Annotated in this window: 40 protein-coding genes, 1 rRNA gene and 3 pseudogenes; 18 read left to right on the top strand and 26 right to left on the bottom strand. The window is 37.6% G+C overall.

Features of this window, described 5'->3' with window-relative positions:
• Positions 1–154 precede the first annotated feature (154 nt).
• The gene (locus tag F6K27_RS18235) at positions 155–331 is read right to left on the bottom strand and encodes an IS1 family transposase (protein ID WP_287277754.1); all 177 of its coding nucleotides are present in this window, start codon (positions 329–331) and stop codon (positions 155–157) included.
• Positions 332–603: 272 nt separating this feature from the next.
• Positions 604–1089 carry a TerB family tellurite resistance protein gene (locus tag F6K27_RS18230; protein WP_287277752.1) on the bottom strand — a complete coding sequence of 162 codons (486 nt, stop codon included), beginning with the start codon at positions 1087–1089 and terminating at the stop codon, positions 604–606.
• 507 nt (positions 1090–1596) lie between these two features.
• Here F6K27_RS18230 and F6K27_RS18225 point away from each other — a divergent pair.
• Together F6K27_RS18225 and F6K27_RS18220 are read left to right on the top strand one after the other, a co-directional pair.
• Positions 1597–1800: pseudogene (locus F6K27_RS18225) on the top strand (element excision factor XisH family protein); the annotation flags it as partial.
• Between the two features lie 227 nt (positions 1801–2027).
• Positions 2028–2318, top strand: coding sequence for a XisI protein (locus F6K27_RS18220; RefSeq protein WP_240039204.1), 291 nt, complete (start codon positions 2028–2030; stop codon positions 2316–2318).
• A 198-nt stretch (positions 2319–2516) separates the two neighbouring features.
• Here the strand turns inward: F6K27_RS18220 and F6K27_RS18215 are convergent, their stop codons facing one another.
• From F6K27_RS18215 to F6K27_RS18195, 5 genes are all read right to left on the bottom strand, one after another.
• A complete protein-coding gene (locus F6K27_RS18215) occupies positions 2517–3137 on the bottom strand; it encodes a class II aldolase/adducin family protein (RefSeq protein ID WP_124147744.1) in 621 nt (206 codons plus the stop codon).
• 428 nt (positions 3138–3565) lie between these two features.
• Entirely contained in the window at positions 3566–3694 is a 129-nt protein-coding gene (locus F6K27_RS18210) for a hypothetical protein (RefSeq protein WP_287300902.1), read from the bottom strand.
• Between the two features lie 124 nt (positions 3695–3818).
• Positions 3819–5102 (bottom strand): hypothetical protein, encoded by a 1284-nt coding sequence (locus tag F6K27_RS18205; RefSeq protein WP_287277750.1) that lies wholly within the window; start codon positions 5100–5102, stop codon positions 3819–3821.
• A gap of 497 nt (positions 5103–5599) precedes the next feature.
• A complete protein-coding gene (locus tag F6K27_RS18200) occupies positions 5600–6259 on the bottom strand; it encodes a restriction endonuclease (protein ID WP_287277748.1) in 660 nt (219 codons plus the stop codon).
• Positions 6260–6277: 18 nt separating this feature from the next.
• On the bottom strand, positions 6278–7453 hold the full coding sequence (locus F6K27_RS18195; protein WP_287277746.1) for a DNA cytosine methyltransferase: 1176 nt from the start codon (positions 7451–7453) through the stop codon (positions 6278–6280).
• A 520-nt stretch (positions 7454–7973) separates the two neighbouring features.
• On the opposite strand from F6K27_RS18195, the gene F6K27_RS18190 reads away from it, so the two are divergent.
• Positions 7974–8447 (top strand): hypothetical protein, encoded by a 474-nt coding sequence (locus F6K27_RS18190; RefSeq protein WP_124147747.1) that lies wholly within the window; start codon positions 7974–7976, stop codon positions 8445–8447.
• Positions 8448–8744: 297 nt separating this feature from the next.
• Here the strand turns inward: F6K27_RS18190 and F6K27_RS18185 are convergent, their stop codons facing one another.
• The 7 genes from F6K27_RS18185 to sufB form a co-directional block, all read right to left on the bottom strand.
• Positions 8745–9122: a DUF4177 domain-containing protein gene (locus tag F6K27_RS18185; protein ID WP_124147748.1), complete on the bottom strand. Its 378-nt coding sequence runs from the start codon at positions 9120–9122 to the stop codon at positions 8745–8747.
• Positions 9123–9515: 393 nt separating this feature from the next.
• Positions 9516–10778 carry a SufS family cysteine desulfurase gene (locus tag F6K27_RS18180; protein WP_287277744.1) on the bottom strand — a complete coding sequence of 421 codons (1263 nt, stop codon included), beginning with the start codon at positions 10776–10778 and terminating at the stop codon, positions 9516–9518.
• Positions 10779–10853: 75 nt separating this feature from the next.
• Complete coding sequence (locus F6K27_RS18175) at positions 10854–10982, bottom strand: hypothetical protein (RefSeq protein ID WP_287277742.1); 129 nt, start codon at positions 10980–10982, stop codon at positions 10854–10856.
• Positions 10983–11258: 276 nt separating this feature from the next.
• Positions 11259–12620 carry a Fe-S cluster assembly protein SufD gene (gene sufD / locus F6K27_RS18170; RefSeq protein WP_287277740.1) on the bottom strand — a complete coding sequence of 454 codons (1362 nt, stop codon included), beginning with the start codon at positions 12618–12620 and terminating at the stop codon, positions 11259–11261.
• Positions 12621–12625: 5 nt separating this feature from the next.
• Complete coding sequence (sufC, locus tag F6K27_RS18165; RefSeq protein WP_287277738.1) at positions 12626–13408, bottom strand: Fe-S cluster assembly ATPase SufC; 783 nt, start codon at positions 13406–13408, stop codon at positions 12626–12628.
• Positions 13409–13596: 188 nt separating this feature from the next.
• The gene (locus tag F6K27_RS18160; RefSeq protein ID WP_287277735.1) at positions 13597–13953 is read right to left on the bottom strand and encodes a four helix bundle protein; all 357 of its coding nucleotides are present in this window, start codon (positions 13951–13953) and stop codon (positions 13597–13599) included.
• Positions 13954–14141: 188 nt separating this feature from the next.
• Positions 14142–15578 carry a Fe-S cluster assembly protein SufB gene (sufB, locus tag F6K27_RS18155; RefSeq protein ID WP_287277734.1) on the bottom strand — a complete coding sequence of 479 codons (1437 nt, stop codon included), beginning with the start codon at positions 15576–15578 and terminating at the stop codon, positions 14142–14144.
• Positions 15579–15731: 153 nt separating this feature from the next.
• Here sufB and sufR point away from each other — a divergent pair, with 153 nt between their 5' ends.
• The 5 genes and pseudogenes from sufR to F6K27_RS18130 all read left to right on the top strand — a co-directional run.
• Positions 15732–16487 (top strand): iron-sulfur cluster biosynthesis transcriptional regulator SufR, encoded by a 756-nt coding sequence (sufR, locus tag F6K27_RS18150; RefSeq protein ID WP_287277732.1) that lies wholly within the window; start codon positions 15732–15734, stop codon positions 16485–16487.
• Between the two features lie 342 nt (positions 16488–16829).
• Positions 16830–17198, top strand: a complete 369-nt coding sequence (locus F6K27_RS18145) for a hypothetical protein (RefSeq protein WP_287277730.1) — start codon at positions 16830–16832, stop codon at positions 17196–17198.
• 281 nt (positions 17199–17479) lie between these two features.
• Positions 17480–17596: ribosomal RNA gene (gene rrf, locus F6K27_RS18140) — 5S ribosomal RNA — on the top strand.
• A 545-nt stretch (positions 17597–18141) separates the two neighbouring features.
• Entirely contained in the window at positions 18142–18447 is a 306-nt protein-coding gene (locus F6K27_RS18135) for a hypothetical protein (protein ID WP_287277728.1), read from the top strand.
• A gap of 302 nt (positions 18448–18749) precedes the next feature.
• Positions 18750–19107, top strand: a pseudogene (locus tag F6K27_RS18130) (nicotinate-nucleotide diphosphorylase); the annotation flags it as partial.
• 335 nt (positions 19108–19442) lie between these two features.
• Here the strand turns inward: F6K27_RS18130 and F6K27_RS18125 are convergent.
• The 3 genes from F6K27_RS18125 to F6K27_RS18115 all read right to left on the bottom strand — a co-directional run bounded on the left by F6K27_RS18125 (position 19443) and on the right by F6K27_RS18115 (position 21281).
• Positions 19443–20471: a C39 family peptidase gene (locus F6K27_RS18125; RefSeq protein WP_287277726.1), complete on the bottom strand. Its 1029-nt coding sequence runs from the start codon at positions 20469–20471 to the stop codon at positions 19443–19445.
• Between the two features lie 142 nt (positions 20472–20613).
• Positions 20614–21060 carry a type II toxin-antitoxin system VapC family toxin gene (locus tag F6K27_RS18120; protein ID WP_287277725.1) on the bottom strand — a complete coding sequence of 149 codons (447 nt, stop codon included), beginning with the start codon at positions 21058–21060 and terminating at the stop codon, positions 20614–20616.
• Positions 21060–21281: an AbrB/MazE/SpoVT family DNA-binding domain-containing protein gene (locus F6K27_RS18115; protein ID WP_287277724.1), complete on the bottom strand. Its 222-nt coding sequence runs from the start codon at positions 21279–21281 to the stop codon at positions 21060–21062. The genes F6K27_RS18120 and F6K27_RS18115 overlap by 1 nt, the downstream gene beginning before the upstream one ends.
• A 240-nt stretch (positions 21282–21521) precedes the next feature.
• Here F6K27_RS18115 and F6K27_RS18110 point away from each other — a divergent pair, with 240 nt between their 5' ends.
• The 4 genes from F6K27_RS18110 to F6K27_RS18095 all read left to right on the top strand — a co-directional run bounded on the left by F6K27_RS18110 (position 21522) and on the right by F6K27_RS18095 (position 22472).
• Positions 21522–21680 carry a DUF433 domain-containing protein gene (locus F6K27_RS18110; RefSeq protein WP_287277723.1) on the top strand — a complete coding sequence of 53 codons (159 nt, stop codon included), beginning with the start codon at positions 21522–21524 and terminating at the stop codon, positions 21678–21680.
• A 77-nt stretch (positions 21681–21757) separates the two neighbouring features.
• Positions 21758–21994: a DUF5615 family PIN-like protein gene (locus F6K27_RS18105; RefSeq protein WP_287277722.1), complete on the top strand. Its 237-nt coding sequence runs from the start codon at positions 21758–21760 to the stop codon at positions 21992–21994.
• 152 nt (positions 21995–22146) lie between these two features.
• Positions 22147–22281 (top strand): hypothetical protein, encoded by a 135-nt coding sequence (locus F6K27_RS18100; protein WP_287277720.1) that lies wholly within the window; start codon positions 22147–22149, stop codon positions 22279–22281.
• 35 nt (positions 22282–22316) lie between these two features.
• Positions 22317–22472 carry a hypothetical protein gene (locus F6K27_RS18095; protein ID WP_287300901.1) on the top strand — a complete coding sequence of 52 codons (156 nt, stop codon included), beginning with the start codon at positions 22317–22319 and terminating at the stop codon, positions 22470–22472.
• 130 nt (positions 22473–22602) lie between these two features.
• On the opposite strand, the gene F6K27_RS18090 is transcribed toward F6K27_RS18095, so the two are convergent.
• The 3 genes from F6K27_RS18090 to F6K27_RS18080 form a co-directional block, all read right to left on the bottom strand.
• The gene (locus tag F6K27_RS18090) at positions 22603–23304 is read right to left on the bottom strand and encodes a PEP-CTERM sorting domain-containing protein (protein ID WP_287277716.1); all 702 of its coding nucleotides are present in this window, start codon (positions 23302–23304) and stop codon (positions 22603–22605) included.
• 572 nt (positions 23305–23876) lie between these two features.
• On the bottom strand, positions 23877–25586 hold the full coding sequence (locus F6K27_RS18085) for an NAD(P)/FAD-dependent oxidoreductase (RefSeq protein ID WP_287277714.1): 1710 nt from the start codon (positions 25584–25586) through the stop codon (positions 23877–23879).
• Positions 25587–26091: 505 nt separating this feature from the next.
• Complete coding sequence (locus tag F6K27_RS18080; protein ID WP_287277713.1) at positions 26092–26712, bottom strand: proprotein convertase P-domain-containing protein; 621 nt, start codon at positions 26710–26712, stop codon at positions 26092–26094.
• A 569-nt stretch (positions 26713–27281) separates the two neighbouring features.
• Between F6K27_RS18080 and F6K27_RS18075 the strand changes: the two genes are divergently transcribed.
• The gene (locus tag F6K27_RS18075; protein ID WP_287277712.1) at positions 27282–27512 is read left to right on the top strand and encodes a hypothetical protein; all 231 of its coding nucleotides are present in this window, start codon (positions 27282–27284) and stop codon (positions 27510–27512) included.
• 129 nt (positions 27513–27641) lie between these two features.
• Here F6K27_RS18075 and F6K27_RS18070 read toward each other — a convergent pair whose 3' ends face one another.
• The 4 genes from F6K27_RS18070 to F6K27_RS18055 all read right to left on the bottom strand — a co-directional run bounded on the left by F6K27_RS18070 (position 27642) and on the right by F6K27_RS18055 (position 34503).
• Positions 27642–28478, bottom strand: a complete 837-nt coding sequence (locus F6K27_RS18070) for a nidogen-like domain-containing protein (protein WP_287277711.1) — start codon at positions 28476–28478, stop codon at positions 27642–27644.
• Between the two features lie 740 nt (positions 28479–29218).
• On the bottom strand, positions 29219–29794 hold the full coding sequence (locus F6K27_RS18065) for a PEP-CTERM sorting domain-containing protein (protein ID WP_287277709.1): 576 nt from the start codon (positions 29792–29794) through the stop codon (positions 29219–29221).
• Between the two features lie 938 nt (positions 29795–30732).
• Positions 30733–32031 carry a pitrilysin family protein gene (locus tag F6K27_RS18060; RefSeq protein ID WP_287277708.1) on the bottom strand — a complete coding sequence of 433 codons (1299 nt, stop codon included), beginning with the start codon at positions 32029–32031 and terminating at the stop codon, positions 30733–30735.
• Positions 32032–32994: 963 nt separating this feature from the next.
• Positions 32995–34503, bottom strand: a complete 1509-nt coding sequence (locus F6K27_RS18055; protein WP_287277707.1) for an FAD-dependent oxidoreductase — start codon at positions 34501–34503, stop codon at positions 32995–32997.
• A 171-nt stretch (positions 34504–34674) separates the two neighbouring features.
• Here F6K27_RS18055 and F6K27_RS18050 point away from each other — a divergent pair, with 171 nt between their 5' ends.
• Entirely contained in the window at positions 34675–35889 is a 1215-nt protein-coding gene (locus F6K27_RS18050) for an RNA-guided endonuclease TnpB family protein (protein ID WP_124143042.1), read from the top strand.
• 130 nt (positions 35890–36019) lie between these two features.
• Positions 36020–38731, top strand: coding sequence for an RNA helicase (locus F6K27_RS18045; protein WP_287277705.1), 2712 nt, complete (start codon positions 36020–36022; stop codon positions 38729–38731).
• A 739-nt stretch (positions 38732–39470) separates the two neighbouring features.
• Here the strand turns inward: F6K27_RS18045 and psb28 are convergent.
• A complete protein-coding gene (gene psb28, locus F6K27_RS18040) occupies positions 39471–39806 on the bottom strand; it encodes a photosystem II reaction center protein Psb28 (protein WP_124143044.1) in 336 nt (111 codons plus the stop codon).
• A 152-nt stretch (positions 39807–39958) separates the two neighbouring features.
• Here psb28 and F6K27_RS33750 point away from each other — a divergent pair, with 152 nt between their 5' ends.
• Positions 39959–40216, top strand: coding sequence for a helix-turn-helix domain-containing protein (locus F6K27_RS33750; RefSeq protein WP_124143045.1), 258 nt, complete (start codon positions 39959–39961; stop codon positions 40214–40216).
• 152 nt (positions 40217–40368) lie between these two features.
• Here F6K27_RS33750 and F6K27_RS33745 read toward each other — a convergent pair whose 3' ends face one another.
• Complete coding sequence (locus F6K27_RS33745; protein ID WP_124143046.1) at positions 40369–40671, bottom strand: hypothetical protein; 303 nt, start codon at positions 40669–40671, stop codon at positions 40369–40371.
• A gap of 204 nt (positions 40672–40875) precedes the next feature.
• Between F6K27_RS33745 and F6K27_RS33740 the strand changes: the two genes are divergently transcribed.
• Positions 40876–41205 (top strand): transposase, encoded by a 330-nt coding sequence (locus F6K27_RS33740; RefSeq protein ID WP_353736010.1) that lies wholly within the window; start codon positions 40876–40878, stop codon positions 41203–41205.
• A gap of 16 nt (positions 41206–41221) precedes the next feature.
• Positions 41222–41389, top strand: a pseudogene (locus F6K27_RS18030) (zinc ribbon domain-containing protein); the annotation flags it as partial.
• Positions 41390–41556: the final 167 nt, after the last annotated feature.

The following is a 41556-nucleotide window of genomic DNA, read 5'->3' as shown; positions in this document are numbered from 1 at the left end:
GCAAAAGCTTGGCCAAAAATTTTGTTTGCGCAGCATTCCGCAGGAAAAGAACCTTAGAAAATGCCACAGCCAAGGTCAATCTTTGTTTTGTGAGACTGCTGCTTAAGAGATTGGCGATCGCCTGATTATTGAAAAAAAAGATACCATCAGGGTTCTATAAGAGCAACATTTGATCAATCATGATTCTTGTTGCTTCATCCATAGATCCTCGGCTAGGATTTTCTACAAACTGTCGCCCACAATGAGTACAACGGAAACGAGGTTTACCATCGTGGGTATGTCCATATTTAATGATTTTAGTAGACTGGCACTCAGGACAATTGATCTCCACAAACTTAACTTTATTAACCTATTTGAATATATTACCATTACTATGCAGAACTACCTCTGACTTTTGACTTGCGCGTAGCGCTATACTCATTCTATATAGATATTCTTGAGAGCAATCTTGAATGTAATCGCAATATGAAAAAATGATCGATATTATCTGCCGTCAAACTATGAATGCAGTTAGACTAACTCTAAAACACAATTGAGGATTTTGATATACTTACCCATAAGATCGACATATCAAAATCCTCTATAAACAGGTTTAAAGAAGAATTAAACTTCCGTTTCAAATAAAGCAAGTCGCAGTCGCTCGGTCGCTTCTTCCATTTCAGCTAATGACTCAATGCTAATAACCATGCTACGGTCAATTCCTAAAATTTCTGCTGCTTTAGCCACAGCAGCTTTTTCTTTTTCTTGGTAAACTCCATCAGCTCGACTCATCTTAATCGCTTGGTATAACATGGAACGGCGAAAATTCAGAGGAAAATCGTACTTGATACCACTCAACATATCCTCAATGCTAGCATTTTTCCAATCGAATTTGCGTAGCGTTTCAATGTACTCCGTAGAGTCTACGAACAAAAGTTCTTGTTCATCAATATACCACTGGAATTCTTTTTCTGCTAATTCGCCATCTGCTCCAGCGATCGCCATTAATGCACCACCGTAGTTCACTGCCACATCAAAATCAATTGGTGTACTGATCTTATACCGATGTTCGGCATATTTTGTCGGTTGGAGGCTTTTTCCACCACTCATATTTTACTCCTTTTACTCTATAGTTTTGAGCGTCTTTAACTATATTTGATATTGATTCATTTTGTCAAGTTTATATTGTTCGTATAGCAGGGAACAGGAATTAGTTAATGAACTTGAAAAAGGGCGTTGCTGAGTGGTATAGCAATGTGCGCTGGCATATTTACAAATTACAAGAGGTGTCCAAGAGCTAAAAGTCTTATATTATCGGTTTTTTATTCCCCCTGCTGCCTGTTGCCAGATGAGCTGTTGCCTGCGCACAGCGCTATAATGATTTTGAGATTAACTTTGGGCGCAAAACATCAGTTTTTCAATTTTACCTTCAGCTCATAGACATCTCCAAGAATCAAAAATCAATATCTATATCCCAAAGAAATTATCAATTCTTTCCCCTCCACGGTCGGGGTTAGGGGTGGCTTCCCTACAGCAAAGCTGCCTACTCCCTACTCCCTATGGATGGAGTAGATGTCTAATTATCATTACATTTAAGCAACGCCTGAAAAAGCATGGGGGCAATTCTTTTTATATAGTAGAATTCTCAAGAAACAAGACCCATTACGTCAAATATATTTAGCAGTCAAGCGCAATATTTTTGAAACCTTTTTTAAGGAGGAAGTTGGACAACTTTTATTAGAAGAACCTGGTTTTCGTCTGTTTGTTTTTGATGCCAAGATTGAGGAAATTATTCAATGGAAACCACAAATCAACTCTTAGACCTGGAAAAATGGCGTGAAACACTCATAAAAATTTTGCGGCGTTGCTGAATAAATGTATGATTTCACAGGAAGACCGAGGACTGAGTCAGGAGGACCGAGTCAGCAGAGTAGGTAGAAACAAGTTTTTCGGTGATTAAATTAGGAAGAAATAGGTATAATTTGCAGTATTGTTTTGGCTGAAAATTTACCACTAGTTGAATTTCATACCTCAAATCAGCAACGCCAATTTTGCAATACTACGCCGATCTTCCTTACTGCTATGGTGATGTGAAAACATACACGATCATTAGTAGCGATCGCAACCATTTTCTGTTAGTCCATGAAGGATGGGAGGATAGTCGCCGTGTATATGGTACTATTGTCCATGCTGAAATCCGCAATGATAAAATTTGGATTCACTACGATGGTATTGAAGATGGTACTACGGATGAACTTGTTGGTGCTGGAGTACCGAAGCATAGAATTGTACTTGCTTTTCATCCTCCAGAGATTCGTCAACATAGTGGGTATGGATAAGTCTTTAGGAGTCAGGAGTCAGGACTCAGGACTTAGGACTCAGGAGTTATATCAAATCCGGTAGCATCGGTGTAATTAGATTAAAGAGGGTGGGGAGTAGGGGAGCAGGGCGAGATTAAATTTAGCACCCCAGTTATTGTTAATTATTCTTATGTTTACTTCCCGTTCTCGGACGTTGTATGCAACTTCCCTACTGCTCTACTCCCTCTTTTCTAGAGATGTCCGATCAAAATTCAACAAAATATTAGCAGCTTCATCTAAATCTTTCCCAAAAGAAATTATCCCATCTTCGTGACCTGCCATTACTAATATTTTTTCTACTCCTAACTTCTCCTCATCAAACAAACGAAATATTTCTTTTGCCATTTGTGGAGTACCATAAGGTACTTTTTGATTAGAAGTAGGAACTTTATACATAAGTCCTTGCCAAAGCTGAGAATTATGAATATGAATAATACCCATAATTTCTGGTTGATAATAATAGATAGCAGCATGAGTTAAAGATTCAGAAGAAGCTTTAACAGGTCCGCAACAAGTTAGGCTATTTTCCTCAATATTAAAATCAGTAACTACCGTGTAAAATTCCGGTCCTAAAGTTTCTAAATGGGCGGTTTGAGTGCCAGTAATAATAAACTGATTTGAGTCATTTATTCTCTGACTAACATTACCAAAACCAATGCCATTTTCATAAGCACCAATTAATCCTAACGAGTACATAAAATCTCGCTTTTTCATTAAATCAGTAATGCTATCGCTTGTCACAGGTTCCTCTTTAACCCAATGACAATTATATTTAATTACTCCCTCATCCATAACCATAAATTTAATCGTGAAAAATAACAGTTAATATCATTAATGTAGGTTGGGTTGAATAACAAAACCCAATAGACATCTCCAAAATCAAAAATAAAATCAATTCTTATCCATAAATTATCAATTACTCCCCTCCTGGGAGGGGTTAGGGGTGGGTTCCCTGTTCCCTATTCTCTATTCCCTATTCCCTATTCCCTCTTTTCTGGAGACGTCTAATAGATAAGACATTAGCAAAACTTAGATTATGTCCGCATAGTTTTTCCTGACTATATATAATAGAGTTGTCGCTAAATAGAGGGAAAAAATCGTTCCAACCTAGACAGAGCAATAATTCCCAGATTTTTTGGTTGCCAATAGCTACAATCCTTACAGAACAAAGTTTTTGGGGATTTTTTAAGTTATAAAGCGACAAGTCTAATATCAAATCTGGTTAATTAGGTATAAAAAAATGTTACATCACAAGCGCCATTGCCAAATCTTTCTTGATCTCCCCACATTCTCCTCCTGGGATTTGATCTCCCCAGATTCGCCTCTTGGGAGGGGTTAGGGGTGGGTCTCCACATTCTTTATCTAATTACACCAATGCTACCGGATTTGATATAATTTCTTTGTATAAGTCCAACTTGGTATTTGTTGGGTTAAGCGGGAGCGCAACCCAACCTACTGTATCATAACTAATTAGATGGCTTAATTTTCCGCAGGAACGAAATTTAATGCTTGACCATTCAACTGAGGAAACTCAATAAACACATCTATAAAGTCACCTGTTGCACCATCAAAACGAACCACACTACCAGTACCAGTGCTACTAGCATAGAGATTACCATCTGGTCCAAAACCTAACCCTCTTGGGGCATCCAATATTGGCACTTCCTCTGCATCTAAACCAGCATCAAGTACATCTAACAACGCTCCTGTCTCAACATCATACACGCGAACACTAGCTACCGAATCATCCTGACCAAAAGGAAATTCACTGCTGACATAGATATTGCCATCCAGACCATTAATCACATCTAGGGGACTTAATTCAGGGTCATTGACAAAATTAGGATTCAATACTTGACCCGTAAGACCATCATATTGAATGACTGTTCCACCGCCACCACCTGTTGCTGGGTCGGCACCATTTCCTAAGTAAAAATTGCCATCGGAACCAAATACAAAACCTCTGGGAAAATCTACTAATTCTGAGGGAATAAACTCATCAATAAAATCTCCAGTTTGACCGTTGAAACGTACAATTGAACCTAGCGATCGCGCCCCTACATAATAATTATTATCTGGTCCAAAAACGGCACCTCCACCATTTAATTCGGGAAATTCAGTAAATGTTTCAATGAAGTTTCCTGTAGTGGCATCGAAGCGTAAAACATTGTCATTTCCACCATTAATTAAAACAGTATTAGACCCATCAATTTCTTGTACAATATCTCTGGGGTCGGTTAATCCTCCACCATTAGGAAATTCACCAATTAATCGACCAGTTAAACCATCAAAACGAATGGCTGCATCATTACCATTATTAGCTGCACTTGTAACAACTACATCAAATATTGTGCCGATAAAATTTTGGGAAAATAATCTATTTTCAGCAATGCCAAAATTAACGAAATGTTCGATGGTAGTTAATAAGTTTTGTTGAACTGCATCAGCAACATCTGGATTTTCTTGGAGATAAATATCGGTATTAAATTGAGAATTAGGATCGAGATTTTCAAATTGACCGACTTGAATAAAATGTTGAATGGGAGTGATTGAGTTTTGTTGAACTAAGGCAGCAACATCTGGATTATTGGTTAAATAAAAGTTAGTATCAAAAAAAATACTGGGGTCTCGCCCTTCAAATTGACCGAAGCGAATAAAGTGGTCAAAGCCGCTTTGTACGATGCCATTGTTTACTGCTTCTGCAATTTCGGGGTTAACATTTAGATAAAGGTTTTCATCAAATAAGTCACTAATTTCTAGCATAGGTCATGTATTTATTCGGGATATCTTAGTTATTAATGCACAAGTCTTTTTATTTGGCAAGTTTTTGTATTTTATTGCTTTTTATTTAGCAATAATTGAATAATTTTTGTGGAGATTTTCCTATGTTTATGACTTGCTTGGAAAAAATCAGCAAATCCTATTTAGATATTTTCATTTTTGCATCTTTCTAGATATTTTCAAATTGATAATCTTGAGTTTATTTAATGATGTGCTTTTAGAGCGGGTATCATTGGGGATAAAAAAAAGATAATTCCGTATTTTCTTGCCTCCTTATTGCAGAGTTACTGAAGTCCGCAGTTCCTCCGAAGGAGGCTAACTGATAACTGATAACTGAAATGACCTGTTATAGCAGTCGAAGGAAAGGTTAGGACATATTAAAAGCCTAAAATTCAGACAAAGCAATATTTTTTCTTCTTCCTTCTTCCTTCTTCCTTCTTCCTTCTTCCTTCTTCCTTCTGCTATATTTGATAGATATTTTAAACCAGAATATTTTCCACTCCAGCTATGTTTCCAATTTCTGCTTGTTCAATAATTCTTCTATATTGTAATCTCCACTGCAAAGCATTAGAGATAGTAATATAACCCTGTTGTGGAGGTTCTTTTATTATTCTTTCAGCCAAAATTTCCCTTCCTATTTCATCTAAAGGAAGGTTACGATCTTCTAAAAATCCTATTACATCATCTTGATTACCATTACGACTGATAATTTCTATTAAACCCCGTGTTGTTTGATAATCTCCTGTTTTTTCTTTGGCTACAAATATCGCGCTTTTAAAATTTAAACTTGCTGCTCGTAATTCTTGATTATCTATTTTTTCATACACAAAGACAAGTAGATGATAGCCTAATCCATAAACCTTTTGACTAGCATCTCTAAACGGACAAGATGATTGTGGTTGTCGAATAGAAGTTACCTTCAAATCTACTTCTAATTCTGGAAAATCTATCCCACTAGCTGCACTCCCTGGAGTATATAAATATTTGGATATTAAATATTTATTGAATGCTTGTTCTACATAAGTTCCTATTGCTTTACCATCAGTAATACCGTACAAATCAAAAATTGGTCTAGCAGTTAACTCTCTAACAAAAATTGCTGCCTCAGTTTTAAATAATGATAGTGTCAGTTCTTTCATATATTTATTAGTATTGAATTAACTAAATAATGTTAATTGTTGCCAAGTCCGATGGTTAAATTTAAAGTTTTGTTTGCCTATTCTTTGACATATCCATTTTACACAATCTGGCACAACTGAATTACCATATAAAGCATATTGGTGATAAATTTTAGCAACCCGACACCAATTATCAGGAAATCCCATTAAGCGAGCATATTCTACATTAGTTAAGCGACGAAATTTATCACCAACTTGATATCTTTCATAATGTCTAGAAGTAGAGGCCGTTAATGTGGAAGTAACTCCATTAATACCAAATATAGTGTAGCCAAGACGCGCTCCTCCACCCTGGTTATATAATATTTCAACACCGTTGCAATATCTATTAACAATTTTGCTCTGTTTGATTCTTTCAAGAGTTTCAGAAGTAAAATCAAATTGTGTATTTATGTCTGACTCAAGTTGCAGAATATCTTTGAGTTTTTTTTGGGGTTTGATGTCAGACATTAAAGGTAAAGATTGACTATAAAATTTATTTTTATACGCAATACCCCAGTGATTATTTTTCCTATTACCATGAAGAATAGGCTGCATAGATGTTTCTATTTCGCTATTTTTATGCCAGGGTAAGCTGTCAATGTCGTTCTCTGTTAAAAATACAGAAAATTTTTCTAGATCGAGTATTTTTTGTGTTGATTTTACTCTTGTGCCAAAAATAAAAATTCTGTCTCTATTTTGGGGGATACCAAAATTTCTTGGGTTAATGATTCGCCATTCAATAAAATAATCTAATGCAGCTAGAGCATTTAAAATTATTCGGAAATGAGACCCCTTTTCCATTGTTAATATTCTTTTGACATTTTCTAATAAAAAATATTGTGGTTGTTTGGCTTGAATAATTTCAATAATCCGCTCAAAAAGTGTTCCTCTAACTTTATCTCTAATTCCCATTTTTTTGCCAGCTTGACTAAATGGTTGACAGGGAAAACCAGCAGTTAAAATATCATGTTCGGGAATGTTTGATATCTGAATTTTATTAATATCACCTAATACTATTGAGTCACTACCAAAATTACTTTGATAAACCTGACAGCAAAGTTCGTTAATATCATTAGCCCAAATAGTTTCAATATTTGCAGCTTTCATTCCTAAACAAAATCCACCAATTCCAGAAAATAATTCTATGGCTTTGAGTGTGTTAATATTATTCAATTTATTATCTCCTTTTGTAAGCATTCAGCCGTCAGCTATTAGCTATCAGCTATTAATTTTGAGGAAGATAAAAGCAACCTTTAAAATTGAGAAAGAATAAAAGTTACTGGCAAATTCCCCTTCCTAAACCTTAGAAGTAATTACTCATTACTAATTGCTGACTGCTTAGTGCTAATAGCTGAATGCTTACCTCCTTTTAACTAGCTATCAGCATTTTCCGTACCGGAATGCTCTGCAAACAGCACTCAGCTTTTAGCGTGCTGAAAACTTGGGTTTAAACCCCCAACTTCTAGGTTGTCGTTTAATTTTAGGAGGGGTTGAAATCCCCTTTTTAATGAAATAACGATCGCTATCTCAAACTTTCAACCTAACTAACTATCAAAACGGACATAATATAATTTGTGTTTAAACTATTTCCTACGTTCTAAATTTTCAAGTATGACGGCTTGTCTTTTGACATTTTAACTACCCTTACCCATTATAAAAAAATTAAAAATTATAAAATAAAGGAAAAACAAGGATGAAACAATTATTAAAACTCACATCAATCATACTAATTGTAACTGCGGGATTAGGAATTGCTAAAACAGTTCATTCTTCTGGTAACAATCTAATTGCTGATGAGTCTCATGGGGGTATGGGTCATAGTCATAAAAAAATAGAAATTCCAGCAGATAAACCAGTTCCTGAAGTTGATTTAGTTGCTTATAAGGATACTATGAAAGGATGGAATTTAGAGTTGAAGCTAACTAACTTTAAGTTTGCCCCGGAAACAGTAAATCAAAGTAGTAATCCTAATGAAGGTCATGCTCATTTATATATCAATGACAAAAAAATTACTAGAATTTATAGCAATTGGTATTATCTGGGAAATTTAGACCCAGGCAGCAATAAAATAACTGTTACCCTAAATACGAATAAACACGAAGATTTAGTCAGTAACAGTAAGATGATTATGGATACAGAAATTATTGAAGTGACAGCCCAAAAATAGGGTGAATCTCAATTTTGAATAAAGCCAAAAATTTATCGCTTTTAGGGAACAGGGAACAGGAAACAGGGAATAGGGAATATATAGGAAAAAAGTATTTTTGCAAATATTGAGGTTCACCCCAAAAATAGGATTAATTACAGTAGTTATCGAGTTGATGAATTACAAGGTTTTATTGCTTTAGGGAACAGGGAAAAGGGATAAATTTATCAGAGAAAAGATTTTTATTATTGCTAATTAATGAGACTTGATATAACTTATAAATAATCATCCCTTCCTTCTTCCTTCTTCCTTCTTCAACTATTTATCTTTTTTAAATATCAGAATATATAATCCTCGCCCACTAGAAGGATTAAAAACCACATCAGTTTGACTTAATTCCCATCCATCTTTACCCGCATCGTTTAAAGCTTCTATATAGCGGTCTCTTTCTTCATTACTTTGAGGAAAACCAAATTGATATTCAACCTTATATTCATATTTTCTACCTCTACCTTGACTTAACTTTTCTGAATCGATCGCCTCAATTTTTTGTTCTATTTTAGGTGTAGTTTTAGCAATGGAAGTTGCCAAAGTTTTATTAGGTGAAAAAATTAACGCCACCGCTAGACAAATAATCGCAATATTCAAAACAATTAAGTTAATAACTATAAGTTTATTTAGATTCCAGTCTCTCATATCATGTCTGCTTGAATATTTACACTTTAGTGGAAGGAAGGCAGAAAGCAGAAGGGTTTCTTACAATTATGATTTAATTCTATATTCACTTTTGTAGGTTGGGTTGAGGAACAAAATTCAACACATAGGACATTAGCATAACTTACATTATTTCTGCTTAAACAAAGAAATATAATCAACTATGCTCCGGTCATAATATTTCGCATTTTTAACTTCTAAGAGCTATCCATAACCATAAATTTAAGAGTGAAAAATAACTGTTAATGTAGGTTTGGTTTAGGTATTTGTTGGGTTGCGCTTACGCTTAACCCAACCTACTGTATCTTTCTCCTTTTCCTCCTCTTACTTCTTTCTTTCCTCCTGACTTCTGACTCCTGACTCCTGACTCCTCTCTTATCCCATAATATTACCAAAAAACTCTATTGTTTCTTTCAAAGCAACAATAAAAGCATCAATATCATCACGAGTATTATAAAAAGATAAACTTGCTCTAGCTGTGGATGAAATATTCAAATATTTATGTAAAGGTTGGGCGCAATGATGACCGGAACGAATTGCTACACCTGCTTCATCTAACATTGTTGATAGATCGTTGGGATGAAGACTTTCTACGGTAAAAGATACTAATGCTGCCCTACTTTCACCTTTCTCATTTGGTTGAGGCCCATAAATAGTAACTTCCGGAATTTGATTCAATCTTTCAAATAAATAAGTAGTTAATTCTGCTTCATAATTATGGATTTTTTCCATACCTATATTTGTCAGATAATCTACTGCTGCACCAAGGGCGATCGCTTCTCCAATAGCTGGCGTTCCTGCTTCAAATTTATGGGGTAATTCTGCATAGGTGGAATGGTCAAAAAATACCTCGGAAATCATTTCGCCTCCTCCTAAGAATGGAGGCATTTTATCTAATAATTCTAATTTTCCATAGAGAAAACCAATACCAGTAGGGGCGCACATTTTATGGCCGGAAGCTACTAACCAATCACAATCTATTTCCCGTACATCTACTGCGATATGAGGTACACTTTGACAAGCATCTATTAATACTTTGGCTCCATGTTGATGAGCGATAGTGCAGATTTCTTGCACTGGGTTTTGACAGCCTAAAACATTAGAAATATGTGCAACTGCTACTAATTTTGTTTTGTCTGAAACTAGAGTTTTATATTGTTCAAAATTAAATTCTCCAGTATTGGTTAGTTCTACGAATTTTAAAACTGCTCCAGTTTTTTGAGCAATCATTTGCCAGGGAACAAAATTACTATGATGTTCCATAACTGAGAGGATAATTTCATCTCCTGGTTTGAGATTATTTAAACCCCAAGAATAGGCGACTAAATTAATTGCTTCACTAGCATTTCGAGTATAAACAATTTCATTCCGAGATGCTGCATTGACAAAGGCAGCTACTTTATCTCTTGCTCCTTCATAAGCATCTGTTGCTTTTGAGCTTAAGGTATGAATACCACGATGCACATTAGAATTATATTTCAGGTAATATTCTTGCCAAGCATTAATAACTGCTAGAGGTTTTTGTGAAGTAGCAGCATTATCTAAATAAACCAGTGGTTTACCATTTATTTCCTGATTTAAAATCGGAAATTCTTCCCGTACTTTTTCACCTAGTGTTTTTTCTTGAATAATAGTCATTTTTTCAGCTATCAGTTATTAGTAAGCATTTAGCTATCAGCTATCAGCTATCAGCTATGAGTTATTAACTCATTATTACACCGAAGGAGGAATTAGTCCCCAAGGAGTAATACCATTTCTCAACAACTTTTCTACATTTTGTTGAGCAGGGGAGTCGGGGAGTCGGGGAGTTAGGGAGAAGTAAAAAGTAAGAATAATTAACATTAACTGGGCTATTTTTAGCAAAAAGGTGATTCGGTCTGTTTTAATTAGTTAATAACTGAAATTTTACCCAAGTATAGCGTTACTTTTAGGAATTGGTATAATAAGTCTCAATCAACTTTTTAGCTCACTTGCTTAGTTCCTTCTTTTTACTTTTTCCTTATTACTCTCTTTGAAACTTTATTACACCGAAGGAGGAATTAATCTCCAAGGAGTAATAAGTCTCAATCAATTTTTTAACTCACCTTCCTCCTTCCTCCTTCTTCCTTCTTCCTTCTTTTACACTTTACAAGCAACACATTGTTTTAAAATATTTTGCAAAGAAGGTAAGGGCAACTTGTTAATAATTTCTGCCGCAAAAGCATCAATTAATAAATTACGACTTACTTCTTCATTCAAACCTCGACTTTGTAAATAAAACACTTCATCATCATCCAACTGACTAACAGTTGCACCATGGGAACATTGAACATTATCAGCAATAATTTCTAATTGCGGTTTTGTATCAACCCTCCCACCAGAAGAAAGTAACAAATTACGATTTAACTGAGCTGCATTAGTCAACTGTGCAGTTTGAGAAACATAGACTTTGCCATTAAATATAGAATGTGCTTTGTCATCAACAATACACTTATAAAGTTGCTCAGTTACACCATTGGGATGATTCAAAATAATGGCACTGTGAGTATCTGCTTCTTGCTCATTCCCAATAAATGCCAAACCATAAAGATTAGTTTCCGTTCCCTCGCCCATTTGAGAAACTTCTAAATTATGACGAGATAATTTTGCCCCTAAATGGATAGCATTGCAAGTATAACGACTATTCTTCGCTTGAGCGATCGCTGTTTTGCCGATATGAAATGCTGTTCCTGCATCTCGCTGCACCCTGCTATGATTAATTTCCGCATTTTCCTCTACCCATATTTCTGTAACTGTATTTGTCAGATAGGGGCGAGAACTGGGTGCTTCTGGACAAATAACTTCTGCTGTAACACAATGCTCAATTATTGTCGCACTACTGTTACGCTCCGCTACTACTAAACAACGACGCTGAGTCAAAATCGGAATTTCAGTCTGAGTCGCAATAAATAATAGATGTATTGGTTTTTCTACAACTTGATTTTTTGGCAACCATACCACTGCTGCATCAGTTAAACCAGCAGTATTTAGGGATGTAAATACTTCTTTACTTCCCTGTTGTTGCCCCAAATAATCTCCGATGCGGTCTTGATATTCGGGAGGTAACTGCCCTAGGTTTCCGACAAACACTCGATCTGTCAAACCTTCGACTAATGATAACTTTGGTGCAAATACCCCATTCACAAATACCAACCGACTGTCTGTTGCTTCCGGCAAAATAAAAGGAGTAATATTCAAAGTATCCAAATTTACTGGTGCAGGTGCTTGAAAATCTAACTTCATCATTGCAGACAAGTCAGAAAACCGCCATTCTTCATCTCGCTTTGTGGGAAAGGCCAACTCACGCACCCAGGTTCCTGCGCGATCACGTACTTGCTGTAACCAACTTGCCATATTTCCATCTAGAGGAAATTCTGGCGGTACAGTTGGAGATACTCCTTTACAACACTCTTTCAGTAACTTGTCTAAATAAGATATCTCTGGTTTTACAGAAACTTGCATACTTTTCACACTCCCACTTTTGCCTCTTCAATCAAATCATCGTAACCTTTTTCTTCTAATTCTAATGCTAATTCTTTTGTACCAGTTTTAATAATTCTACCGCCTTCTGTTACATGAACAAAATCTGGCACAATATAGTTTAATAAACGTTGATAGTGAGTAATTACTAACAGAGAATTTGATTCATTTGCTAATTCATTTACTCCATTTGCTACTATTCTCAAAGCATCAATATCTAACCCTGAGTCAGTCTCATCTAAAATTGCTAATTTTGGCTCTAACAATGCCATTTGTAAGATTTCATTTCGCTTTTTTTCTCCACCAGAAAAACCTTCATTTACACTCCGGTCTAAAAACTCTGGTTTCATCTTGACGATATCTAATTTATCCTGCACTAGATCGTCAAAATCAAAAGCGTCTAATTCTTCTAATCCCTGATGTTTACGTTTAGTATTATAAGCAACTCGCAAAAAGTCTAAATTACTAACTCCAGGAATTTCTAGGGGATATTGAAATGCCAAAAAAATGCCATTTAATGAACGTTCTTCAGGTTCCATTTCTAATAAATTTTTGCCTAAAAATGTAATTTCTCCCCCTGTAACTTCGTAGGCAGGATGACCTGCTAATACTTTAGAAAAAGTACTTTTACCGGAACCATTTGGCCCCATGATGGCATGAATTTCTCCAGCTTTTATTTCTAAATTTAAGCCTTTAAGAATCTCTTTTCCTTCTACATTAGCAGTTAAATTTTTAACAGATAAAATAACTTCGCTATTTTCTTTAATCATATATACCTCTTTTGTAATTGATAATGAATAATTGATAACTTTTTATTGGTTTTTTGATTTTGCCGATTTAACAATAGCCGTCATCCGTAAATAATGAATAATTAATAATGAATAATTAATAATTATTTGATTTGGTCGATTTAACAATAGCCGTCATCCGTAAATAATGAATAATTAATAATGAATAATTAATAATTATTTGATTTGGTCGATTTGACAATAGCTGTCAGAAGTTTTAAGAGTTCTATGCAGTCTTGATTAATTGAGTCAAACCCTTTGACATCAATGTAATTTGCTTGATGTAATAGCTCTAACCAATACAGAGTTTCATTGACCTCTTTCAGAGCAACAGCATTTTTATGTACAAAGTCGGCACTACTTTCAGCATATTCAGCTTCACGCACCAAAGCACCAATTGCTGTACCACTACGAAGTAATTGCTTTGATAAAACATACTCCTGTTTCTCTTGATTCAGGTGTTTTGACAATTTAACAATTCGTAGTGCAAATGCAAATGATTTTTCTTTAACTACATTATTTTTCATAATTACCAATTACCAATTATTAGAGCTGATTTACAAAGTAAATATTAAGAGGATAAATGCTTTACAGTGTAAGAGTTCGACACTATCCCCCCCAGGAAATAGTTTTCCGCAAACCTATAGTATAAATAAGTTTCAACCCAGTTTACAAATCAGCTCTTAATTATTAATTATTAATTATTAATTATTAATTATCCAACTGTTCCTTCCAACTTTAAACTCAATAATTTGTCAGCTTCAACAGCAAATTCCATAGGCAACTCATTAAAAACATCCTTACAAAAACCACTAATAATCATAGACACCGCATCTTCAGCAGAAATACCCCGTTGAGTAAAATAGAAAAGTTGGTCTTCACCAATTTTAGAAGTAGAAGCTTCATGCTCAACCTTAGCAGTATTATTATCTACTTGAATATAGGGAAAAGTATTTGCTTGAGCGCGATCGCCAATTAACATTGAGTCACATTGAGAATAATTCCGCGACCCCTTAGCACCAGACCCAATTTTCACCAAACCACGGTAACTATTAGCAGAGTTTCCAGCAGAAATACCCTTAGAAATAATTGTACTGCGAGTATTTTTGCCAATATGCACCATTTTCGTACCTGTATCTGCTTGCTGCTTATTATTAGTCAGAGCAACAGAATAAAATTCTCCCACGGAGTTGTCCCCCACCAAAACACAACTAGGATATTTCCAGGTAATAGCAGAACCAGTTTCTACCTGCGTCCAAGAAATTTTAGAATTTACTCCCTTGCACAAACCGCGCTTAGTCACAAAATTATAAATACCACCCTTACCATTTTCATCACCAGCAAACCAGTTTTGCACCGTCGAATAATTAATCTCAGCATTATCGAGAGTAACAAGTTCAACTACAGCAGCGTGAAGTTGGTTAGTATCAAACATTGGAGCAGTACAACCTTCCAAATATGTTACTGAACTACCTTCCTCAGCAACAATTAAAGTCCGCTCAAACTGACCAGCATCTCCGTTATTAATTCTGAAGTAAGTAGAAAGATCCATCGGACATTTTACACCTTTAGGAATAAAGACAAAAGACCCATCACTAAATACAGCAGAATTAAGAGCAGTAAAAAAATTATCCCCTACAGGTACAACACTACCAAGATATTTTTCCACCAACTCTGGATATTCCTGCACTGCTTCAGAAATAGAACAAAAAATAACACCATCTTCAGCGAGTTTCTCCTTAAAAGTAGTCGCAACAGAAACACTATCAAATACAGCATCAACCGCAACATTACTCAGACGCTTCTGCTCCGAAAGGGGAATGCCAAGTTTCTCAAAAGTATCTAACAAAGTAGGATCTACTTCATCCAGACTTTTCTTCTTATCTTGAACTTTTGGTGCAGAATAGTAAATAATATTTTGATAATCTATTTGTGGATAGTCAACCTGTGCCCAGACTGGTTCCTTCATTTGTAGCCACTTTCGATATGCTTTCAGACGAAAGTTGAGCATGAACTCTGGCTCATTTTTTTTAGCAGATATCAGACGAATTACATCTTCGCTCAGTCCACGAGGAATAGTTTCTGATTCGATATCGGTAACGAAACCATACTTATAAGGTTGATTAACTAAGGTTGTTACTTTAGCAGTCATTGTATTTATTTCCTAGTTATATTTACTTCTTTAGTAATTTAGATGGCCTTTAGCAGCCAGTTAAACAACTTATTTGTTGCTTAAGTCTATTTTAGGTTACATTAACAACAATGATATTGTCAAAGTCCAATTTAAATATTTTTTTTTGACAAAATGGAAATTACCCAACAAAATTCGACCAAACAAGAAATCCTACAACATTTAATGAAGCGAACTCAAGCCACCGCCTTAGAGTTAGCAGAATCTTTAGAAATTAGTCCCCAAGCTATACGTCGCCATTTAAAAGACTTAGAAGCAGAAGGACTGATTATATATAAGTCAGTACAAACCGGGATGGGAAGGCCACAACATATTTATCAATTAACAACTCAAGGACGCGATCGCTTTCCCCATAATTATGATGAATTTGCCGTTTCCTTCCTTGACACCTTAGCCGAAACTATTGGCCAGGACCAACTCAGTCAAGTATTCCACAAACAATGGCAGCGTAAAGCAATGCACTATCGCCAACTATTAGGGACAGGAAAAGTGCAGGAACGCGTAGCCCATTTAGTAGAACTCCGCAAAGCAGAGGGTTTCATGGCAGAGTGGTCTCCTGTAGAATCTCAGGAAGTGGACGAGCGATCGCTCAAAATTCAGAATTCAAAAGTCAAAAGTGATTCAGCTTCCTCAGCAGAAATAGGAGAACCACAGTTGCCCGTTGAACGCTACATATTTATGGAGCACAACTGTGCTATCTCCAGTGTGGCCGAATCTTTCCCCAGTGTTTGTGGCCATGAATTAGAGATGTTTGGTGCTGTACTGCCTGATTGTACTGTGGAGAGAACTCATTGGATTGTTAATGGAGAACATCGTTGTGGTTATTTAATAACTAAGAGAGGGAACACCGGATCTGGGAACAGGGAATAGGGAATAGGGGGGAAACATTTCCTTTATCATCAGTCTCTGTCCTAAACAACTTGTTCTTGTTCCTTGCTATAAAAATGAGTGTCTAATTCTGATATAGAATCCGGTTATTCAACGAACTCAGAACTCAGAACTCAGAACTCAGAACTCAGAAGTTATTTTTGTAATGAGGATTTGAGCAAGGTTCCAAAAATATTTCGCCAGTCAAGGCGGGGTTTTAGACCGATATTATTTTGATAAATATCATATGTGTTTACCATTCTATAATTACTTCAATCTCCCCTACTCCCCCACTCCCCTACTCCCCTTTTCTCCTGAATCAAAAATATAAAATCAAAAATTAATATGCAACAATCCATGGAATTTTTAACAGCGGAGGAATCTGCTCAAGTTGATGGGGCGCTCCTAACTTCCAAAGACAAGTTTTCAACGCGGCTGGCCATTTATTCATTGAGGTGTCTGAGGCAAATAGCAGAGGAAACGGGTTTAGCTCCAGAAGAAATACCTTCAGAGCAAATAACTACTTGGATTCAAAAGGACGAGAATATTAAGGAACATTTAGATGTAGATGCTAACTTTGAGAGCTTTTTTACTAGGTTAGTCATCTCCTCGTTACGTCCTTTAAAAGAGGTTTCTCAAGAATTTGGCGTACCACTTCAAGATTTGACAGTCCAACAGGTGGTTAAATGGTATGAAAAAGAGGGTATTCATTAATGGATAATGGATAATGGATAATGGATAATTACCTCGATTTATCTGAATTTCTCCCCTACTCCCCTGCTCCTCCACTCCCCTACTCCCCTACTCCCCTACTCCCCCACTCCCCCACTCCCCTACTCCCATTGGCCTAAAATTCAGAGATTAAAAAAAATTTGCTTAGGGGGTTGACATTTTTGAAAAAGATATTTATAGTAGTAAACGTAAGGAAAAGAAAGCGCCCAACAACTTAAATAGTTTAAGGCAAAAATAATTAATTTATATGATGATCAGCTTTTCCTGGTGTCTATGACGTAGTGGACCCACTCCGATCCATCCCGAACTCGGAAGTTAAACGCTACGGTGGCGAAGATACTCGGTGGGTAGCCGCCCGGTAAAATAGCGCGATGCCAGGTTAAATATGAACAAAGGTTCTCTCAACGATACGAGAGAGCCTTTGTTTTTTGGTGAATTTAATTTAATTTATAGCGGTTTTCAGCTAGATGAAGCACAGGGTAGATTCAACAATTAATAATTAATAATTAACAAATACATCTCCTTGAAAAAAAGAGGATTGACGCGGAGCGTGAAAATTTTTTCTTTTTTAAAGGAGGCTTTAAACCTTTATTATTCGGTAAGGAGATTCCATAAAACGTTTGTACTTTCATTAAACTGTCATCAAAATGTTGAAATAATGATAAACACAAATGAGATTGATTATAGTTATGATACTATCCTGAAGACTAATCTTATTCCTCATTACTAATAACTATGAGCGATTTATCTGGAAAAAAAGTAGAATTTCCTGAATTTTATCAACAGACATATGGTTGATCCTATGCAGATGAAATAGCTACTCTTAAATATGGGTATGGGATGTTGACTATTGCTGGAGCAGATGGAGAAGTTAGCGAAGCAGAAATGAATTGGTTAATAAATCATCAACCTTCTATAAATAAATGTGCCAGAAGAAATTATTGAGGCATACAAAGTATTTGACTATAAAAATGCTAACTTGGAAGAGCTAGTTCCTGATATTAATAAATGTGATGTGCCTTTTAGTGTTCCTAGGACATTAATTTTTGATGCCATTCAAATGTGTAGAGCAGATTCGGAATTCGCCACTCAAGAACAAATGGCAGTCAAAAAAGCAGCTAAACTTTTAGGAGTTCCTGATGATATTGTATTAGCTCTAAACCGTCTGGTGGATCAAGAAGAAAGCCTAAATGCTATGCGGAGGGCATTGCTGGAGACAGAGAGGTTATAATTATAGTCGGAATTCACACTAATTATATTCTACTGAGAGCTTGGATTTACATAAAATTATTGATATTTCAGGTAAACCAACTCTCTTTAGACAAAACGATTAAACTTATTATATCACCAAAAGTAATATTAGACAATTTATTAAAAAATGGGTTCCTAAGAAGATATTGACAGGGGCGATCGCACAACTTCTGGCCTATTTGTAGGAGATGAAATAATTCTAGAAATAGGCCATTGGTTAGTAAAGGAAATAGTAGTCATCGCAGGTTTAGCCATCGCAGCTAGGGTATTTTAACTTCTGGTGCTAGAGGTATTGGGGAAGCGATCGCCAAAGTAAAAGAAACAATCCCTTATCCTTTTACTATTGAAATAGAAACAGAAACATTAGTAGAGGTAAAGACTAATTTAGAGCATCAGGCAGATATTATTATGTTCAACAATATGTCTGTTGAAGTTATGGAGCAAGCAGTTAAAATGATTTGGCAAAATAATAGTCAGATTAAAATAGAAGCTTCGGGAAATATTACCCTGGAAACTATTAGGAATTTTGCCGAAATAGGAGTAGATTATATTTCTACAAGCGCTCCTATTACTCGTTACTCGGTCAACTTGGTTAGATTTAAGTATGAAAATAGAAAAGGTTTTAGATGGTAGGTTTTAGGTTTTATACCAGTTTGAAAAAAAATACTACAAATAATCTCGAAGTATAGATGCTAGATGCTTCAAAATATCCATGCCAATAATTAGAAAACTATCTCTATAATTTCCCTATTTTTTTTCAAAATTTATATCATTATCTATTGATATTGTTCATGTAAATCAAAGGGTGAATATCTAAGGAAAATATAGGTCTTTTCGTGCTTTTAAGCCTTCTTTCCTAGATAACTAAAACCTTTTTGCTTCTTCCCTCCTGACTCTTGAGGACTGTCTCCTGTCTCCTAAGTAATTAAGATTAATATCATACACGCGCTTCAGCAACACCCCTTCTTCCTTCTTCTACTTTGAAATAAAATGTACCCAGAAACTCCCATCTGGCATACAAACATTCCGAATGAATCGATAAGAATAATGTAAATAAGCACCACTTAGGTCAGTACGATATCCAGTAGAAAACCATTCCCCATAGGGGTCATGGATAAATAATCCTTCATTATCAAAACCAACACCGACAATCAGATGACCAAAAGAAGTAAAATAACTATGTATAGCCACAGGATTTCCTGCTATTAGGTAGTCTTGAACTTCTTCAATAGTGGCATTAGTTTTAAAAGTATCTTGACATCCATAATCTCTAACAATTTTAACTAAATGATGTGGATTATGACGACTGTAACCTTGACTTAAAGCATATTCATAAAGTTCATCTTCAAATTGACCATAATTAGACCTACGATTAGCCTGCAAAAATTCTAAACAGGAAGCGATTGAAGTAATATTACATAAACCTGTAGGATTATACCAATTGTCTAGTTTTGGTTTGTAGGGAACTTTAATTCTGATAGTATTTGGTTTGTGCTTAGGATGCACAATTTGATGATTTTCATAAATTTCGATGTGTTTTTCATGGATATACCAAATTCCTGAACTGTTGTGTTTATGGTTACGAAAGGCAATCCGGAAGTGGTTTCTCACTGTAGCGTAAGCTAAAAGTTCAAACTCTTGATTAGCAGGAATATGATGTTTTTCTGACTCAGTTAATTGAGAAGATTGAAGGGGTCTTGATTTCAGGATAGTGTCTTTTTTCGTTTTTAATATGATTAGAGATGCAGGAATATTTACTTCTTTTGCATCGAACAATTTTTTGATAGTTTTCTCCCCTAAATATCCAGCTTCACCACTTTTTTGATCTACTTGAAATCGATGAAGTGCTGCTGTGGTTAATGGGCCAAATATGCCATCTATTGGAGGGTTAAGCATATTTAGGTCAATAAGTATGGCCTGAATCTCGCGGGTGAGGTGTTCATCATCGGCGAGAGTTTTTACGTCGTATTTAAGGTCTGTCCCCAGAAAGTCTTTGAGTTCCATATTAGGTTTATATAATAGGAAATAGTAATCAGGAGCTATAATATCCTATTCTCTGGACTAGACCAAATTATGGGACATTTATGACAAGTTAGCTTGAATTTTAGTTTGTTTTAAGTTTTGGGGAATAGTTATTGTTATTTGTTTAATTTTCTATATCTGCAAGCATCCAGATATCTATACCTGGACTGGGATGGCGTAAAGCAGTATCGTTGGTCAGAAAAACCGTGCATCCTGCTTCTATGGCGGTTGCCAGATGTAAGGCATCTACTAAACCTAAATTACTGCTTCCTCTTAAGTTTGCTGCTCTAATTACTGTTGCTCTAGTAATACTACAGAATGTGAGATTGGGGAATTTTGGTAGCTCCGTTGCATACTCTTGGGCAATTTCAATTTGCCCCTCACGCAAAGGTTTGACCATGAGTTCTGCCAAAACCAAATCGCAAGCAAAAGCTTGACACTTTCCTTGTTCGATGGCCTCAAAAATTTTGAGGACGCGATCGCCAAATTCTGCATTACCTTCTAAGGCGTAAATAAAAATCACGCTGTCTAGAGCTATTTTTGCTCCTTCTAGTTCTTCTAATCTCGCCATCACTCCCTTTGAGAGCGAATGTAGTTGATGGCATCTTCGTCTTGCCATAGTTGACGATGTTTGCCGAAGAGGCGCGATGTATAGCTCATTTCTGGGACTATAACTATAGTGTCATCAACGATTTTTAGTTCTAGGCGATCGCCAGGTTGCCATTTTAGGGTATCGCGTACTTCTGGAGGAATGACTATTTGATATTCTTCCCCTAGTTTGGTTGTTGTCATTAGGTTGGTTTGGGTATGTGTTAGCGATAGTTATATTTTATCATATCTGGGGGTTTGTGTCAAATAGAGGCTGTTTTCGGCAGTCGCCGATATTTGTGCAGCATTCCGTAGGAAAGCGTTGCGGATGCAACATCGCCCCTTAAACGCTATTGTTTTTGGAAGGTCGTTTTGTCTCTTAAGTTTATGCTACTATTCTATTAGTTGTCTAGTTGTCGTTGAAAATATGGTAGGGGTTCAAAAATGAATAACTGGCAAGACCAGATTGACATCAATCCTAAAGTTTGTCACGGGAAATCTTGTATTAAAGGAACCCGAATTATGGTTTCGGTCATCTTGGATAATTTGGCAGAGGGGTTGACACTAGAAGAGATCGTCGAGGAATATCCACCTTTGACTTGAGAAAATGTGCGGGCAGCGATCGCTTATGCTGCTGCACTGACCAGGGGAGAAGAGCTATTACCATTACGATCAGGGTTGTGTTGATAAAATTAGATAAAAATCTCAGTATCGCCCACCCTACTTTTCTTAGAGAAGAGGGTTCTGATTGCGATCTAGTTACTGATGAAGGATTATCCAGTCAAGATGATGAGGTTGTATGGCAGCAAGTTTGTGCAGAGGGACGCTTTTTTATTACTCTCGACCTTGATTTTTCTGATGTCCGCCGTTTTCCGCCGGGAAGTCATATCATGTCCGGTAGCATCGGTCTTGTATAGCAAAGGTAAGGAAGAAGGAAGAAGAAAGAGGGAAGAGGGAAGAGGGAAGAAGGCTACCCTCGCAAGAAAAAACCATCATTTCCTGTAGATATTCACCCTTGGGTTTACACAAACGATATAAACGGACATGATATCACCCTGGTATTTTATTGTTGCGTTCCCGCAATGGAAGTCGTCAAGCAGTGCTTGATGTTTTGGTTAGAGTTGTGCGGGAATATCCACTGGCAACTTTGCGGGGTTGCTTGGTGGTTGCAGATGAAACCAAAACCAGAATTCGCCGTCCCTAGTTGGGGGTAAATTGGGCGATCGCGCAACGTTAAGGATGCAATATCGCCTTCAAGTTAGTCCTATAGATGTAGTGGCGACTTCCAAAAGTTATGTTAGTAACGGATGGGTTATTGGTGGAGCGATCGCCTTCTGGGAAGAAGAAAGCGATCGCTTTAAAGCATTGGTAATATTTTTAGCCTACATAAGGTAAAGAAAGAAAGTAAAGAGATGCCCCATAATCTTTTTTTTAGGTGCATCTGTTGACAATCAAATATTTGTAGGTATAATCAAGTTAGGTTTTTTTAAGTGACGTAGGTTTACCGGAAATTAGACCTGTGAACTTACATTTCTTCTTCTTGTTTGCGCTTGAGGGAAGTTGCGCCTAAAGTACCCAGAGCTAGTAAACCTAAGATAGAAGCAGGTTCAGGAACTCCTTGAGTATCAGGAGTTCCTTGAGTAAGCTGAACATTATCAAGTTGGAAAAAAGCGGGACCAGTAAAGTCTTCTGGTATAAACCAATCAAAATTGATGCGCACAGAACTATTAGCAAAAGCAGATAAATCCAATGATCCAGTTAAGTTTCCTGTATCACTAACGAATTCTCCTGGGTTAGCCATTAGGAAATTGGTGCTTAGAAGAGTCGATCCTCCTCCAACTTCTTCAATATTTACATCAAATACACGAGCAGATGTTGGAACAAAATTTACTAGGTCCCAAGCACCTCGAAAGTCAAAGGAAAGTTCTGTATTGCTTGAGCTAATGAAAACATCTTGAGCAATACTTATTATACCTGGGCCGTTGCCATCAAAACCATGCAAAGCAGCAAGAGATCCATCTGTTGGATCGCTTGTAAAGAAACCAAAACCTGGTGTTTCACCAGCACCATCAACAATCAAAGGAAAGAATGGTGTGGTTAGATCTTCGGTTATCCATCCAGTGAAACCGTTTTCAAAACTACCATTGACAATTGCACTAGCACCAGAAACAGCAGATAAAGTAGAGATTGTAGCGCCAGCAGCAGCGACGAAAAGCTTTTTCAACATGATTAAATCTCCTTGGTAAAATTTATTTTTTTTGCCTACAACTCTAATCTACCCCCCCCCCCCGAAAAATCTGCAACCCCCTTATGCTCTACTTTACCGAATCTTTAAAAATGTCTACAGTGTTTTTCGTAGTCAAAATCACCCAAATATATTAGGAGTCGAGATTCTAATGTATTGCTATGGAATAGGTAATTATTAAGTTTTTATGAAGCGACATAACTCTTTCCGGATATTAAAGTGTGATCGTTGTATTATTACGTCTTCAAGTTAGTCCTATAGAAGCCCTGAGCGTATCTTTGCAAAGTGGCATAGGAGGACCGAGTCAGGAGATCGAGAATATAGAATAGGGGAAAAAGGTAGAATCTAGGTCCCCTACTCTCCACCCTCTCCCCCCTCTTCCCCCTCTCCACCCTCTCCCCCCTCTTCCCAACTACCTAACTTTTTACACTTACTTAAGACACGAAGTACATATATTGATGAAAATAGGTAGTAGGGTCTCGAACAAGCAAAAAATATTTACCCCGTCGGTTGTACCACATTCATCCCGAATCTGCTACATACTCTTGAGATGACTAAGAATGAGCATGAATTAAAGCTCCTTCTGTAGGAGTAGAAAGTTGTAATTTAGGTTTTTTCTTGTCTATTTTTGCTCTTACCCACCCTTCAGAAACCATTACTTCTAAACATTGTAAGGCATGATTAAAAGCAACTTGAGTGTGTTGGGGTGAATACTGAGAAGTTAAGGATTTTTTTAATAAGGCTGATATTTGTTGAATATCGGAAGTACGTTCTAATATTTTGACTAATGCTGCATAAAAACCTGTTAAAGGTAGTCTTTGTTCATCTTTAACATAAGATTTTATCTTCTCAATACGACCATTGTTGTATACAGGTAAATCTTCTTGTTTTGCACCTTCAAGATTTAGTTTAAAGATGTTGTAACCACTAATTTCCCAAGATGAATCTTTTTGGGCAAATCTTTGCATTACTTGTTTCATAGAAGTAGGATCAAAACCTCCAATAACTGCTTGACCTAAAATATCATTGGTAAAACCCCCTTGAGATAACCAGCGAAAAGCTTCTTCAGGAGTTAATTTTAATCCTGCATCTTTAGCAATATCTCGACAATGTTTTTGTAAGTCGCTAAACTGACCATTAGCAGCATACCAATAATCTGCAAAACGAATATGTTGTTTAATACGTCGCTTTTGGTTATCTTCGTAATGTTGCTTTAACCAAGTAGGGTCGTGTTTTTGTTGTTCTAGTTCTAAAATAGTATAAGCTGCTTCTTTAGCACTCACATGAGTTAAAGTCATACCCGCAGCTAAAATCGGATCGGCAAAACCTGCCGACTCTCCTACTAAAAACCAATTTTCTCCTACTAACTTTTCTGAGAGAAAAGACCAATCTTTTGTTGTTTCAATCTTACCTCTGCTAGTAGCATTAGCAATTAATTCACTAATACGAGGTTCACTTTTGAGAGCTTCTTGATAAATATCTTCTGGTCTTTTTTTGAGTTTTTTGTAATGTTCTGCCGGACAAATAAAACCAATACTTGTACGAGTCGGACCTAGAGGAATAAACCAAATCCAACCATGAGCTAAACTCATTACCTGAACTCTTGTACCACCTACACCAATTTCATCCGCCCATTCTGCATTTGTCCAGTAATCCCAAATAGCTATATTTTGTAATCTTGTGGGAATTGTTGTTTCTACTCCTAAAACTCTTCTCAATACGCCGATATGTCCTGAAGCATCAATATAATAACGGGCGTTAATTTGTTCTCCACTGTTTAAATGTAAACTCTTAACTTGGTCTGTTTCTAAATCTACATCTACTTTAGTAACTGCTGTTTCTTGTCTAACTTCGCAACCATTATCTTGAGCATGGTTTAAGAGAATAGTGTCATATACTGAGCGATCGACTTGAAAAGCTGTTTGTTGGCGTTGTCCTTTGTATTTAGCAGGGCGGGGTTCATCTTTAAACTCTTCTAGTGGTAGAAAATTAAAATCCCACAATTTAGGGCTTTTTCCCCAACGATAGGTGACACCAACTTTAATGGGAAAATTAGCTGCCTCTACTTTATCCCAACATCCCATTTCTTCTAGAATAGCACTAATTTGAGGTAGTTGACTTTCTCCTACATGATCGCGGGGAAATTTGGTTTTTTCTAAAATTAATACTTCTAAATTAGGGTTATATTTTTTGAGTAAAGTTCCGGTGGTACTACCTGCTGGTCCGCCACCGATAATTGCCACATCATAATTTTTATTGGACATAATTGTTATAGTTATAATTAATAATATACCTATGGGGAAAAGAGATAGTAGGGAGTAGAGGAGCAACCCCTAATATAAAATCCGGTTATACAGTAATTGCAAAACTACTTCTTCATTAAGACAAGTTTTCTATTGAATAGGAATTATATAATTTAATAGTTCAAATCCAATATTTCTCCTAACTCCTAACTCCTAACTCCTAACTCCTAACTCCTAACTCCTGACTCCTGACTCCTGACTCCTCCGCAATACGATAACTGATTACCCGGATTCTATATAACCCCTCCCAAGAGAGAAATAATTGATGATTTATACACGATAATTGATTTGATTTTCGATTATCAGAGATATCTAATATAATGTATGGGCATAAATGAATGATACCCATACATATTTCGCGTACAAATGCTTTGTAGATTTCAGCGTGACAAACAAATGTTTGATGATATAATGTAGCTAGGTTTTATTTGATGAGGTAGGTTCGCAAAAAATTAGACCTGTGAACCTACTTTTCTTCTTTTTGTTTACGTTTGAGAGAAGTAACACCTAAAGCACCTATTCCGAATAAGGCAAACAAGGAAACAGGTTCAGGAGTTGAGACTGGATCGACCGTAGCTGCTTCTATATTCAAATCCCAACTACCTAGAGAACCACTATCGCCACCAAATTGATCAAAAATACTTAAAGTCCAAGTACCTGCTACATTAATACCAGCAAAAGCATCTAAGAAACTTTCATTAGGTGAATAAATCCCACCAGGAATAGGATTTCCTGCTCCTGGAAATACAGCGCCACCATCCTCAAAAGTATAGTCTCCATCAAAATCAGTAGGACCACCAACACTATCAAATACACCTGCTGTAATAACAGTACCTGCGCCATCATCGTAGGTTAAATCTACAACTAAATCGCCAGACCATGTGTGAGTAAGGTCATTAAAATCAAGAGAAATATCATCAATGATGATATCGTCTGTGACAGTAATAGAACTTTCAAATAAACCAGAAGTACCAGTAGTAGGAACTAAACCCCCAGCACCAGAGAAACTAACAGCACTCGCACCAGAAACAGCAGCTAAAGTAGCGATTGCAGAGCCAGCAGCAGCGACGGAAAGCTTTTTCAACATAATTAAATCTCCTTAGTAAAGTTTATTTTTATTGCCTACAAATCTAATCTACCCCCCCCCGAAATTTCTGCAACCCCCTTATGCTCTACTTTACCGAATCTTTAAAAATGTCTACAGTGTTTTTCGTAGTGAAAATCAACCAAATATATTAGGAGTAGAGATTCTAATGTATTGCTATGGAATAGGTAATTATTAAGTTTTTATGAAGCGACATAACTCTTTCCGGATATTAAGGTGTGATCTTTGTATGATTACGTCTTCAAGTTAGTCCTATAGAAGCCCTGAGCGTATCTTTGCAAAGTGGCATAGGAGGACCTCCTCAGGAGTCAGGAGGACCTCCTCAGGAGATCGAGAATATAGAATAGGTAGAATCTAGGTCCCCAAGCTTCACAATTTCCCCTACTCTCCACCCTCTTCCCCCTCTCCACCCTCTCCACCCTCTCCACCCTCTCCCCCCTCTTCCCACACACCCGTTTATAGATCCATGTAGGGGTTCTATAGATGTAGTTGCGACTTCCAAAAGTTAGGTTAGTAACGGATGGGTTATATCATGTCCGGTAGCATCGGTCTTGTATAGCAAAGGTAAGGAAGAAGGAAGAAGGAAGAAGGAAGAAGAAAGAGGGAAGAGGGAAGAAGGCTACCCTCGCAAGAAAAAACCATCATTTCCTGTAGATATTCACCCTTGGGTTTACACAAACGATATAAACGGACATGATATTATTGGTGGAGCGATCGCCTTCTGGGAAGAAGAAAGCGATCGCTTTAAAGCATTGGTAATATTTTTAGCCTACATAAGGTAAAGAAAGAAAGTAAAAAGATGCCCCATAATCTTTTTTTTAGGTGCATCTGTTGACAATCAAATATTTGTAGGTATAATCAAGTTAGGTTTTAAAATTGACGTAGGTTTGCAAGAAATTAGACCTGTGAACCTACACTTCTTCTTTACGCTTACGCTTGAGAGAAGTTGCGCCTAAAGCACTTATTGCTAACAAACCTAAGATAGAAGCAGGTTCAGGAGTTGAAACTTGATCTGAAAATTCAACTTCTCCATCCCGTACTGAGAAGACATAGCGCCCTAACACATCACTATTAAGGCTATTGCTGACTAATGCCTGACTTCCTCCGTCAAGAAAAGCTCCGTTAACTGCGGAACCATCTAACTCAAAAAATGTTCCTTCGTTGCCAGTACCATTTGAGAAACCTGCACGAGCAGAGTTACCACCTAAACCTTGTGAATTACCACCACTAAATGTACCAGCTTCCCAGAGAATTTCATCGTAGTTGAACTCAAAGTCAAAGTTGCCAGCGCCAGTTTCAGAGCGGTCTATCAATACCAACTGAAAGCTATTTAGTGGCTCATTTTGTGAGAAAAAGCCAACATCAACCCAGTTGACACCAAAGGCAGCACGACCATCTACAGTACCACTACCGTAAGTTACAGCTTCGCCTGGACCACGAGTATCTACATCTCCAAAAAATGGCGCAATGATTTGTTGACCTGTGCTAGTCAGATCAAATGGTGTGAAACTACTCAAAGCTGAGTCAAATGTAATGTTTCCGTTGTTGTTGACGAACAACTGGTCGAACATGATACCGTAGAAATCAACATCAAAACCTATTGAAACTTGGCCTGTTGAACCGTCATCATTTCGTTGCAGTGTATTTGAGTCAAATCCAGACCGGATTGCAGCAGCATTAGCACTAGAAACAGCAGTTAAAGTAGCGAGAGTAGCACCAGCAGCAGCGATTGAAAGCTTTTTCAACATGATTAAATCTCCTTGGAAAGTTTATTTTGATTGCGTACAACTCTAATCTACCTCCCCCTGCGAAAAATCTGCAACCCCTTTGTGCTCTACTTTACCGAATCTTTAAACATGTCTACAGTGTTTTTCGTAGTGAAAATCAGCCAAATATATTAGGAGTGGAGATTCTAATGTATTGCTATGGAATGGGTAATTATTAAGTTTTTATGAAGCGACATAACTCTTTCCGGATATTAAGGTGTGATCTTTGTATGATTACGTCTTCAAGTTAGTCCTATAGATGTAGTGGCGACTTCCAAAAGTCATGTTAGTAACGGATGTAACTGATGGCTTAATTGCCGGGAATTTTGACTCCTCGGTGCATTATATGATGTCCGGATCATGAGCAATCAAAAAGTTTTTGTTTGTAGTAGAGCTTTAATTAAACTATTCAACCGGACATGATATTACGCCAGAAATTTTCAATAGAGTGATTCACCACAAATAGAAAATATTGCAGGGCATAAATAAATTCGAGAGACACACCTAACACTTTCAGGTGAATCTCTCTAAAATCAAATATTTGTAGGTATCATTAACAGGACTTACCCATGAGGTAGGAAAAACTAGGATTTGAGATTGCTTTCCGTTCCGGACTGCTACGCAAACCCTGTCGGTCGCAATGACGAAAATACGTTGTAGTGTGTAAGTCCTGATTAAATTAGGTTTTATAGAGTGAGAAGTTGCACCTGAAGCACTTAGGTTTATGCTTCGCGTTTGCGAGTTAATGCACCTAATGAACCAACGGTTAATAATCCTAAAATTGTACCCGGTTCAGGGACAGTTTCAGGGATAGTTGTAGAAAGAGAGGTAAAGGTAACGGTCGAAGCGCCTATATCTGCAACTCCAGAAAAGGGATCACGAGCACCTGCTGAGCTTAAAAGAGCAGCTCCAATAAGCTCTGGCCCAGTTGGTGTAATAACAGGAATAAGATTAAGAAATAACCCTTCAGTCTCATTGTTAGAGTTAAACAATAAGCCATCAATTTCCCCCCCAACAACAATAAAAGTATTTGCAGAAGGTTGGTTTATATCTGTAAAAATATTTAGGGGAAGATTATATCCTAAGTCAGGACTAGAGGTAACTATAACTGAAGTAGCTAAAAAACGATCATCGCGAACAGGTGATTCAATTAATTCAATAGTACCTTCAACAGTACCATTGACTGCACCATTTACATTACTGAAAGAAAACCCAAAAGTAGCAGCACTAGCCGCAGAAACAGCAGTAAAAGTAGTGATAGCAGCGCCAACAGCAGCGATTGAAAAATGTTTAAACATAATTAATTCCCTTGTAAAACTTATTTTTATTGACTTAAAGGTTAGTATACCCCCCCCATGAAATTTCCGCAACTCCTTGTGACTATACTTTACAAAATCTTCAAAAATGACGATGGTATTTTTAGTGGTTAAAATCAGTGGAATTAATTATGAGATAGGGGTTTGAAGTGTCTAGCTATGCCAAGAGGGATTATGAAGTTTTGATGAAGCTAGATTGGATAGTGTATCCGGGAAGTTTTGGAGTCCTAAGATAAAAGTCTGATTAAAAATCTGAGATTCTTGCTGATATAAGGCAACTAGACCTTCATGCACGGGATCAAGATGCTCCCACTGACCAACAATTGAATCTTAACAGACGACTACTTTTGATTGCTTGGTGCGTTACGGCAGAAATTTTCCAGAGAGTGATTCAACACAAATATGATTACTGCCAATTTTGATTGCTTGGTGCGTTATATCATGTCCGGTTGAACAGTGATAAATAAATAACTACGGAGTCCTCAGGAGTCAACCCACCCCTCGCCCCTCCCCCGATCGTGGAGGGGAAGTCAGGAGTCAGGAGGGAAGAAAGAAGAAGGAAGAAGAAGAACTGGAGTTGAAGGAGAGAGTTTTCTGATCACTAATTATCCGGATATGATATTACGGCAGAAATTTTCCAGAGAGTGATTCACCACAAATATGATTACTGCCAATTTTGATTGCTTGGTGCGTTACGGCAGAAATTTTCCAGAGAGTGATTCACCACAAATATGATTACTGCCAATTTTGATTGCTTGGTGCGTTACGGCAGAAATTTTCCAGAGAGTGATTCACCACAAATATGATTACTGCCAATTTTGATTGCTTGGTGCGTTACGGCAGAAATTTTCCAGAGAGTAATTCACCACAAATATGATTACTGCCTAACGCACCCTACCTAACTACCTAACTTTTTACACTTACTTAGGTCGAAACGCTATTACTCCATAAGCATCAACAGACAAATATTTTGATGCCGCCTGTTGAATATCAGACGAGTCGAGTGCCTGAATATGTTGAGGATAACTGAGCGCAGGTGCTAAGTCTCCCACTATTGAGTGATAGTAACCATATAAATTAGCTCGATCGCTCGGTGTCTCATTGGCAAAAATAAACCTATTAGCAACTAATGTCCGAATACGTTGAATTTCTGTTTCTGTCACCGACTCTTGTTGAATAGTATGTATGTGGTGAGCGATCGCTGCTTCTACTTCAGCTAAATTTTCTTCTGGCAACCTAGCAGAAATATAGAAAACACCTTGATGACGATGACTCATATTACTCACACCAATAGAATAAACCAAACCTCGCTCTTCCCGTAAGTCACGCACCAGGCGAGATGTTTTCCCTCGACTCAAAATAGTTGCCAATACATCTAAGGCATAAGTTTCATGTAATTGAGTTAACCCAGGTACTCGCCAAAGCATCATTAACCTTGCTTGTTGAAGAGCTTCATCAACTACTTCATGGCGAACTATTTTTGTAAAAGGTTGCTCTGGGGTTAAATTATTTGTGGGTGGTAGTGGAGGTATTTCTGGAATATTTTTGCTGTTTTGTGCTTCGGTAAATGAACTGGCGACTATATCAATTAATTCTTCTACTGGTAAATTTCCGACTACAGTGGCAGTCATAGAACCAGGTTGATACCAAGTCTGATGAAAGTCGCGCATTTGTTGGGGTTGCAGTTGAGAAACAACTTCAGCAGGACCTAATACCGGACGACGATAGGGTAATTTTTCAAAGGCGGTTTCAATCGCTTTTCGGTAACAACGACGGTTAAGGTTATCATCTGAGCGCCGAATTTCTTCTAGTACAACAGACCGCTCTCTTTCAAAAGGGTCATCTGCAATGCTGGCATTTAGGAGTACTTCCCACTGCAAAGGTGCTAATTTGGCAAAGTCTTTAGGAGCAGTGGTAATGTAAAAATGGGTGTAGTCTTGGCTAGTGGCGGCGTTCATTACGGCACCTTGTTGTTCTACTAAGCGTTCAAATTCACCACCACGGAGTTTGGGAGTGCCTTTGAAAATTATATGCTCAAGAAAATGGGCCATACCATTGATTGGTTCGGATTCAACTGCAGAACCAACGTTTAGCCAAATATTGAGATTAACTGCTTCAACTGGTAGGTATTCGGCAATGATAGTAAGTCCATTTGGTAGTTGGTGGATAGTAGGGGCGTTGAGAGATTCGAGGGTTGGTTGGACTAGGGTTGAGGTCATTCTTGATTTTTTCTGTGGTTTACCTTTCTCAATATAGTGACATCTCCTCCAAAAGAGGGAACAGGGAACACCGGATCTGGGAACAGGGAGAAATAATTCAGGATTTACGCATGAACGCTATTGGTAGTGTGTGTTAGCGGTAGCGTCACCCACAAAGAACTATATCTATGGTCAGTGCGTAAGTCCTATAGCAGAGGGAAGAAGTAAGAAAGAAGAGGGAAGAGGGAAGAGGGAAGGGAAGAAGGAAGAGGCAAGAGAGAAGAGTGAAAAATATTGCTTTGTCTGAGTTTTCAGCTTTTGCTCTGTCGGTCTCCTTTCCTTCGACTGCTTTGAAGAAGGCAGCTATGCTGAAGGTCTAATTGCTTATGGATAGTCAACAACCGGCCACTCCATGTCTACAAACCCCAGACAATTTTCACCACCCCCGTTGATGGCAGGGCTAATTCTTTGTCGTCAGAGAATATTAAAGCAGTTTTGGAGTTGATGAGGTACGAAATTTTAGGACTTTCGGGAGTAGGGAGTAGGGAAAAGAGTAGGGAAAAAAAGATAAATCCTGGAAGCGGTACCTCATTCTCCTAAAAAGTGCTGTAATATGAAATACAAAAAATTGTGCAAATATACAAATTTCCCTACAGTCCCCACACTCCCAATCTCCCTATCAATTTTTCTAAGTGTGACAATAAACTGTGACAATAAATTGACCCTGTGTTGACAAGGGGGGAAACCGGAAGTCCCCCTTTTTAAGGCGGATCTAGGGGGATCGTTGATGTACCTCATAGGGGTGAAAAGCGCTATATAGCGTTTCTCAGTAAGCATGAGGTACACTCTTGTCTTTACTTCACTATTGCCTATTGCCTGTTGCCTATTGCCTATTGCCTGTTGCCTGTTGACTGTTGCCTGTTGCCTGTTGCCTGTTGCCTAAAGCCTAGAGTTTTGTACCTCACCAGCATGGTGATTGCTATATTACAACCAAATATTAGGAAATATTGATTTTCCTATCTCTCTGAACGACTTATTTATCGTCCTGGCAAATTGAATATGCTCCTCATCTTTTTCTACGGGAATAATATTAGCTTTCTGTCCTAATTTAAACTTATCTACTACTAAGTTAGCTGCTTCTAAACCTGTTACATAAGCTTTTTCCTGAGACCATGAACCGTGACGATTAACAATCCAATCTCCACTCATAAATACATTGTCAAAACTTGTTTTAGCAGGGAGTAAATATTGATAACTTCCAGGAAAAAAGTGAGTGACTGCTTCTCTAACTCTAACCACACTTTGGTCAATAATTTCTGCTTCTATAAATTCTGGAATACAAGTTGCTAAATATGTCTGTACCATTTTAATAATTTCCCCATCACTTAAAGGCAAAAACTGATTAGCATGATAAAAATCTACTTCCACAACTGTTCCTGGTTCATGGCGAAATTCATCATGTAAAGCATTCAAATCAAAAAAGGTCCAGCCTGTAGTTGTATCAAATCCAAAACAAGCATTAGAAGCACGAGGAATTGAAATTTTTCGGTCGAACCATAATCTGGTTCCTAATACATCAACTCCACCTAAATTATTAATATTCCTAAATTCTTGACGACTTTGCAGAGCTTCACTCCCTGCCAGAATCTTTTTCATTCCACTAATACCAACAGCAAAAATTACTGCATCTGCTTCAAATATTTGGTCTTCACAAACAACCTTTGTTGCTTTGCCATTATCATCAACAATTAAGTCAGTAACTCGCTGTTTTGTCAGAACTTTGCCACCCAAATTTTCAATATTTTCTACCCAAGGTTTAAATATCATTTCTCCTACAGTTCCCCGACACCAAACAACATCAAAATCTGGTTGGTGAGCTAGGATAAAATAATATAACATTCCCAATGCAGCAGCAGCCGAACATTGTTCTCCCGGAGCAAATAAACCAACTAATAACATGGCGTTAAAAGCATCATCATATAATCTTTTAGTCACGCCATATTGTTTGAATAATTCTCTCGCTGTTACTGCGTCGTATCTTCGCCAAGCTTCATCCGAATTATCAAAATCTATCACAGAATAAAGCAGTGGCAGAGCAGAAAGGCGATCGCTCAAAGGTAATCGTTTAAATTGAGTATAAATAAAAGTACCAAGAGGTGTTGGAAAAGGTGGTAAGTCTTGAAAAATAGGTGATTCTACCTCTAACCCAGCAGGAGAATATTGAGCTGAACGAGTCCAGGGAGTGAATGGATCGAGGTTTAGCTTCTTGACAAGAGAAAATATGTTATGGTAAGGATACCAAAAACCATGTATGCCCACTTCTACAGAACGGCCTCCGGGAGTTTTCCAACCAGCGACTAAACCACCGGGATAAGGGCCAGCTTCTAGGAGTGTAACGTCATAGCCATTTTTGGCTAGGTGGTGAGTGGCTCCTAAACCAGCCCAACCAGCACCAACTACTACTATTTTTGGAGTTTTAGTTCCTATTGTCATGCTACTTTTTTTAAGTCAAAAATTCAGTAATTTTTGTGGATTTTCTAGAGCCAATTTTCAGGCTAGTTTCCCAATTTTCTTCTAATTTGCTTAATTTTCTAGTAGTTGTCAAGGCTGTGCATATTTTGTGTTATAATTAAATAGTATTTACTTAGAAGTTGAATAACAAAGTTGATTACTTTAACTTACCAGTACAAGCTGAAACCAACTCAGCATCAAGAGGCAGAAATTAATCACATTCTTGATGTCTGTAAAAGTGTATATAACTATGCCTTAAGAAAACGAAAAGACTGGTTAAATTCGAGAAAATCATCAATTAGTAGTTGTTCAATTATTTCTGAGTATATTATTCCTGCTGATGCCCCTTATCCTAATTACAATCATCAAGCAAAAAACTTAACAATAGCTAAGAAAACTAATCCTAGATTAAAATCAGCAAATGCTCAGGTTTTACAACAAACTTTAAAACAATTAGACAGGGCATTTTCTGAGATGAAAAGTTTAGGCAAAGGCTTTCCAAGATTTAAGAAAAGGATGAGAAGCTTTGTCTTTCCTGCCATGCTGAAAAATTGTCTGGGTTGCGGTAGATTCAAGTTACCTCAATTGGGTTGGATTAAATTAAAGCAGAGTAGGCCATACCCGGAAGAAATGGTGGTTAAACAAGCCAGGATAGTCAAAAAAGCTAGTGGTTATTATCTGATGATTACCTTTACTTCATCAGAATCAGTCCCAGATAATCCAGTAGGTGAAAGGTCATTAGGCATTGATGCAGGAATAGAATCTTTTGTAGCTACTTCCACTGGAAATTTAATCAAATATCCTAAATTTTTATTGAGTTCACTGCGCGAGCTGAAATTGCTGCAAAGAAGACTTAAGAAGAAAATAAGAGGTTCAAATAACTGGTTAAAACTCCAGAATAAAATAGCTAGACTACATGAAAAAATAGCTAATACTAGACGTGATTGGCATTTCAAACTAGCTCATCAACTTTGCGATTTTACAGACAATATTTTTGTTGAAGATATGAATTTTAAATCTTGGTCTCAAGGTATTGTTAGAAAACAATCCTTGGATTCTGGAATTGGTCAGTTTATCAACGAAATATTGCCTTATGTTTGCTGGAAACGAGGTAAGTACTATTACAAAGTTGACAAGAATTATACCTCTCAAGAATGTCCGTTATGTGGGCATATACAGAAAAAGAAACTGTCTGATAGAAAACATAATAGTAGCAGTTGTGGTTATCAAGTGAATCGGGATGTAGCTGCTGCAAAAGTAATTAGAAAAAGAGGATTAATAGCGGTAGGGCATACCGTTAACAAAAAAGCTTGTGGAGACGGTCTGGCGGGGGTGCAACTCAGCTTGTTTGATTTGTTACCTAGTTAAGAGTCTGAAACAAGAATCTCCCATTATAATCTTTGATTTAACGGTGAGAGTGTCAATATTTACTCGTTAATTAAAAAAACAGAATAGTAAATATCACAAAACCTGTATAAAGTCAAGAAAATAAACATTAGTGTCATACTCAACCCAGAACAGCCGAGAGCTGGATCTGAAGACCTTATTTCCATTTGAACTAGACAACTTCCAGAAAGAGGCGATCGTCGCCGTAAACGCTGGAAAATCCGTAGTTGTTTGTACCCCTACCGGCTCAGGCAAAACTCTAATTGGAGAATACGCCATCTACCGTGCCCTAAGTCGCGGACGACGAGTATTCTATACCACACCCCTCAAAGCTCTGTCAAACCAAAAATTGCGGGACTTCCGGGACAAATTTGGAGCAGACAAAGTAGGGTTAGTCACCGGAGATACCTCCGTTAACAGGGAAGCATCAGTCCTAGTAATGACTACAGAAGTCTTCCGCAATATGCTCTATGGCACCCCCATAGGAGAAATAGGCACATCTCTAGAAAAAGTAGAAGCCGTAGTCTTGGACGAATGCCACTACATGAACGATCGCCAACGAGGCACAGTATGGGAAGAATTAATAATTTATTGTCCATCAGAAATTCAACTATTAGCTCTCTCCGCTACAGTAGCCAACAGCGACCAGCTTACAGATTGGATCAATAAAGTACATGGGCCAACTGAACTGATTTACTCTGATTTTCGGCCAGTACCTCTCCAATTTAATTTTTCTAACAGCAAAGGTCTATTTCCTCTACTGAGCAATAACCAAAAAAGAGTAAATCCCTTGCTCAAGCCTAAAAATAGAAGAATAGGCAGAGATAGAAGAGAAAAACAACTAGAACCAATCTTACCAACAGTTTTATCCCAACTTAAAGAGCGGGATATGTTGCCAGCTATCTACTTCATATTTAGCCGTCGAGGTTGCGATCGCGCAGTGGCAGAAATAGCACAAGTCAGCAATCTTACTTTGCTGGACGAAGCAGAAGCAACTAAACTGCAAAACCTAATTCAAAAATTCCTCACTCGTAACCCAGACTTAGCTCACTCCAAAAAACTCGAACCCCTAAGCAAAGGCATAGCAGCTCACCATGCCGGAATGTTACCAGTTTGGAAAGGATTAGTCGAAGAATTATTTCAGCTAGGTTTAATCAAAGTAGTATTTGCCACTGAAACCTTAGCTGCTGGAATTAATATGCCAGCTCGTACTACTGTAATCTCTAGCCTCTCCAAACGTACGGATGAAGGTCACAGACTGCTAAAACCATCAGAATTTCTGCAAATGGCAGGTAGAGCTGGACGACGGGGGATGGATGTTCAAGGTTACGTTTTAACTGTCCAGACTAGGTTTGAGGGTGCGAAGGAGGCATCTTATTTAGCAACTTCAGGAGCTGACCCCCTAGTTAGTCAGTTTACTCCTAGTTATGGCATGGTGCTGAATTTGCTGCAAACTCATACTTTGGAGGAGGCAAAGGAGTTAGTCGAACGTAGTTTTGGTCAATATTTATCTAGTCTTTCCCTGGAAGCAGAACGCATAGAGATTGAGCAAAAGCAGGCAGAGTTAACTTCTTTGCAAAATAAATTAGGGATTTATGAACAGAATGATTTGGTAAATTTAGAGCAGTTGCTGAGAGATTATGAGAAGATACGAGAAAGAGTAAAAGAAGAAAAACGACTGCTGAAAATTTTGCAAAGGCAAGCGGATGAAAATCGCATTAAGGAGATGTCTTTGTCTTTGTCTTTTGCTCTATCGGGAACTATTATGAGTTTAAAAGGAAAGCACGTTCCTACTGCGAAGAGGTCTGACGCTAAACCTATTGCCGCTGCTTTAGTAGCTAAAATTCCTGGTTCTGGTCAGTCTTCTTACTATGTGTGCTTGGGTAAGGATAATCGATGGTATGTTGTAGCAGCAATGGATGTTGTCGGTTTACACCCAGATGTACCTCGGTTAGTGGCGGTAGAACAAATGGAGTTGCCTGCTGAGATAGATTTTAGGTTAGGGCAATGTCGTAAAGGAGATGAAATTTATCTGAGTTTATCTCAACAAATTCCAGAGGTACCTCCGCCAATAGATGCTCCAGAAGTTTTGGTACAAATGCAGAAAGTAGCAACGGTGGAAGTAAAGATTCAGGAACATCCGCTGAAGGAATGGGGAAGTCCTCGTATTTTGTTGAAGGGTTGGCGACGAATGGGTATGTTGGAGATGGAAATAGGCGATCGCCAAACTGAGTTGGAGGATAAGTTGGCTCGTCATTGGCAGGAATTTCTCAATCTCATTGAAATCTTGCAATATTTTGGCTGTCTGCATGAGGTAGTGCCTACGGAAATTGGTCAAGCTTGTGCAGCGATCCGAGGTGACAATGAATTGTGGCTTGGTTTGGCGTTGATGTCTGGTGTCCTAGATTCACTCGACCCTCATCATTTGGCAGCTGCTTGTGCTGCTTTGGTGACGGAGATTAGCAGACCTGATAGTTGGTCGCGTTATGATTTGTCTATGGAGGTAGAGGATGCTTTAGGTGGTTTGCGTAGTTTACGACATCAGTTATTTCAGGTGCAGCGTCGGTATCGGGTAAGTTTACCTGTTTGGTTAGAGAGGGATTTGATTAGTTTGGTTGAACAGTGGGCACTGGAGGTGGAATGGCAGGTGTTGGTGGAAAATACGAGTCTGGATGAGGGTGATGTTGTCCGGATTTTACGTCGGACTCTGGATTTTCTTTCTCAGATTCCTCATGTGCCTCATTTATCTGATGTTTTGCGACGGAATGCTTATCGGGCGATGCAGTTGATAGACCGTTTTCCTGTTAATGAGGAAGTTAAGTAATTGTTGATGTTTCTAGGGGTTAAAGTGGCCTAGATTTTAAGAAGGAAGAGGGAGGAAGCAAGATGGAAAAATCTTGCGTTGTCTGAGTTTTAAGCTTTTGATATGTCTGCGCCTTTTCCTTCGACTCCTGTTAATATTGTTGTGTATTGGTTGAATAAAAAGTCATGCGTAGGTGCGAGGAACTACTAATGATTACATAGTACCATGATTTTTTTGGGGATACAAGGGGAAATTCTTTTCGTTTTTTTGGAGCTTCACAGAATGAAGATTAATTATAGCACTAGGCAAATAGTTAAACTAAACAAACCCATTTCCAGTTGCCCTTTATAGAGTCTGCTTGTCTTCAGAACCGGACGTGAGACTTTCACCTCATCACGGCTCCTCTCCTAAACGTCCCTTGTCATGGGTACACCCTTAAAATTCCACTTTGGATTTAATGAGTCCTATGGTTCACTGCTTTTAAATCCTTGGCAGTCTTAACAAATATTGACAACACGGACTAAAAAATAATATAGGATTTACATAACGATATCAAAGCTATTAATTCTGACTCTTGTACGTTGCCAATTCGACTGCTCCCCTACCTGAGTCCTACCTAACTAATAAATAACCAAGCGATTTGTAGCAAACATTTATCAAATTGGTATAAGACCACCTTTTTCAGAGATATCTTTATGGGCACTTCACTTTTAGCAGTTAGCCCCAGACTCAAAAGTTACTTACTGGTCTGGGGAACAAATCAAGCCTGATTAAATTCTAAACCATGATCTTTAGCATAACGCTCCATGAACCGCATAAAACGGTCCCAATCTTCTTTAGATTTCATCACATAAAGTCCCTCTAGCCCTTTCGGCTCACCATTGATAAATTTGGCCTTAACTTCGCGACTGGTAATTTGGCCTTCTTCATCAATCATATACATTCCTGTAATATCTTCAGTAACATCTTGGCCTAAAGCCTTAGGATTCTCAAAAATAAATGTAGCTGTTCCTTGATTACCGCTACGAGAACGGGTTAGACGTACTTCTGGTATAGCCTCTTCATCAACACCTTGAATAAATTGAATTGCAGTCATCAGTATCTTTTTAATCCTTAAGCAATCGTTAAAGTATTATTATAAACACAATCTGATCGAGTTTCACCGAAAAACTGGGTAGTTACGCCTTCCCCTTCTAGGGGGACTTTTGATTTGATTTGATACCCACAAATATGCTATATCATTGTTAGTTGAAAACGATAATAATTAAAGCCAGGTACAAATATCGAATTGATTCAACAGTTGGACAAAAACACCGATTAGCAAAGCTATTTGGTTGTGTCCGCACAATCTGGAACGATAGCCTAGCTTGCTATCAGGAAAAGTATATTTTAGGTGAGAAAAAACCAAGTAACTCTGAACTACAAAAACTCTTTATTACTCAAGCAAAAAAAACAGAAAATAGAGAATGGTTGTCAGAAGTTTCTGTAGTCCCATTACAACAATGATTAAATGATTTAAACCAGGCTTACCAAAACTTTTTTAGTGTACGGACCTTGCATGCAATGTCCCTAGGTAAAAGAAAAGGTAAAGCGATTAAACCTCCCAAATTCAAAAAGCGAAGGTCAAGACAAACTGCTAGGTTTACCTTAAGAGGTTTTCAAGTACATGAAGACAAAGTATACTTAGCGAAAATAGGGTTTTTCAAAGTAGTCTGGTCAAGACCTTTACCAGGATAACCATCATCAGTAACAGTCATCAAAGATGCAGCTAACAGATATTTTCTGAGTTTTGTCGTAGAAATTCCACCGCAAATACTACTAAAATTTAGAAATTCAGTAGACATAGATTTAGGAATCAAAACTTTTGCCACATTCAGTAATGGTGAAAAAGTAGATGCGCCAAAACCATTAGAGTTGTTGGGAATTAAGCTAAAAAAATGGCTAAAACCGTTATTGGTCAAAGTTTATAGCGTTTTTCAGCTCTAGAATCATGAAAAGCTTATTCTATAAGGTTTTGAGCATTGTTCAATTGTTATTTCCCAACAACTCTATTAAAAAAACGAATTAAAAAATATAGGAAATTCAGTAAATCATTATCTAAGAAAACTCAAGGATCTAAAAGATACGAAAAAGCCAGACTTAGGGTGGCTAAATTTTCCTAGGTCATGCTACGCAAACATGCCAAATTAAAAGACACTAGAACCGATTTTCTACATAAATTATCCACTGAAATAATTCGTGAAAACCAAACAATTATTCTGGAAGATTTGTTTGCGAAGCATTCCGAAGGAAACGTTTCTGGTATGATTAAGAAGCGGTGCTACCCCGCGACGACACCAGTCGCAAGCGGTCGGAACCCGGCGTTCCCGTTCCGGGATTGTAGGGAACGGTCTCCTCGCCATAGGAACGCCGACCAAGAGAGGGAACGCGCACCAAGAGACCGGAAATTGTCCAGATCCATAAGTGATTTAGGCTGGAGACAATTTCGTACCTGATTAGTTAGAAGGAAAAGCAGAAAAGTACAGTCGTGAGCTAAGAGTAATTAGTTGTTGGGAGGCGACTACCCAAGTGTGTTCATGTTGCCGTTTTCCTGGTGGGAAATTAGACCTGAAAGTAGGAGAATGGGAGTGTCTGGGTTGTGGAGCTAAACACGACCAGGATGAAAATGCAGCAATATAGCAATGAGCGCTGGCATCTTTACATGTTACATAGATATTTGCAATGTAATATAAAAGTAACTGTATGAGCTGTATTTTTCATAAATTAGGCGATCGCTAAACCTTAAAGTTTTAAGGATGTCTGTAATGGTATTGATAATTTACAGTTTATAGCTTGAAATTGTTTAC

It is taken from the genome of Okeania sp. SIO2F5, assembly GCF_010692685.1.
Lineage (GTDB): Bacteria > Cyanobacteriota > Cyanobacteriia > Cyanobacteriales > Microcoleaceae > Okeania > Okeania hirsuta.
Note: the sequence above shows the minus strand (reverse complement) of the source record. Positions and strands in the feature narration are given on the sequence as shown.

Coding starts and splice junctions, on each gene's coding strand:
- F6K27_RS18060 (WP_287277708.1), bottom strand. CDS start 32,031: ATGACCTCAACCCTAGTCCAACCAACCCTCGAATCTCTCAACGCCCCT.
- F6K27_RS18085 (WP_287277714.1), bottom strand. CDS start 25,586: ATGTCCAATAAAAATTATGATGTGGCAATTATCGGTGGCGGACCAGCA.
- F6K27_RS18090 (WP_287277716.1), bottom strand. CDS start 23,304: ATGTTGAAAAAGCTTTTCGTCGCTGCTGCTGGCGCTACAATCTCTACT.
- F6K27_RS18145 (WP_287277730.1), top strand. CDS start 16,830: ATGCAACAATCCATGGAATTTTTAACAGCGGAGGAATCTGCTCAAGTT.
- F6K27_RS18190 (WP_124147747.1), top strand. CDS start 7,974: ATGAAACAATTATTAAAACTCACATCAATCATACTAATTGTAACTGCG.
- F6K27_RS18125 (WP_287277726.1), bottom strand. CDS start 20,471: ATGGAACTCAAAGACTTTCTGGGGACAGACCTTAAATACGACGTAAAA.
- F6K27_RS18215 (WP_124147744.1), bottom strand. CDS start 3,137: ATGGTTATGGATGAGGGAGTAATTAAATATAATTGTCATTGGGTTAAA.
- F6K27_RS18180 (WP_287277744.1), bottom strand. CDS start 10,778: ATGACTATTATTCAAGAAAAAACACTAGGTGAAAAAGTACGGGAAGAA.
- F6K27_RS33740 (WP_353736010.1), top strand. CDS start 40,876: ATGCTACGCAAACATGCCAAATTAAAAGACACTAGAACCGATTTTCTA.
- sufD (WP_287277740.1), bottom strand. CDS start 12,620: ATGCAAGTTTCTGTAAAACCAGAGATATCTTATTTAGACAAGTTACTG.
- F6K27_RS18110 (WP_287277723.1), top strand. CDS start 21,522: ATGAATAACTGGCAAGACCAGATTGACATCAATCCTAAAGTTTGTCAC.
- F6K27_RS18095 (WP_287300901.1), top strand. CDS start 22,317: ATGCAATATCGCCTTCAAGTTAGTCCTATAGATGTAGTGGCGACTTCC.
- F6K27_RS18055 (WP_287277707.1), bottom strand. CDS start 34,503: ATGACAATAGGAACTAAAACTCCAAAAATAGTAGTAGTTGGTGCTGGT.
- sufC (WP_287277738.1), bottom strand. CDS start 13,408: ATGATTAAAGAAAATAGCGAAGTTATTTTATCTGTTAAAAATTTAACT.
- F6K27_RS18205 (WP_287277750.1), bottom strand. CDS start 5,102: ATGCTAGAAATTAGTGACTTATTTGATGAAAACCTTTATCTAAATGTT.
- F6K27_RS18185 (WP_124147748.1), bottom strand. CDS start 9,122: ATGAGAGACTGGAATCTAAATAAACTTATAGTTATTAACTTAATTGTT.
- F6K27_RS18115 (WP_287277724.1), bottom strand. CDS start 21,281: ATGACAACAACCAAACTAGGGGAAGAATATCAAATAGTCATTCCTCCA.
- F6K27_RS18065 (WP_287277709.1), bottom strand. CDS start 29,794: ATGTTTAAACATTTTTCAATCGCTGCTGTTGGCGCTGCTATCACTACT.
- F6K27_RS18175 (WP_287277742.1), bottom strand. CDS start 10,982: ATGTTAATTATTCTTACTTTTTACTTCTCCCTAACTCCCCGACTCCCC.
- F6K27_RS18200 (WP_287277748.1), bottom strand. CDS start 6,259: ATGAAAGAACTGACACTATCATTATTTAAAACTGAGGCAGCAATTTTT.
- psb28 (WP_124143044.1), bottom strand. CDS start 39,806: ATGACTGCAATTCAATTTATTCAAGGTGTTGATGAAGAGGCTATACCA.
- sufB (WP_287277734.1), bottom strand. CDS start 15,578: ATGACTGCTAAAGTAACAACCTTAGTTAATCAACCTTATAAGTATGGT.
- F6K27_RS18210 (WP_287300902.1), bottom strand. CDS start 3,694: ATGTGGAGACCCACCCCTAACCCCTCCCAAGAGGCGAATCTGGGGAGA.
- F6K27_RS18120 (WP_287277725.1), bottom strand. CDS start 21,060: ATGGCGAGATTAGAAGAACTAGAAGGAGCAAAAATAGCTCTAGACAGC.
- F6K27_RS18070 (WP_287277711.1), bottom strand. CDS start 28,478: ATGTTGAAAAAGCTTTCAATCGCTGCTGCTGGTGCTACTCTCGCTACT.
- F6K27_RS18160 (WP_287277735.1), bottom strand. CDS start 13,953: ATGAAAAATAATGTAGTTAAAGAAAAATCATTTGCATTTGCACTACGA.
- sufR (WP_287277732.1), top strand. CDS start 15,732: ATGGAAATTACCCAACAAAATTCGACCAAACAAGAAATCCTACAACAT.
- F6K27_RS18080 (WP_287277713.1), bottom strand. CDS start 26,712: ATGTTGAAAAAGCTTTCCGTCGCTGCTGCTGGCTCTGCAATCGCTACT.
- F6K27_RS18230 (WP_287277752.1), bottom strand. CDS start 1,089: ATGAGTGGTGGAAAAAGCCTCCAACCGACAAAATATGCCGAACATCGG.